This is a genomic window from Kitasatospora sp. SUK 42 (assembly GCF_015776785.2).
Lineage (GTDB): Bacteria > Actinomycetota > Actinomycetes > Streptomycetales > Streptomycetaceae > Kitasatospora.
The window spans coordinates 1,968,091-2,011,810 of the sequence record NZ_LFMD02000003.1 but is presented as its reverse complement, the minus strand read 5'-3'; the positions used below and the strand labels follow the sequence as shown (position 1 = coordinate 2,011,810).

Annotated in this window: 43 protein-coding genes; 25 read left to right on the top strand and 18 right to left on the bottom strand. The window is 73.4% G+C overall.

The features are described 5' to 3' along the window. Positions 1 to 461 (top strand): RICIN domain-containing protein (locus RZ50_RS18740; protein ID WP_217680609.1); only part of this gene is annotated, 461 nt, incomplete at its 5' end. Positions 462 to 627: 166 nt separating this feature from the next. On the opposite strand, the gene RZ50_RS18735 is transcribed toward RZ50_RS18740, so the two are convergent. The 4 genes from RZ50_RS18735 to RZ50_RS18720 form a co-directional block, all read right to left on the bottom strand. Beyond that, positions 628 to 2,871 carry a cation-translocating P-type ATPase gene (locus tag RZ50_RS18735; RefSeq protein ID WP_196950438.1) on the bottom strand — a complete coding sequence of 748 codons (2,244 nt, stop codon included), beginning with the start codon at positions 2,869 to 2,871 and terminating at the stop codon, positions 628 to 630. Positions 2,872 to 3,188: 317 nt separating this feature from the next. Beyond that, complete coding sequence (locus RZ50_RS18730) at positions 3,189 to 3,446, bottom strand: hypothetical protein (protein WP_254802535.1); 258 nt, start codon at positions 3,444 to 3,446, stop codon at positions 3,189 to 3,191. Then, the gene (locus RZ50_RS18725; protein WP_254802534.1) at positions 3,443 to 3,916 is read right to left on the bottom strand and encodes a hypothetical protein; all 474 of its coding nucleotides are present in this window, start codon (positions 3,914 to 3,916) and stop codon (positions 3,443 to 3,445) included. Before RZ50_RS18725 ends, RZ50_RS18730 begins: the two co-directional genes overlap by 4 nt. 73 nt (positions 3,917 to 3,989) lie before the next feature. After that, a complete protein-coding gene (locus tag RZ50_RS18720) occupies positions 3,990 to 5,159 on the bottom strand; it encodes a permease (RefSeq protein ID WP_196950440.1) in 1,170 nt (389 codons plus the stop codon). Positions 5,160 to 5,560: 401 nt separating this feature from the next. Here RZ50_RS18720 and RZ50_RS18715 point away from each other — a divergent pair, with 401 nt between their 5' ends. From RZ50_RS18715 to RZ50_RS18705, 3 genes are all read left to right on the top strand, one after another. Then, positions 5,561 to 5,884 carry a heavy-metal-associated domain-containing protein gene (locus tag RZ50_RS18715; RefSeq protein WP_196950441.1) on the top strand — a complete coding sequence of 108 codons (324 nt, stop codon included), beginning with the start codon at positions 5,561 to 5,563 and terminating at the stop codon, positions 5,882 to 5,884. A gap of 117 nt (positions 5,885 to 6,001) precedes the next feature. Then, a complete protein-coding gene (locus RZ50_RS18710; protein WP_196950442.1) occupies positions 6,002 to 6,283 on the top strand; it encodes a metal-sensitive transcriptional regulator in 282 nt (93 codons plus the stop codon). 322 nt (positions 6,284 to 6,605) lie between these two features. Beyond that, positions 6,606 to 7,805 carry a cytochrome P450 gene (locus tag RZ50_RS18705; RefSeq protein ID WP_196950443.1) on the top strand — a complete coding sequence of 400 codons (1,200 nt, stop codon included), beginning with the start codon at positions 6,606 to 6,608 and terminating at the stop codon, positions 7,803 to 7,805. Positions 7,806 to 7,826: 21 nt separating this feature from the next. Here the strand turns inward: RZ50_RS18705 and RZ50_RS18700 are convergent, their stop codons facing one another. Next, a complete protein-coding gene (locus RZ50_RS18700; RefSeq protein ID WP_254802533.1) occupies positions 7,827 to 9,029 on the bottom strand; it encodes a Dyp-type peroxidase in 1,203 nt (400 codons plus the stop codon). A gap of 31 nt (positions 9,030 to 9,060) precedes the next feature. Here RZ50_RS18700 and RZ50_RS18695 point away from each other — a divergent pair, with 31 nt between their 5' ends. Continuing rightward, the gene (locus tag RZ50_RS18695; protein ID WP_196950444.1) at positions 9,061 to 10,428 is read left to right on the top strand and encodes a nitrous oxide reductase family maturation protein NosD; all 1,368 of its coding nucleotides are present in this window, start codon (positions 9,061 to 9,063) and stop codon (positions 10,426 to 10,428) included. 110 nt (positions 10,429 to 10,538) lie between these two features. On the opposite strand, the gene RZ50_RS30175 is transcribed toward RZ50_RS18695, so the two are convergent. Next, complete coding sequence (locus RZ50_RS30175) at positions 10,539 to 12,710, bottom strand: SdrD B-like domain-containing protein (RefSeq protein WP_308271761.1); 2,172 nt, start codon at positions 12,708 to 12,710, stop codon at positions 10,539 to 10,541. Between the two features lie 309 nt (positions 12,711 to 13,019). Here RZ50_RS30175 and RZ50_RS18685 point away from each other — a divergent pair, with 309 nt between their 5' ends. From RZ50_RS18685 to RZ50_RS18665, 5 genes are all read left to right on the top strand, one after another. Further along, a complete protein-coding gene (locus RZ50_RS18685; protein WP_196950446.1) occupies positions 13,020 to 13,916 on the top strand; it encodes a polysaccharide lyase in 897 nt (298 codons plus the stop codon). Beyond that, positions 13,916 to 14,647, top strand: a complete 732-nt coding sequence (locus RZ50_RS18680) for a sulfite exporter TauE/SafE family protein (RefSeq protein WP_196950447.1) — start codon at positions 13,916 to 13,918, stop codon at positions 14,645 to 14,647. The genes RZ50_RS18685 and RZ50_RS18680 overlap by 1 nt, the downstream gene beginning before the upstream one ends. 85 nt (positions 14,648 to 14,732) lie before the next feature. Next, complete coding sequence (locus tag RZ50_RS18675; protein ID WP_196950448.1) at positions 14,733 to 16,028, top strand: MFS transporter; 1,296 nt, start codon at positions 14,733 to 14,735, stop codon at positions 16,026 to 16,028. 66 nt (positions 16,029 to 16,094) lie between these two features. Next, positions 16,095 to 16,448 (top strand): metalloregulator ArsR/SmtB family transcription factor, encoded by a 354-nt coding sequence (locus RZ50_RS18670; RefSeq protein WP_196950449.1) that lies wholly within the window; start codon positions 16,095 to 16,097, stop codon positions 16,446 to 16,448. Between the two features lie 142 nt (positions 16,449 to 16,590). Continuing rightward, entirely contained in the window at positions 16,591 to 17,955 is a 1,365-nt protein-coding gene (locus RZ50_RS18665; protein ID WP_196950450.1) for an MFS transporter, read from the top strand. Between the two features lie 7 nt (positions 17,956 to 17,962). On the opposite strand, the gene RZ50_RS18660 is transcribed toward RZ50_RS18665, so the two are convergent. Beyond that, positions 17,963 to 18,301 (bottom strand): hypothetical protein, encoded by a 339-nt coding sequence (locus RZ50_RS18660; RefSeq protein WP_196950451.1) that lies wholly within the window; start codon positions 18,299 to 18,301, stop codon positions 17,963 to 17,965. 165 nt (positions 18,302 to 18,466) lie between these two features. Between RZ50_RS18660 and RZ50_RS18655 the strand changes: the two genes are divergently transcribed. The 3 genes from RZ50_RS18655 to RZ50_RS18645 are packed head-to-tail and all read left to right on the top strand — an operon-like array spanning position 18,467 to position 20,573. Continuing rightward, the gene (locus RZ50_RS18655; RefSeq protein WP_196950452.1) at positions 18,467 to 18,691 is read left to right on the top strand and encodes a hypothetical protein; all 225 of its coding nucleotides are present in this window, start codon (positions 18,467 to 18,469) and stop codon (positions 18,689 to 18,691) included. Between the two features lie 54 nt (positions 18,692 to 18,745). Next, positions 18,746 to 19,384: an endonuclease gene (locus RZ50_RS18650; protein WP_196950453.1), complete on the top strand. Its 639-nt coding sequence runs from the start codon at positions 18,746 to 18,748 to the stop codon at positions 19,382 to 19,384. Between the two features lie 31 nt (positions 19,385 to 19,415). Further along, complete coding sequence (locus RZ50_RS18645; RefSeq protein ID WP_374199941.1) at positions 19,416 to 20,573, top strand: AI-2E family transporter; 1,158 nt, start codon at positions 19,416 to 19,418, stop codon at positions 20,571 to 20,573. 6 nt (positions 20,574 to 20,579) lie between these two features. On the opposite strand, the gene RZ50_RS18640 is transcribed toward RZ50_RS18645, so the two are convergent. The 3 genes from RZ50_RS18640 to RZ50_RS18630 all read right to left on the bottom strand — a co-directional run bounded on the left by RZ50_RS18640 (position 20,580) and on the right by RZ50_RS18630 (position 23,760). After that, positions 20,580 to 20,963 carry a DUF488 domain-containing protein gene (locus RZ50_RS18640; RefSeq protein WP_196950454.1) on the bottom strand — a complete coding sequence of 128 codons (384 nt, stop codon included), beginning with the start codon at positions 20,961 to 20,963 and terminating at the stop codon, positions 20,580 to 20,582. A 131-nt stretch (positions 20,964 to 21,094) separates the two neighbouring features. Further along, entirely contained in the window at positions 21,095 to 22,387 is a 1,293-nt protein-coding gene (locus RZ50_RS18635; RefSeq protein ID WP_196950455.1) for a cytochrome P450, read from the bottom strand. A 17-nt stretch (positions 22,388 to 22,404) separates the two neighbouring features. After that, positions 22,405 to 23,760, bottom strand: coding sequence for a glutamine synthetase family protein (locus RZ50_RS18630; RefSeq protein ID WP_196950456.1), 1,356 nt, complete (start codon positions 23,758 to 23,760; stop codon positions 22,405 to 22,407). A gap of 370 nt (positions 23,761 to 24,130) precedes the next feature. Here RZ50_RS18630 and RZ50_RS18625 point away from each other — a divergent pair, with 370 nt between their 5' ends. The 10 genes from RZ50_RS18625 to RZ50_RS18580 all read left to right on the top strand — a co-directional run bounded on the left by RZ50_RS18625 (position 24,131) and on the right by RZ50_RS18580 (position 34,196). Next, positions 24,131 to 24,319: a ferredoxin gene (locus tag RZ50_RS18625; RefSeq protein ID WP_196950457.1), complete on the top strand. Its 189-nt coding sequence runs from the start codon at positions 24,131 to 24,133 to the stop codon at positions 24,317 to 24,319. A gap of 3 nt (positions 24,320 to 24,322) precedes the next feature. Beyond that, positions 24,323 to 25,531 (top strand): NAD(P)/FAD-dependent oxidoreductase, encoded by a 1,209-nt coding sequence (locus RZ50_RS18620; RefSeq protein ID WP_196950458.1) that lies wholly within the window; start codon positions 24,323 to 24,325, stop codon positions 25,529 to 25,531. 9 nt (positions 25,532 to 25,540) lie between these two features. Further along, the gene (locus RZ50_RS18615; RefSeq protein WP_196950459.1) at positions 25,541 to 26,347 is read left to right on the top strand and encodes an acetoacetate decarboxylase family protein; all 807 of its coding nucleotides are present in this window, start codon (positions 25,541 to 25,543) and stop codon (positions 26,345 to 26,347) included. Positions 26,348 to 26,448: 101 nt separating this feature from the next. Then, entirely contained in the window at positions 26,449 to 27,912 is a 1,464-nt protein-coding gene (locus tag RZ50_RS18610) for an aldehyde dehydrogenase (RefSeq protein WP_196950477.1), read from the top strand. Beyond that, positions 27,905 to 28,840: a 3,4-dihydroxyphenylacetate 2,3-dioxygenase gene (locus RZ50_RS18605; RefSeq protein WP_196950460.1), complete on the top strand. Its 936-nt coding sequence runs from the start codon at positions 27,905 to 27,907 to the stop codon at positions 28,838 to 28,840. The genes RZ50_RS18610 and RZ50_RS18605 overlap by 8 nt, the downstream gene beginning before the upstream one ends. Positions 28,841 to 28,852: 12 nt before the next feature. Continuing rightward, positions 28,853 to 29,698, top strand: coding sequence for a fumarylacetoacetate hydrolase family protein (locus RZ50_RS18600; RefSeq protein ID WP_196950461.1), 846 nt, complete (start codon positions 28,853 to 28,855; stop codon positions 29,696 to 29,698). A 27-nt stretch (positions 29,699 to 29,725) separates the two neighbouring features. Beyond that, entirely contained in the window at positions 29,726 to 30,340 is a 615-nt protein-coding gene (locus RZ50_RS18595; protein WP_196950462.1) for a TetR/AcrR family transcriptional regulator, read from the top strand. Positions 30,341 to 30,462: 122 nt separating this feature from the next. Beyond that, complete coding sequence (locus RZ50_RS18590; protein ID WP_196950463.1) at positions 30,463 to 31,911, top strand: APC family permease; 1,449 nt, start codon at positions 30,463 to 30,465, stop codon at positions 31,909 to 31,911. 78 nt (positions 31,912 to 31,989) lie between these two features. Continuing rightward, entirely contained in the window at positions 31,990 to 33,480 is a 1,491-nt protein-coding gene (locus RZ50_RS18585; protein WP_196950464.1) for an aldehyde dehydrogenase, read from the top strand. Next, positions 33,477 to 34,196, top strand: coding sequence for a gamma-glutamyl-gamma-aminobutyrate hydrolase family protein (locus tag RZ50_RS18580; RefSeq protein ID WP_196950465.1), 720 nt, complete (start codon positions 33,477 to 33,479; stop codon positions 34,194 to 34,196). Before RZ50_RS18585 ends, RZ50_RS18580 begins: the two co-directional genes overlap by 4 nt. A gap of 45 nt (positions 34,197 to 34,241) precedes the next feature. Here the strand turns inward: RZ50_RS18580 and RZ50_RS18575 are convergent, their stop codons facing one another. From RZ50_RS18575 to rpe, 3 genes are all read right to left on the bottom strand, one after another. After that, positions 34,242 to 34,814, bottom strand: coding sequence for a MarR family winged helix-turn-helix transcriptional regulator (locus tag RZ50_RS18575; RefSeq protein ID WP_196950466.1), 573 nt, complete (start codon positions 34,812 to 34,814; stop codon positions 34,242 to 34,244). A 126-nt stretch (positions 34,815 to 34,940) separates the two neighbouring features. Beyond that, entirely contained in the window at positions 34,941 to 35,900 is a 960-nt protein-coding gene (locus RZ50_RS18570; protein ID WP_196950467.1) for a pirin family protein, read from the bottom strand. 166 nt (positions 35,901 to 36,066) lie between these two features. Then, entirely contained in the window at positions 36,067 to 36,750 is a 684-nt protein-coding gene (gene rpe / locus RZ50_RS18565; RefSeq protein WP_196950468.1) for a ribulose-phosphate 3-epimerase, read from the bottom strand. 290 nt (positions 36,751 to 37,040) lie between these two features. On the opposite strand from rpe, the gene RZ50_RS18560 reads away from it, so the two are divergent. Continuing rightward, positions 37,041 to 37,892 carry a hypothetical protein gene (locus RZ50_RS18560; RefSeq protein ID WP_196950469.1) on the top strand — a complete coding sequence of 284 codons (852 nt, stop codon included), beginning with the start codon at positions 37,041 to 37,043 and terminating at the stop codon, positions 37,890 to 37,892. Here RZ50_RS18560 and RZ50_RS18555 read toward each other — a convergent pair. The 5 genes from RZ50_RS18555 to RZ50_RS18535 all read right to left on the bottom strand — a co-directional run bounded on the left by RZ50_RS18555 (position 37,862) and on the right by RZ50_RS18535 (position 42,781). After that, positions 37,862 to 38,590 (bottom strand): C39 family peptidase, encoded by a 729-nt coding sequence (locus tag RZ50_RS18555; RefSeq protein WP_196950470.1) that lies wholly within the window; start codon positions 38,588 to 38,590, stop codon positions 37,862 to 37,864. The two genes, RZ50_RS18560 and RZ50_RS18555, sit on opposite strands and share 31 nt — an antisense overlap. A 100-nt stretch (positions 38,591 to 38,690) precedes the next feature. Beyond that, a complete protein-coding gene (locus RZ50_RS18550) occupies positions 38,691 to 39,722 on the bottom strand; it encodes a S66 peptidase family protein (protein ID WP_196950471.1) in 1,032 nt (343 codons plus the stop codon). Between the two features lie 162 nt (positions 39,723 to 39,884). Further along, positions 39,885 to 40,871 (bottom strand): aldo/keto reductase, encoded by a 987-nt coding sequence (locus RZ50_RS18545; RefSeq protein ID WP_196950472.1) that lies wholly within the window; start codon positions 40,869 to 40,871, stop codon positions 39,885 to 39,887. A gap of 60 nt (positions 40,872 to 40,931) precedes the next feature. Beyond that, positions 40,932 to 41,768 carry an ABC transporter permease gene (locus tag RZ50_RS18540; protein WP_254802532.1) on the bottom strand — a complete coding sequence of 279 codons (837 nt, stop codon included), beginning with the start codon at positions 41,766 to 41,768 and terminating at the stop codon, positions 40,932 to 40,934. Next, on the bottom strand, positions 41,768 to 42,781 hold the full coding sequence (locus RZ50_RS18535; RefSeq protein ID WP_196950473.1) for an ATP-binding cassette domain-containing protein: 1,014 nt from the start codon (positions 42,779 to 42,781) through the stop codon (positions 41,768 to 41,770). The genes RZ50_RS18540 and RZ50_RS18535 overlap by 1 nt, the downstream gene beginning before the upstream one ends. 104 nt (positions 42,782 to 42,885) lie before the next feature. Here RZ50_RS18535 and RZ50_RS18530 point away from each other — a divergent pair, with 104 nt between their 5' ends. Then, complete coding sequence (locus RZ50_RS18530; RefSeq protein WP_308271756.1) at positions 42,886 to 43,641, top strand: TetR/AcrR family transcriptional regulator C-terminal domain-containing protein; 756 nt, start codon at positions 42,886 to 42,888, stop codon at positions 43,639 to 43,641. The last annotated feature ends 79 nt before the right edge of the window (positions 43,642 to 43,720 follow it).

Sequence of the window (43,720 nt, the reverse complement as noted above, 5' to 3'; positions counted from 1 at the left end):
CCATCGCCAACGTCGCCGTCTACCAGGGCGCGACCGTTCCCGGCAGCACCCCCGGCCCGCTGACCTCCAACGTCAGCACCGCCAAGTGCGTGGACGAGAACGGCGCCAGCAACACACCCGGCGCCAACGTCCAGATGTGGGACTGCAACGGCGGAGCCGCCCAGCGCTGGACCGCCAACACCAACGGCACCATCACCCTGGCCAACGGCTTCTGCCTGGACGCCACCAACTCCGGCACCGGCAACGGCACACCCATCCAGGCCACCACCTGCTGGGGCAACGCCCAAACCAACAAGGCCCAGCAGTTCATCCCCCGGGCCGACGGATCGATCTACAACACCGGCTCCGGCCGATGCCTCGCGGACCCCGCCTCCGTCACCACCAACGGCACCCAGCTCATCCTCTGGGACTGCACCGGCGGACCCGAACAGAAGTGGACACTGACACCTAACAACGCCTGATCCCGATCCCACACGACGGTCCGCCGGCTCACCGGCGGACCGTCTCGGTTTGTCGGCGCCGAACGAACAGCGCGGGCTGTCCACCGTCCGGTGTGCAGCGCGGTGTGGCCCCGGAACCGGGAGCGGTTCCGGGGCCACGGTCGGGCCGGCTCTGGTCGGGGGGGCCTCAGCGGAAGCGGCGCAGCCGGAGGCTGTTGCCGACCACGAAGACCGAGGAGAAGGCCATCGCGGCCCCCGCGATCATCGGGTTGAGCATCCCGGCCGCCGCCAGCGGCAGGGCGGCGACGTTGTAGCCGAAGGCCCAGAACAGGTTGCTCTTGATGGTGCCGAGGGTCTTGCGGGAGAGCCGGATGGCGTCCGCCGCCGAGCGCAGGTCGCCGCGGACCAGGGTGAGGTCGCTTGCCTCGATCGCGGCGTCGGTGCCGGTGCCCATCGCCAGGCCCAGGTCGGCCTGGGCGAGCGCGGCCGCGTCGTTGACGCCGTCCCCGACCATCGCCACGACCTTGCCCTCGGCCTGGAGCCGCTTGACGGTGTCGACCTTGTCCTGCGGCATAACCTCGGCGATCACGTGCTCCGGCCGGATGCCGACCTCGGCCGCGACGGCCTCGGCGACCAGCCGGTTGTCGCCGGTCAGCAGCATCGGGGTCAGGCCCAGGGCGCGCAGTTCGGCGATGGCCTCGGCGCTGGTCGGCTTGACCGCGTCGGCGACCTCCAGCACGGCCCGCGCCTCGCCGTCCCAGCCGACCGCGATCGCCGTACGGCCGGTGGCCTCGGCGGTGCGCTTGGCCTCGGCCAGGCTCTCCGGCAGGTACTGCGACCACTCGTTGAGCAGCGCCTCCCGGCCGGCCACCACCGCGTGGCCGTCCACCACGCCCTGGACGCCCAGGCCCGGCACGTTCTCGAAGCCCTCGACGGCGGGCAGTTCACCGGCCTTGGCGGCGGCGGTGGCGATCGCCCGGGCGATCGGGTGCTCGGAGGCGTGCTCCAGGGCGCCCGCCAGGCGCAGTGCCTCGGCCTCGGTGACGCCCTCGGCGGTGTGCACGGCGAGCAGGGTCATCTGGCCGGTGGTGACGGTGCCGGTCTTGTCCAGGACGATGGTGTCGACCTTGCGGGTGGACTCCAGGACCTCCGGGCCCTTGATCAGCACGCCCAGCTGGGCGCCGCGGCCGGTGCCGACCAGCAGTGCGGTCGGGGTGGCCAGGCCCAGGGCGCACGGGCAGGCGATGATCAGGACGGCGACGGCGGCGGTGAAGGCGGCCGTCCAGCCCTCACCGGTGCCCAGCCAGTAGCCGAGGGTGGCCACCGCGAGGGTGATCACGATCGGCACGAAGACCGCGGAGATCCGGTCCGCGAGGCGCTGCGCGGCGGCCTTGCCGTTCTGCGCGTCCTCGACGAGCCTGGCCATCCGGGCGAGCTGGGTGTCCGCGCCGACCCGGGCCGCCTCGACGACCAGCCGGCCGCCGGCGTTGACGGTGGCGCCGGTGACGTTGTCGCCGATCCCGACCTCGACCGGCACCGACTCGCCGGTCAGCATCGAGGCGTCCACCGCCGAGGCGCCCTCGACCACCACGCCGTCGGTGGCGATCTTCTCCCCCGGCCGGACCACGAAGCGGTCGCCCACCGCGAGCTCGGCGATCGGAATGCGGACCTCGGCCCCTCCGCGCAGCACCGTCACGTCCTTGGCGCCCAGTTCCAGCAAGGCCTTGAGGGCGGCGCCGGCGGTGCGCTTGGAGCGGGCCTCGAAGTAGCGCCCGGCGAGGATGAAGGCGGTGACGCCGGCCGCCGCCTCCAGGTAGATGTTGGAGGCGCCGTCGCTGCGGGCGATGGTGAGTTCGAAGCCGTGCCGCATGCCCGGCATGCCGGCGTCGCCGAAGAACAGCGCCCACAGGGACCAGAGGAACGCGGCGCCGGTGCCGAGCGAGACCAGGGTGTCCATGGTGGCCGCGCCGTGCCGGGCGTTGGTGAACGCGGCCTTGTGGAACGGCCAGGCGGCGTAGGTGACCACGGGGGCGGCGAGGGTCAGCGACAGCCACTGCCAGTTGTCGAACTGGAGCGCCGGGACCATCGCCATCGCGATCACGGGGACGGCCAGCGCCAGCGCGGTGATCAGCCGCTGGCGCAGCGGGGCCAGTTCGTCGGCCGGCTCGGCCTGGCCGGCGGCCGGGCCTTCGGCGGCCGGGGGCTCGGGCAGCGCGGCGGTGTAGCCGGTGGCCTCGACGGTGGCGATCAGGTCGGCCACCTCGACCTCGCCCTCGAAGGTGACCTTCGCCTTCTCCGTGGCGTAGTTGACGCTGGCCGAGACGCCGTCCATCCGGTTGAGCTTCTTCTCGATGCGGGCCGCGCACGAGGCGCACGTCATTCCGCCGATCGAGAGTTCCACCTCCGTGGAGGCGGGTGCCTGCGTAGTCATCGTTGCTCCTCGTGACGTCGTCCCGCTTCGTCCTGACGGCCACGCCTTGATACCCAGAGGGGGTATCGGGCGGTGCCGGGTTCATTTATACCCCCGAGGGGTATCGAGGGCAAGCCCTGAGCGATACCCCCGACCGGTATGAGCCCACACGCGAAAGGTGCCGGGCGATCCCCGTGGGGATCGCCCGGCACCTCTCTGTCGTCCTCTTCGCCCTTGATCCGGTCAGTCCGCGGCCTTCGGGTGACCGGTGCCCGCGTAGGTGATCCAGGCGGTGCGGTTGGCGTCGTCGATCAAGTACCAGATGCGTCCGGCACCCGTCACCTCGTACTGCCAGCGCTCCAGGAACTCCCCTTGAAGGCGGCGGCACCGAGACCGCCCTTGAGCCGGTGTTGACGGTCAGGGTTGTCGGCCGCACGGGGATTGACACGGATCTTCTCGAAGGCCCTACGCAGGTTGCCCGCCGCCTGGCGGGCCAGGTGGCCCCAGCCTTCGGCCGCTTCGGAGTTGGCGAACCGCAGGTCGTACTCTTCGCCGATCGGAGGCGGCGCGGCCCGGTCGCCCCGCTTCGGGCTCACTCGGGCTCCTCGGGCCGGGGGACGGACCCGGGATCACCCTCGGGCTCGCGAGTGAGGACGGCGTACAGCGCGGGGTCGGCGTAGATCTCGGCGCTGTGCTTCCACTGGCCGAGCAGCAGCGCGATCGGGGCGAGATTGTCCAGTGCCACCGCGCCCCGTGCCGTGTCGACCAGCTCGGCGATCAGTGCGTCGATGTCCGCCTCGGGCAGGAAGGTGACCCACGGCAGGGCTTCGGGCAGCGCCTGGCGCAGGGCGGTGACGTTCTCGGTCCGCACCAGGCCCGCGAGCAGGCGGGATGTGAAGTCCACGACGGTGGCGTCGCGCTCCATCTGGTCGATGCGCATCAGGGCGAGGTCCCCTGCGTCGCGTCTGCGGAGCCGGAGCGCGCGGACGGCGTCCAGTCGGCGCGTGGTCGCGGCCGGGTGGTGAAGCAGTTCGCTGAACGGCACGTCCTCGTAGGCCACAGTCATGACATCCACAGTAGCTCGGATGTCAGCCCGGCAGGTGGGCGAATCGCAGTGGGGGAACCGCCCGTGAACGTCCTCACTGTCCGTGGTGGTCGTGCCCCGCGTGTGTCGGGGCGTCCGGGGTTCCGCCCATCATGCGGAGCATCGCGCGGCCGCCGGTGCGGAGGAAGCGGAACAGGAGGGCGGCGGCCAGGAGGAGGAAGGCGATGTTGAGCCAGGTGGTGTAGTTCCACTCCACGCCCGACATCGGGATCTCGGCCTGCCGCTGGTTCGGGACGAGGCCGAGGCCGCCGAAGACGAGCTCCACGAAGTAGCCGGCCAGGACCATCGCCGTGTAGAAGGTGCCGAGCAGGAAGAGGGCCATCCGGGCGCCGTAGTACTTCCGGTAGATGTTCAGGATCGGCAGGATCAGCAGGTCGGCGAAGATGAACGCGACCACCCCGCCGAAGCTGATGCCGCCCTTCCACAGCACCACCGCGAGGGGCACGTTGCCGATCGAGCAGACGAAGGACGCGATCGCCACCAGCGGCCCGATCAGCGGGCCCCACAGCTTGCCGGCCAGCGGGTGGTCGACGAAGAAGAAGGCCTGCCAGAAGGAGTCGGGCACCCAGGCGGCGATCGCGCCGGCGATCAGCAGGCCGAGGACCAGGTCCCTGAGGATGGCCGCCCACTCCATCACGAACACGTGCGAGACCGAGGTGACACCCTGCCGGGAGAGCAGCCGGCGGGCGAAGGAGCCCTCCCCCGCCACCGACATGTCCATCGCCGCGTGCCCCTCCATCGAGCCCGCGCGCCCGAACTCGGCCTGCTCGCGGGCCTCCCGGAGCAGCCGCTCGCGCAGGAGCAGCCGGAACAGCAGGGCGAGCAGCAGGATCATCACCGGCCCGCCGACGAACTCGGCCGCGGTGAACTGCCAGCCCAGGAGCAGGGCCAGGATGACGCCGAGTTCGACGACCAGGTTGGTCGAGGCGATCTCGAAGGCCATCGCCGCGGTGAAGTCCGCGCCCTTGCGGAACAGCGAGCGGGCCAGGGCGACAGCCGCGTAGGAGCAGGAGGACGAGGCCGCGCCGAGGAGGGAGGCGACGGCGAGGGTGCGCGGACGGTCGTCGCCGAGCAGCCGGACCACGGTGGACTTGTGGACCACGGCCTGGACGACGGCGGAGAGCAGGAAGCCGAGGATCAGGGCCCAGGTGATCTCCCAGGTCATCGATCCGGCGATGGACAGCGCGTGCAGGATCGCGTGCATGGTGGTCCGCCTTCCGCAGAGCGCGACTCCGGTGAGCGCCGGTCACGATATACCCGTACGGGGTATTCAGGAAGGTATTCGGGAACCCCGGCGCGCCGGGGCCTGGCCTCCGGCGCGCGCACCCGGTTCTTCTTCACATGCGAGCGGGGGCCGCGACCCAGTGCCGGCGGCCCCGCGAGGGGGGCGGGGGCGGCTTCACGCCGCCGTCGACGACGGCGGCTCGGCAGCGCGGGCAAGGGGTCTGACGTACAGTCAATTGACGGGCGGGCCGCATGGCGGGGTCGGCCGCGGCCGCGACTCGAAGCCTTCCCATTACCCTAGGGGGGTATGGTATGTTCGCAACTGAAGCGGCCGCCCGGACCACTCCGGGAGGCGCCCCGCACCGACGACAGGAGCACACCATGAGCGAGACCACCGTCACCATCGAGTCGTCCTCCACCGAGGGCTCCTCCTGCTGCGGCTCGTGCGGCACCGGCTCCGCCGAGGCCCCCGCCACCGCCTCCGCCCAGCGCGCGGTCTTCCACGTGACCGGCATGACCTGCGGCCACTGCATCTCCTCGGTGACCGCCGAGCTGAAGAAGGTCGGCGGCGTCACCGAGGTCGCGGTCGACCTGCGCAGCGGCAGGGTCACCGTCGACAGCACCGAGGCGCTCACCGACGCCGCCGTCGCCGCCGCGGTCGAGGAGGCCGGCGGCTACGTGCTGGCCGGGCGCATCGAGGCCTGAACAGCACCCGAACAGCCTTCGGCCCGGCCGCACTTCCGTGCGTCCGGGCCGACCGCTTCCACCGCGCCCCCCGGTAGAGTGAGAGCACTCCTCACCGCCCAGGAACCGGAGACGGCCATGGCCAGCTACAGCTCCCACAAGGACGACTTCCTCAAGCGGCTCCGTCGCATCGAGGGTCAGATCCGCGGCCTGCAGCGCATGGTCGAGCAGGACACCTACTGCATCGACGTCCTCACCCAGGTCTCCGCGGCCAGCCGCGCCCTCCAGTCCTTCGCGCTCCAACTCCTCGACGAGCACATCGAATGCTGCGTCCGCGACGCCATCGCCGAGGGCGGCCAGGAGGCCAACGCCAAGATCCGCGAGGCCAACCAGGCCATCGCCCGCCTCGTCCGCTCCTGACCCCCGCGGGGAGCACGGAGAGCACGCGGAGACGCGGAGGAGCGCGTACGGGGAGGGGGTACCCGGGGTACCCGGGGCATTCGGGGTATCCGGGGCATTCGGGGTATCCAGGGCATCCGCCATCCGCCCCCGCAACCCCGGGGCCGAGCAGGGGCGGGACTGACGGCCCGCGCCCGAGTGGGGGCGCGAAACGGGCGGACGAGGCGTTCGGGGGCGTACTATCGGGCCAGATCGGGAAAACCGCCCGAAGGGCCCAATTCCTTACGAAAATACGATAGTTGGATGCCAGTGCCCCGCCGGCCCGATACCCCCGAAGGGATCCATGTCCACCGCCGTGCCCGACACCGACGCCCCGCTCCCGCCGCTCCACCGGCTCCCCGTCACCCCCGCCCAGCCGCCGCACCCGACCACCCTCCCGGACGGCACCCCCGCCTGGCTGATCACCCGGTACCACGACGTCCGGCAGGTCCTCGGCGACCCCCGCCTCACCCGGGCCGACCTGCACGACGTCGGCACCGCGGGCGGCACCGCCGACGTCGCTGCCAACCCGGCCTCCCTGTTCAACCAGGACGGCGCGGCCCACCGCCGCCTGCGCGGCACCGTGCAGCGCGCCTTCACCCCGCGCGCGATCGCCGGCTGGCAGCCCTGGGTCGCGGCCGCCGTCCAGCAGTCCGTGGACGCGCTGCTCGCCGCCGGGCCGCCCGCCGACCTCGTCACCGCCTTCGCCCGGCCGGTGCCCTTCGCCGTCACCACCCGGCTGATGGGGCTCGACGGCGACGGGCCCGACCGCCTCGACGAGGACCGGCTGCGGCGCTGGACCCTCGCCCTGCTCGCCCAGGGCGGCGGCCCGGACCAGGACCACGGCCCGGCGCTCACCGAATTCCACGCCTTCACCGAGGAGTTGATCGAACACCGGCGCCGCGACCCGGGCGAGGACCTGGTCAGCCGGCTCGTCCGGGCCGCCGACCAGGACGGCGGCGTCCCCGAGGACGCGCTCGCCTTCCTGGTCCTCGGGCTCACCGCCAGCGGCAACGAGAGCGTCACCGGCGCCCTCGGCAACGCCCTGGTCTACCTCCTCGGCGAACGCGCCGACCACTGGCCCCGCCTCGCCGACCCCGGCGTCACCGAGCTCACCGCCGAACGGCTGCTCCACTTCATCCCGCTCGGCGACGACGAGGCCACCATCCGCCGCACCACCGCCCCGGTCGAACTCGGCGGCGTCACCATCCCGGCCGGCGCCGTCGTCGCCGTCAGCCTGGGCAGCGCCAACCGCGACCCGGAGGTCTACCCCGGAGGCATCGCCGCGGAACTCGACCGCCCGCTCGACTCCCCCACCCTCGCCTTCAGCGCGGGCCCCCACTACTGCATCGGCGCCTGGCGCGTCCGCCTCGAAATGCGCGAGTCCCTCCACCGGCTCGCCACCGCCCTGCCGGGCCTGCGCCTCACCACCCCTGTCGAGGAGCTGAGTTGGCAGCTGGGGACCACCACCCGCAGTCCGGCGGCCATCCCGGTCACCTGGTGAGCCCCGCCCCCTCCCGGCGGCTCAGCCCCACAGTCCCTCGCCCAGCACCCCGCCCTCCCCCACCCCCGGCAGCACGTACACCACCGCCGAAGCCGTGTGCCGCAGAAAGGGGTTGAGCGCGTCCTTCGCCACCAGGCGGTTCTGCACCCGGGTGAACCGGGCCGGGTCGCGCATGAAGGCGCAGAACAGCAGCCCCCGGTCGTCAGGCCCGTCGTCGTAGCTGTAGCCGCGGCGCAGCATCCGGGCGCCGCCGTCGAGGCGGGGGCTGCTGAGGCGGACGTGGGCGCCGGCGGGGATGACGTAGGAGCCGTCGGGGTTCTTGGCGTAGATGTCGGGGTCGTCGTGTTCGGCGGTGCCGGTCAGCGGGGTGCCGTCGGTGATGCGCCGGCCCATGGCCAGGTCGCGCTGGTCCTCCGGGAGGGCGGCGAAGGCGCCGGTGTCCATCCGGATGCGGCGGTACACCAGGACGGTGCCGTGTTCGTGCGGCCCCGGCGGGCCCCAGACCCACTGCCGGGCGGCCTCCTCGTCGGGGTTGGCGGTGCCGTCCTTGTAGCCGAACAGGTTGCGCGGCGTGCTGCCCGAGGGTGTCCGCGGCAGGAAGCCGGACTGCGTCCACCGCACGCTCGCGCCCGCCGATCGGGCGGCGGCGCCGGCGAGTTCGGCGACGACCGTCAGCGGCCACCGGTCGGCGGCGCACAGCTGGACCAGCAGGTCCCCGCCGCCGCGCGCCGGGTCGAGGCGGTCGCCCGGGAATTCGGGCAGTTCGGCCAGTTCTGGCGGGACGTTCAGCCCCAGTCGCGCGGCGAGCCCCGGCCCGACCCCCACCAGGCTGCTGAGCCTCGCCGGCTCCCCGCCCTGCAACCGGTGGTCCGCCGAGGTCCCGCCCGCCGCCTCGGCGAGCACCCGGGTCAACTCCCCCAGCAGGGACCGCAGGGCGCTCCGCCCGTCCGAGGTGGCGGCGGGCGCCAGGTCGTAGGCGAGCAGCAGGGTGGCGGGCTGCTGAGGGGCCGTCACCCCGGCCTGCCGGTCCCCGTGGAACGGCACCGCGGGCGCGGAGTCGACCGGTGGGGGCGCGGAGGCGGGCCGCCCGCGCCCCAGTGCCACCGCCCCCGCCCCGAACCCGGCGGCCAGCACCGCGCCGCCGCCCGCGATCAGGGCCCGCCGATCCACTCCGCGCACGGCGGATCGCGGCCGCTCCTGCGCCTTTCCGGTTTCGGGATGCATGAGCGTCATTGGAGACGATAGAACACCCGTTATGCAACTTTTGACTGTCCGTCACCTCGGCTCCCCCACACCTCCGGTACGGGGGAGGCACCGGAGGGCCACCCTCCCCGCACTGCTCATCGCCGCCGCGCTCGCCCTCTCCGGCTGTTCCTCCGGCACCGGTTCCTCCTCCTCCTCCGACGCCCACCACCCGGACGGCACCGTCGTCAAGGTCCCGCAGGACTTCCCGACCATCCAGAAGGCCGTGGACGTCGCCCGGGAGGGCGACACCGTCCTGGTCTCCCCCGGCACGTACCGGGAGAGCGTCCGCATCACCAAGCCCCGCATCGTGCTGCGCGGCAGCGACCGCAACACCGTGGTCCTGGACGGCGGCGTCCGGCTGGTGAACGGGATCACCGTCACCGGCCCGGGCTCGGTGGTCGAGAACCTCACCGTCCACGGCTACCTCGCCAACGGTGTGCTGTTCACCGGCGTCACCGACGAGCAGCTCCAGCAGCACGGCGCCGGCGGCTCCGCCTACGACCCGCTGGACACCACCCGCTTCCCCGCCGTCGAGGGCTTCCGCGCCACCCGCGTCACCTCGTACGACAACGGCCTGTACGGCATCTACGCCTTCGACGCGCGCTCCGGTGTCATCGAGGAGTCCTACGCCTCCGGCCAGGCCGACTCGGGCATCTACGTCGGCCAGTGCAAGCCCTGCGACACCCTCGTCCGGGGCAACACCGTCGAGCGCAACGCCGTCGGCATCGAGCTCACCAACGCCTCCGACGGGCTCAACATCCTCGGCAACCGGGTCGTCGGCAACCGGGTCGGCGTCACCGTCAACTCCAACGACCTCGAATCCCTCGCCCCGCAGCACGGCGCGGTGATCGCCGGCAACGCGGTCACCGACAACAACGCCGCCGACACCCCCCAGCAGGCCGACGGCGGCTTCGGCATCGGCATCGGCATCGGCGGCGGCACCGCGAACCTCGTCCAGCGCAACCTCGTCCAGGGCAACCGCGCGGTCGGCGTCATCATCACCGACCCGCCCGGCCACCCGGCGAGCGGCAACCGGATCGAGGGCAACCGGGCCCAGGGCAACGGCGTCGACCTCGCCCTCGCCTCCGTCGACCCCGGCAACTGCTTCGCCGGCAACCAGCCCGCCACCCAGAGCCCGGACGGCCTGGAGTCCCTGGCCGCCTGCGGCACCCAGGGCCGCACCGCCCCACCCGCCGGCCGCCCGGCCCCGGTCCAGGCACCGCCCGGCATCCCCTTCAGCCAGGTGGCGGCCCCGCCCGCGCAGCCGTCCCTGCCGGACCCGAACGCGCCCGGTCGCCCGGCGACCGGCCTGCCGGGAGCCGTCGACCCCAACGCCTACCCGCTGCCCGAGAGCGCGGACGCGCTGCTCAGGCAATAGAGCGGCTCAGGCAGTGAAGCGGCTCAGGCAGTGACACGGCGGCCGGGCCCGTGGCCGTCGAACTCGCCACGGGCCCGGCCGGGTTCCGCCCTGGCCGTGCTCGCCCCGCGTCAGTGCTTACACGCGCAGCCGCACGCGCAGTGACACCCACAGTGCCGGAAACCGAAGTCGAGGGTGTGGTCGTTCTCGCCCGGTCCGCCGGTGGTCAGCGCCCGCTCGGGGTACTTCCCGCCCTGCGGGCGGATGCCCTTGGAGTTGACGAACGGGTTGTCACCGACGTCGTGCCGGGTGGGCACCCACTTGAAGAGCGGGCCGCCCTCGGCGTAGTCGGCGGCGTTGTCCAGCCGGATCGTGTACGCGGTGTGCGGCTTGAGGCCGCCGTCCACGTTGGAGTCGTCGAAGTAGTACTCGCCGCGCGCCGTCGTCGTCGCCGTTCCGACGAGAGTCCCCGACGCGTCGTACAGGTGGACGGTGACGCCCACCACGGGGCTCTGGCCCGGCCGCTGGACGCCCGAGCGCTCGGGGTCGTACCAGACCCGGTTGCCGATCTGCAGCGGCGCCCGGTCGCAGAGCACCTCCAGGTCGCCCATCGAGGCGCCCTTGCCGAACGGCGCGGGCGTCCCCGGCGGGTTGAGCCGCAGGCCGAACTGCGGGTCCGGCTGGCCGTTCGCCCGCTGGAGGAACGACGTGCCGTAGCCGAAGGCGGTGTGGTTGGGGTCGAAGGCCGAGGTCGCGATGGTGCTCTCGACCTTGGAGAGCGCGATGCCCGCGAACGCCGTGTTGTGGTGGCCTCCCCAGGCGGGGTCGAAGAACCGGGTGCCCCGGGGCGAGAGCCCGCAGCCGTTGTTGGTGTCCATCACGTACGTGCCGTTGGAGGGGCAGGCCTTGTTGAGGTCGCCGCCCGACATCACGTTGGAGACGGAGGTCGGCGAGGGAACGGTCGACGCGCGGTCGTCGAAGCGGTCGCGGAAGGACAGCAGCATCGAGCCGTCCGTCTCGAACCCGACCTCGCCCAGCTCCGGTTCGGGGTTGGCGATGGTCTCGGTGCCGCACGGGCGGCCGTCCTGCGACGCCGGGTAGGTGCTGGTCCACGGCCACCAGCCGGCGCCGTCGCACGGACCGCCGCCGACGGTGGACTGGCGCGGGTAGTCCAGCGGCTGGTTCAGCACCGCCGCCCCGAACGCGCCGGTGGCGAGGTCGAAGGGCAGCACGACCGCCCGCAGGTCCGACTTCAGGCCGGTGGACTCGCCGGAGCAGACGCCGCCGAGGTAGCCGGTGCCGTCCTGGAGGCCCAGTCCGAAGGGACGCCAGTCCCCGGCCGCCGGGCAGCCCGGATCCGGGATCGGGTAGACCGCCGTCGGCGCCGAGGCCGTCGGCGCGGTCGCGTCGTAGCGGTACAGCTGACGGTCGTTGAGGTTGACGACGAACAGGTCCCGGCCGTCCTCGGTGATCTTGATGCCGCCCAGGCTCTCCTTGCCGGGCACGTCGAGGAAGCCGTCGTCGACGCCGCCGGCGTGGACCGTGGCACCGGCGTTCGGCACGGTGGTGAACAGCGTGGTCGTCTTCTGCGCGGGGTCCGTGACGTAGACGGCGCCGGCGCCACCCGGACCGTAGACCGTGGCCCGCTTGGCCATCGCCGAGGAGAACACCCGCTTGTCGGCCTTGTTCCACGCGATGCCGAACTGCGTGCCCGTCTGCGCGTTGGTGGCGAGGTTCGTGACGTTCACGTCCACGCCGTCCTGGCCGCGCGCGCTGTACGGGAACGACACCAGCGTGCGCTGCGCCCCGCCCTCCAGTGCGGTGGGCTGGCAGGTCGCCACCAGCGGAGCGTTCTTCTGGCAGTAGTCGCCCGGGTACCACAGGCCGGTGGTGTACGAGACGTTCCTGCCGCCGGACAGGTCGACGAACTCCTCGTTGGAGCTCAACTGGTTGGGCGCGCCGTCCAGCCCCTGCCGCGAGGCGAACGCCGGGAACAGCACTCCGGGCTGCGGATTCACCACCTGCACCCGGTACTTACCGCCGGTGAGGTCGCTCGACGCCGGGGCCAGCGCCACCGTCCCGTCAGCCCCCGTGACGCCCTCGATGCCGACGCCGGCGTCATCGGTGAGCGTCACCGTCACGCCCGCGATCCCCGGCTCCAGGGCGGGCGTCCACACGCCCGAGGAGTCCACCGCCCGGATCACCCGGACCGTCACCGTCCCGTCCCCCGCCTGCGGGAACGCCGGCGGCGCCGTCAACAGCCCACCGCCGACCAGCGCGACGGCGAGCGCCACGACCCGCACGATGCCCCTCCTCGTTCTTCTCTTCCCCACCTGACCTCACTCTCATGACCTGTGGGCATATGCCCGATTCCAGCAGGACCTCCAGAAGAGCGGCTTTGGGGCGCTTACGTCCCCGCTCCCCGGGCGCGTTCACCGGTGCGAGTGACGGACACGGGGCGGGAAATCGCGTCAAGTTCGAACATCGCCACACGAGTTCGCATACCACCGCGGGAAGTGCGACGCCCGGGGCGGGCGGCGGGGCGGGCGCGGTGAACAACGTGCCTTTGGGGCATGATCCGTGTGGATCGATCGCCGACCGAGGAGCCCTCGATGAACCGCCTCGCTCGTACCGCCGCCCTGGCGACCCTGGCCCTGCTCGCCACCACGGGCTGCGCCGCCACACCCGCCGACGCCCAGACCCACCCGGCGAGGACGCCCGCCACCGCCGCGCCCGCCCCGAGCGGAGCCGCCGCCTGGACCGGACAGTTCCGCGACTACGGCACCCCGCAGTGGAAGAAGGCCTGGGGCGTGGCCGACCAGGGTGCCTGGGGCGGCTCCGACTTCGCCGTCGTCAACGACCCCACCGCACCCGGCGGCGGCACGGCGCTCCAGGTGACGTACGGCGCCGGCTCCTCCGCCAACACCTGCACCGACTGCCCCAACCCCGGTGGCGGCCAGTTCTACACCGACCTGAACGGCCTCGGCCTCTCCGCCCTCGCCAAGGGCTCCGCCCTGGACCTCAAGTACGCCCTCAAGTTCCCCACCGGCCGCGACTGGGGCAAGGCCGGCAAGCTGCCCGGCCTGTACGGCGGGAAGATCGGCGAGGAGTCCGGCGGCAACCACGGCGCCGGCTGGTCCACCCGCTACATGTGGCGTGCCGCCAACGGCAGCCCGGACAACGGCGAGGTGTACCTGTACACCCCGACCAACTCCGGCCCCACCGGCTACGGCGTGGACGAGGGCCTGGGCGACTGGCGCTTCCAGGCCGACGGCCGCTGGCACACCATCGAGCAGTTGGTGAACCGCACGACCGGCGACATCACCGTCTGGTACGACGGCCGCCAGGTGCACTCCGCCCACGGCACCGCCTCCGGCATCGGCTCGATCCCCTTCAGCGGCGTGCTGTTCTCCACCTTCTACGGCGGCCACGACACCAGTTGGGGCCCGGCCACCACCCAGCACGCCTACTTCGCCGACTTCTCGCTCTCCACCGGCGTCCAGCACTGATGAACGGTCTGACCGGCGAACTCGTCCTGGGCTGCGTCGTCCTGCTGGGCGCCGCCGTCCAGCGGCTCGCCGGCATCGGCTTCGCCCTCGTCGCGGCGCCCGTCCTGGTGCTGATGCTCGGCCCGCACAGCGGGGTGTCGCTGTCCAACCTCGCCGCCGGGGCGATCAGCGCCGTGGGGCTGGCCGGGAGTTGGCGGCAGGTCCGTCCGGCGACGATGCTGCCGCTGCTGCTCGCCGCCGTCTGCACCGTCCCGGCCGGGGCCTGGGTCGCGGCCGAGGTGCCGACGCCGGTGCTGCTGATCGGCATCGGCCTGCTGGTCAGCGCGGCCGCGCTGCTGGTGATCCGGGGGGCGCGGGCCACCGCGCTGCGCGGGGTCGGCGGGGCGCTGGTCGCGGGCGCCACCAGCGGTTTCATGAACTCGGCCGCCGGGGTGGGAGGTCCGGCGGTCTCGCTGTACGCTCTCAACTCCGGTTGGACGGCACGGGAGTTCGTGCCCAACGCCCAGTTGTACGGCGCGGTGGTGAACGTCTTCTCGCTGGCGGCCAAGGGCCTGCCCGAGCTGAGCCGGCCCGCCTGGGGCCTGGTGGCGGTGGCGCTCGCGGGCGGCACGGTGATCGGCGCGCTGCTGACCACGCGGGTGCCGGAGCGCCGGGCCCGGGTGGTGGTGCTGGGGCTGGCCCTGGCGGGCGGTCTGACCACTCTTGTCAAGGGGTTTTCCGGACTCGGATAGCCCCGGACAGCCCGGGCAGTTGGGGCAGTTGGGATTACTCGGACAGTCCTCCGACCGCCCTCCGCGGACATGTCATACTGCCTCGGTGACATCAGCTGACCTGGCCACGCCACCTCGCCGCAGCCGCCCTCAACTCGGCCGGAAGTTCGCCATGTTGTGGTCGGCCTCGGCGATCTCCTCGGTCGGCGACGGCATGCGGGACTCGGCCCTGCCGCTGCTCGCCGTGGCCGTCTCGGACTCGCCCGGCGCGGTCTCGGTGGTCTCGGTCGCGGCCTCGCTGCCCTTCCTGCTGATGTCCCTGTACGGCGGTGTGCTCGCCGACCGCGCCGACCGGCGGCGGCTGATGTGGACGATCGACTCGCTGCGCGCCGTCGTCGTCCTGGGCTTCGCCGCCTGGGTCTACCTGGCCGATCCTCCACTGGCCGTACTGGCCGCACTCGCCTTCGTCCTCGGCTGCGGCGAGACGGTCTTCTCCAACGCCGCCACCTCGGTGATCCCCGAGGTGGTCCGCCCCGACCAGCTCGACGCCGCCAATGGCCGGATGCAGGGCAACATGCTGGTGGGCGGCAACCTCGTCGGCCCGCTGCTCGGCTCGGCGCTGTTCGCGGTGGCGGCCGGCCTGCCCTTCACGGTGGACGGCGTGTCCTTCGCGCTCGCCGCCCTGCTGGTCGCCGCGACCGGCCGCTCCACCACCCGCCCGAGCCGCACCTCGCGCCCGGTCCTCACCGAGATCCGCGAGGGCGTGACCTGGCTCTACCACCACCGCGACGTCCGGATGCTCGCGGTGCTGTCCACCCTGGGCGCGCTGGCCGCCTTCATGGGCACCACCATGATGGTGCTGATGGTCACCAGGGTCGTGCACGCCCCCGCCGCCTCGTACGGCATCGTGCTGGCGGCGGGCGCCATCGGCGGCACCGCCGCGAGCACCCTGGCCGGCCGGCTCAGCCGGCTGATGAGCCGGGGCGCCCGGATCGCCATGGCCTTCCTGCTGATGGGCGTCTCGCTGATCCTGATGGGGATGAGCACCTCGGTGGCCGAGATCGCCGCGCTCTACGGCGTGATCGGCTTCGGCATCGTCACCTGGAACGTGCAGGCGATCTCGCTGCGCCAGCAGGCCGTGCCGAAGGAGCTGCTCGGCCGGGTCAACAGCTGCTACATGCTGCTGTCCCGGCTCGGCATCATGGCCGGCGCGGCCCTCAGCGGCTGGATCGCCTCGGCCGCCGGCATCCGCACCCCGCTGTTCCTCGGCGGCTGCCTCCTGCTCGTCCTGCTGGTCGCCGTCCTGCTCCTGCTCCCGCGGATGTCCGCCCTGGAGCCGAGCCCGTCGCCCGGGTCCGCCGGGCAGCCGACTGACGAACCGGCCGGGCACCAGGCCGACTGAGCCGCACGGCGGCGGCCGTGCTCGGGTGCGCACCTGAGCACGGCTCCCCGGGCCTACGATGGCCGGATGAGCACCGGCACGGATCTGGCAGATGCACACCGCTCGCAGCAGCGGGCCGAGGCGCGGCTGGACGCCGCCGCCTCCGTCCTGGCGCTGCTGGCCGACCGGACCCGGCTCGCACTGATGGAGCGGCTCGGCCGGGGCGAGGCGGACGTGACCACGCTGACCGAGGCCACCGGCGCCGCCCGCCCCTCCGTCAGCCAGCACCTGGCGAAGCTGCGGCTCGCGGGGCTGGTCACCACCCGCAAGGACGGGCGCCGCGTGGTCTACTCGCTGCGGCACGGCCACCTGCGCCGGCTCGTGGACGAGGCGCTGAACGTCGCCGACCACCAGATCGCGCACCTGCCGCCGCACGACTGACCCGGGCCCAGGCCCCGTTCCACCCTCCGGAGACGGTTCCGCGACGGTTCGGAGACGGTTCGGAGCCAACAGGTGCATACGTACGCACGCATTAACTATGATGGACCCATCACCCCCGCCGACGCCCCGGGACGGGACCCACATGCTGACCGTGCTGCGCGACCGCACCTATCGCCACCTCTTCACCGCCCAGGTCGTCGCCCTGGTCGGCACCGGCCTGGCCACGGTGGCGCTGTCCCTGCTGGCGTACTCGATCGCCGGGAGCAACGCCTCGGCGGTGCTCGGCACCGCACTGGCGATCAAGATGGTCGCCTACGTGACCATCGCGCCGCTCGCCGGAGCCCTCGCCGGGCGGATCCCCCGGCGGGCGCTGATGGTCTCGATGGACCTCACCCGCGCCGGGGTCGCCCTCACCCTGCCGTTCGTGGACCGGGTGTGGCAGGTCTACGTCCTGATCTTCCTGCTCCAGGCCGCCTCCGCCGCCTTCACCCCGACCTTCCAGGCCACCATCCCCGACGTGCTGCCCGCCGAACGCGACTACACCAACGCGCTGTCGCTGTCCCGGCTCGCCTACGACCTGGAGTCGCTGTTCAGCCCGGCGCTCGCCGCGCTGCTGCTGTCGGTGGTCACGTACAACTGGCTGTTCGCCGGGACGACCCTGGGCTTCCTCGCCTCCGCCACCCTGGTCGTCTCCGCCGCGCTGCCCAAGCCCGCCCCCGTCGAGGCCGGGCACGACGGCGCGATCCGCCGGCGGGCCGCCTTCGGCTCCCGGCTGTTCCGGGCGACCCCGCGGCTACGGGCTCTGCTGGCGCTGGACCTCGTGGTCGCGGCCTCGGGCGCGATCGTCTTCGTCAACACCGTCAACGTCGTCCGCGACCACTTCCACCGCCCGGCCGGGGCCGTCTCCCTCGCCCTCGGCGCGTACGGCGCCGGCTCGATGCTCGCCGCGCTGCTGCTGCCCCGGCTGCTCGCCCGGGTCGGCGACCGGACGGTGATGCTGGCCGCGGCCTTCGCCCTGCCCGGTGTCCTCACCGCCGTCACCGTGATCACCGCCGCCCCCGCCGGAACCGGCACCTGGCTCGCCCTGCTCGCCGCCTGGGCCCTGGTGGGCGCCGGCGGCTCGGCCGTGCTCACCCCCGGAGGCCGGGTCGTCCGCCGCTCCGCCTCCGACGCCGACCTCCCCGCCGCCTTCGCCGCGCAGTTCTCCCTCTCGCACGGCTGCTGGTTGCTCACCTACCCCCTGGCCGGCTGGCTCGCCGCCGGTGCCGGACTGCCCGCCACGGCCGTGGTGCTCGGCGCGGTCGCCCTCGCCGCCGCCGCGGGCGCCGCCGCGCTCTGGCCCGCCCGGGATCCGGACAGCCTCAGCCACCTGCACACCGACCTGCCGGCCGGCCACCCCCACCTCGCCGGAGCCCGCCCCGCCCCCGGCGGCGCCTGGCGGCACGGCCACCACTACGTCATCGACCGCGACCACCCCACCTGGCCCCGGCCACGCGCCATCGGCTGAGCCGCACTCAACCCCGGCCGGTCGCCCCGGTGACCGCGATCCCGTGCGTGGACAGCGCGGCGGCCAGGTGCTCCGGCTCGTCCGGGGTGATCACCGGCTTGACCCGCCCGCCGAGGTCGACCACGAAGGCGACGTCCTTGTGCGGGCGCCCCGGGTCGAGGTTGAAGTAGTGCGTGAAGTCCCCGGAGCCCCAGATCCGCCACCGCCCGCTGAACAGCGTCAGCGGCACCCGCCGGAGCCCGCGGATCCGCCCGTACGGGATGCGCTTGGCGAAACCGAACGGGAAGTAGTAGCGCCGGATGACCAGCTCCCGCTCGGTGCACACCACCAGACCGTCGTCGTACATGCGGCCATGCTAAGGCGCCCGCCGCGCGCCCCCGGCATCCCCCGAACGGCCCTGCGGGGGCCCGGTCGGCGCACAACCATCCCACCGGGCCCGGCCCGGTGGCCGTTCGGGGGGCCCCAGGCTTGCATGGGAGTGACCGAACCCCGGCGATCCGGAGGAAGTCCCGTGTACGAGATGTGGGCCGAGCACGACCCTGCGATATCCCCGCCCTCCGTGGTGTGGCACGTCATGGCGAAGGACGGTTCGACGTCCTCACTCTGCGGGCGGTTCCTCGAACCATCCCAACGCATCACACCGGCGGTGGACGGCACCGGCCCGACGCTGCCGGACCGTTACTGCGACCCCTGCCTGGTCACCGTCCGCGAGACGCTGGCGGCAGCCGACCGGTAGCGCGGCTCACCGGAGCCGCGGGAGAGGGCGTACGCCGATGGGAGGCGCCGGGAGATGACCGTCGACGCGATCACCTCCAGGCTGCTGTCCGAACACGGCCGGACGTACGCCGAGGAGGCCGGGATCAGGCTGCGCGACCAGCCTTCGCCCCTGTACCGGCTGCTGGTCCTCACCGTCCTCTGCTCGATCCGGATCAGCGCCGGCACGGCCACCAGGGCCGCCCGGGAGCTGTCCGCCGCCGGGTTCCGGACACCGCGGGCGATGGCCGACTCCACCTGGCAGGACCGGGTGGACGCCCTCGGCCGGGCCCACTACGTCCGGTACGACGAGAGCACCGCGACCGCCCTCGGCGAGGGCGCGCGGCTGGTCCTCGACCGCTGGCACGGCGACCTCCGCCGGATGCGGGACGAGGCCGACGGCGACCCGGGCGTCCTGCGGGACCTCCTGCGGGAGGTCCCGCGGATCGGCCCGGTCGGCGCGGGCATCTTCTGCCGGGAGGTCCAGGCGGTCTGGCCCTGGCTGCGCCCGTACTTCGACGACCGGGCCTGCCGGGCCGCCCAGGACCTCGGGCTGCCGCACACGCCCCGGGGCCTCGGCGCCCTCGTCCCACCGGAGGAGCACGCCCGGCTGGCCGCCGCACTCGTCCGGGTCAGCCTGTCGAAGGACGCGCTGACCGGCCTGCGGGCCGCATGACGACCGTCGGCCACAGCCAGGGAGGCGGCCCGTGGGAGTGAACCGCGCCGGACCGGAGCGCCGCCCCCGGGCGGCCGCCCGCCCGGCCTCCCGCCCAGGCGGCCGCCGAACCCCCCACCGCTCCACCCGCCCGGCCCGCCCCGCCCCACCGGCGGAGCGGGTGCCGTCCGGGCTGCGGACCGCCGCCGGGTACGCCTGGCGGCTGCTCCTCCTCGGGGTGACGGGGTACCTGTCCGTCATGGTGCTGGGCCAGCTCCAACTGCCGGTCATCGCGCTGTTCCTGGCGCTGGTCATCACCTCGGTGCTGCGACCGTTCGTCGACCTGACGGCCCGGTCGCTGCCCCGCCCGCTCGCCGTCCTGCTGGCCTTCCTCTGCTCCGTGGCACTGGTCGCCGGGGTCCTCGCGCTGGTCGGGACGACCGTCGCCGGCGAGTGGAGCCGGCTGGGCGACGAGCTGCGCGGCGGCCTCGGGCGGATCGACCGCTGGCTGACCGGGGCGCCGTTCCGCCTGAGACCGGGCACCGTCACCGACCTGCGGTCCAAGATCGGCGAGTTCCTCTCCGCCCACCGCTCCGCGCTGCTCAGCACCGCGCTCAGCGGCGCCGGCGCCGTCGTCGAGTTCCTCACCGGCCTCGCCCTCGCGGTGTTCTGCTCGGTGTTCTTCCTGCACTCCGGCGACAGGATGTGGTGCTGGGTGCAGCGCCAACTCCCGGCCCGGGTGCGCCCGGTGTGGGACCGCGCGGGCCGCGCCGCCTGGCGCACCTTCGCCGGGTACACCCGCGGCGTGCTGATCGTGGCGGCGACCAACGCCGCCCTGGTCGCCATCGCGCTGGCCGTCCTGCGAGTGCCGCTGGTGCTGCCGCTGACGGTGCTGGAGTTCGTCGCGGCGCTCGTCCCGCTGATCGGCTCGCCGATCGCGCTGGCCGTCGCCGCGCTGGTCGCCCTGGCCGCCCGGGGCCCGGTGATCGCCCTGCTGGTGCTCGCCCTGATCGTGGTGATCGGCCAGATCGAGGGCCATCTGCTGCACCCGCTGGTGCTCGGCTGGTCGGTGCGGATCCACCCGGTCGTGGTGGCCCTGTCGGTGATCGGCGGCGCCGTCCTGGCCGGGGTGCTGGGCGCGGTGGTGGCGGTGCCGGTGGTGTCGGTGGCCTGGGCGGTGCTCGGCGAACTGCGCGGCCCGGAGCCGTGACGGCGGTCAGTGCCTCTTCGCGCCCCTGCGCTCCTCCCCGGCCAGCCACTCGGCGAGGACGGCGGCCTGGCTGTGGTCGACGTCCTTGGTGGCGGTCAACAGCGTCACCCCGCCGTGGGCGACGAGCTCGCGCAGGTGCCCGGCCGCCTCGCGGTGCCCGGCGTCCCGCAGTTCGGCGCGGTAGCGGCGGCGGAACTCGGTGAAGCGGCTCGGCTCGTGGCCGTACCACTGCCGCAGCTCGGTGGACGGCGCCACGTCCCGCAGCCACTCGTCCAGGTGGGCATCCTCCTTGCGCACCCCGCGCGGCCAGACCCGGTCGACGAGCACCCGCTGCCCGTCCTGCGGGGAGGACTCCTCGTAGATCCGCCGGTAGCCGATCCGTGCGGTCATGACGGTGCCCTCCGTGGTCGGTCGGCCGGCCCTGCTCCGGACCGGCGGGACGGATCCCACGGCTCCACCGTACGCCGGAGCCCCCCGCGCCGCCGCGCGGGCGGTGCGGGGGGGCCGGGGCCGTGACGGCGTCAGGCGAGGGTGACCTCGACGGGCAGCTTCTTGATGCCGTTCACGAAGTTGGAGCGCACCCGGGGGACGTCGCCGACGAGCCTGATGCCCGCCAGGCGCGGGATGAGCTCCTCGAACATGATGCGGATCTCGGTGCGCGCCAGCAGGTTGCCCAGGCACAGGTGGGGGCTGCCCTTGCCGAAGGTGACGTGGTCGTTGTCCCGGCGGGCCACGTCGAAGTCGTAGGGGTTGCCGAAGACCTCCTCGTCGCGGTTGCCGGAGGCGAACCACATGACGACCTTGTCGCCCTCCTTGATCCGCTTGCCTCCGAGTTCGACGTCACGGGTGGCCGTGCGGCGGAAGTGGTAGACGGGAGACGCCCAGCGCAGGAACTCCTCCACCGCCCCGGGGATGAGGGAGGGGTCGTCCCGGAGGCGGGCGAGCTGCTCGGGGTGCTGGAGGAGGGCCAGCATGGAGTGGCTGATGGTGTGGCGGGTGGTCTCGTTGCCGGCGACGACCAGGAGCAGGAAGTAGTTGTCGAAGTCCTGCGCGGAGAGCGGCACGCCGTCGCGCGGGGTCTCGTTGACGAGCCTGGAGATCAGGTCGGTGCCGGTGCCGCCGCGCCGCTGCCGGGCGAGCTCGCGGCCGTACTCGAAGACCTCCAGCGAGGCGGGCGAGCGGAAGGGCAGGTCGCGGTACTTCTCGCTCTCCTCGCTGTGGAGGAGGACGTCGGCGTAGTCGGGGTCGGTGTTGCCGATGATGCGGTTGCCCCAGTCGATGAGCTGCTGGTTGTCCTCCGGGGGCACGTCCAGGAGCCGGGCGAGGACGTTGATGGGGAAGTCGGCGGAGACCTCCTTGACGAAGTCGAAGGTGCCCTTGGACAGGGCGGCGTCCAGCGTGGTGGCGGTCAGGCCGCGCAGGAAGTCGGCGTAGCTGTTGATGACGTTCGCGCCGAACTGCCGCTGCAGGACGCTGCGCAGGGCGCGGTGGCGGACTCCGTCCAGCTCCAGGATGGAGGCGCGCTTCTTGATCTGGTCGTCGTCGAGCTCCTCCAGGTTCACGAACCTCGCCGAGGTGAAGGTCTCGGCGTCCCGGTCGACGCGGGCGATGTCGGCGTGCCGGGTGACCGACCAGAAGCCGGAGTTGGGCGCGTCCTCCGGCTGCCAGTGGACCGGGTCCTCGTGGCGCAGGGTGTGGAACATCCGCCACGGCGTGACGCCGTCGGTGAAGTTGTCGAGGTCGGCCAGGTTCACCTGGTCCAGGGGCATCGGCTCGCGGACGGCACCGGAGGGCACGGTCGGCACGGTGGTCATGGTTGGTCTCCTCGGTCTTACAGGTGGTAGGCGTACTCGGTGAACTCCCAGTCGGTGACGTGCCGTTGGAAGCGTGCGACCTCGTCGCGCTTGTACGAGAGGTAGGCGGCGGTGAAGTCCGCGCCGAGCACCTCGGTCAGGGCCGTGTCCGCCTCCAGCGCGTCGAGGGCGGCGGGCAGGGACATCGGCAGGACGGCGGACCTGGTGGGGTCGTAGCCGTAGCCCTCCAGCGGAGCGGCGGGCTCCTTGCCCGCGATGACGCCCAGGAGCGCCGCCGCGATGGTCCCCGCGATCAGCAGGTAGGGGTTGGCGCTGGCGTCCCCCAGCCGCAGTTCGAGGCGGGAGCCGGAGCCGCGCTCCGGCGGGACGCGGACCATGGCGCTGCGGTTGTCCAGCCCCCAGTCGATCAGCCAGGGCGCGAGGGTGTCGGGGCCGAAGCGCTTGTAGGAGTTGACCGTCGGGTTGGCCAGCGCCGCGAGGGCCGGCGCGTGGTCGAGGACCCCGGCCACCGCGTGGCGGGCGGTGGCGCTCAGACCGTACGGCGCGGACGGGTCGGCGAAGACGTTGCCGCCCTCGTCGTCCACGCAGGACAGGTGGAGGTGGAAGCCGGATCCGCCGGCGCCCTGGAAGGGCTTGGCCATGAAGGTCGCCAACCGGCCTTCCTTGCGGGCGAGTTCCTTGACCGCGGCCTTGAAGCGGAAGGCCCGGTCGGCGGCCTCCATGGCGCCGGAGTGGTTCAGGTTGATCTCGAACTGGGAGCCGTCGAACTCGTGGTTGCCGTTGGTGATGCCGAGGCCGAGGTCGCGCAGGAGACGCAGGGTGCGCAGCAGGTGGTTGTCGCCGTCCGCGCGCAGCCCCGCCGTGTAGACGACGCCCGCGGCCTCGCTGTACCGGCGCCAGCCCTGTGGGGTCCCGGGGGCCGCGTCGCACAGGAAGTACTCCAACTCCGGCCCCACGACCGGGCGGAGGCCGTACTCGCCGCACCGCTCGACGACCGCGCGCAGCAGGTCGCGGGGCGACTCGGGTGCAGGCCGTCCGGTGGCCGGGTCGGTGACGTCGCCGAGGCAGGTGGCGACGCCGGGCTCCCACGGAAGGGCGGTCAGGGTGTCGAGGTCGGGGCGCACGCAGATGTCGGGCAGGCCGGCGTCCAGGCCACCGGCGACGGGGACGACGTCGCCCTGGGGGCTGGTGTGGTAGACGGCGCGACAGAAGGCGAGGCCGTGCTCGCAGGCCGAGGGCAGGTGGTCCAGCAGGACGTCCCGGGCCCGTTCGGTGCCGATGAGGTCGGGATAGGTCACCCGGACCACGTCGATTCCCTGGGCGGCAAGCCGCTCCACGTGGTGGCGGACGGGCGGGATGTCGGATGCGCTCACCGGTGTCTCCTGGGGGAAGTGGGGGCGCCTCCCAGAGCTCGCGGCACTGGGGGAAGGGGGTGCGGCGGCGGCTTCGGACTGCGGGGTGGCGCAGGACACCGCTCGCTCGCTGGTGGCAAACGGTAGGGACGCCGACCGCTCTCCCGCAAGGGGTCTGTCACATAAATTTATCCATCCGGATAGCTCTTGACCGGAAGGCCGGCCCTTCCTATGTTATTTGACATCAAACGATTTGGCGGTCGGTGTCCACCGCCCTCTCGGCGCCCACCGCCCCCGGCCGGAACCCGGCCCCCGCGAGCCCGCGCCCCCTTCCCTCCCCCCTTCCCTCCCCCTTTCCCGACGCTCCCCCACAGTCCCAGGAGGATCGGCCATGAAGGTCGTCGTCGACATGAACAAGTGCCAGGACCACGGCCAGTGCGTCTTCGCCGCCCCCGACGTCTTCCGCTTCGACGACGACGGTCATCTCGCGTACGTCGCCAACCCCGACGAGGGCCTGCGCGCCGACGTCGAGGAGGCCGCCGACGTCTGCCCGCTCCAGGCCATCCGGATCGAGGACTGAACCGTGACCGCACCCATCGTCGTGGCCGGCGCCTCCATGGCCGGGCTGCGCGCCGCCGAACAGCTGCGCGCGGCGGGCTGGGACGGGCCGATCACCCTCGTCGGGGACGAGCCCCACATGCCGTACAACCGGCCTCCGCTGTCCAAGGAGGTCCTGGCGGGCAAGGCGTCCTTCGACTCGCTCGCCTTCCGGCCCCGGGCCAGCGTCTCCGACGCGCGGTGGCGCCTGGGCACCACGGTCGTCCGGGCCGACCTCGACCGGCGGGTCGTCGCGCTCGGCGACGGCGAGACCCTCGCCTACCGGGGGCTCGTCGTGGCCACCGGGATGCGCCCCCGGCGGCTGCGCTGCCCCGGCCCCGCGGGCGGGCGGCACACCGTCCGCACGCTGGACGACGCCCAGGGGCTGCGCGAGGCGCTGACCCGGCCGGGCGTGCGCGTCGTCGTGGTGGGCGGCGGATTCATCGGCTGCGAGGTGGCCGCCACCGCCACCGCCCTCGGCGCCGCCGAGGTCACCGTGGTCGACCCGCTGCCGCTGCCCATGGTCGGACCGCTCGGCGACCTGCTCGCCGGGGCGCTGCTCAGGCGCCACCAGCAGCGGGGCGTGCGCTTCGCCCTCGGCACGGGGGTGACCGCCTTCCACGGCGACGACCGGGTCACCGGGGTCGCCCTGTCCGACGGCAGGGTCCTCGCCGCGGACGTGGTGGTGGAGTCGGTCGGCTCCGTGGCCAACACCGAGTGGCTCGACGGCAACGGCCTGGACCTCTCCGACGGCGTGCTCACCGACGGTCACCTGCGGGTCGGCGGACGTCCGGAGGTGATCGCCGTCGGCGACGTCGCGCGCTTCCCCAACGCCCGGTACGACGGCGTCCCGCGCCGCGTCGAGCACTGGTCGATCCCCACGGACACGGCCAAGCACGCCGCCAGGGTGCTCACCGCGCACCTCACCGGCGCCGACGCCGGTCTCGCGCCGTTCGCCCCGCTGCCGACCTTCTGGAGCGACCAGCACGACTTCCGCCTCCAGTCCTTCGGCGCGCCCGCGCTCGGCAAGGGCGACGTGCGCGTCCTGGACGGCGACCTCGACGGGGACGTCCTGGTCGGCTACCACCGGGCCGACCGCCTGGTCGGCGTCGTCGCCCTGGGCGGCCAGAGCGCCTCCGCGGCCGCCGCCCGCTACCGCGCCGAACTGCTCAAGCAGCCCGCTCCCACCGCGTAAGGAATCCAAGTGTCCAGTGTCCGCGGGTACTTCCACCCCAAGACGGCGACGGGCTCCTCGTCGCTGATCCCCTCGCCGCCGTGGCGCTACTCCGGCGACCTCCTCACCATCGAGTACCGCACCGACCCGGCCCGGGTGCGCGAACTGCTGCCCGAACCCCTGGAGCTCGCCGACGAGGACCCGGGCGCCGTCGCGCTGATCTGGGCCGACTGGCAGTCCTGCTCCGCCTCCGGGCGGGAACTGCTCGACCCGGTGCTCGCCCAGTACAAGGAGGCGTTCGCCGTCGTGCGCTGCAAGTACAGGGGGCACACGTACAGCCGCTGCGTGTACATCTGGGTCGACAAGGACTTCGCCATCGCCCGGGGCCTCCACCAGGGCTACCCGAAGAAGCTCGGGTCCATCCACCAGACCCGCCCGCACCCGTACGGGCCCGCGCCCCGCATCGAGGCCGGGGCCCGGTTCGGCGCCACCCTCGCCGCCGCGGACCGCCGCCTGGCCCAGACCGTCGTCACGCTGCGCGAGCCGTCCGGGACCAACGGATTCGTCAACGGCCACCCGATGGCCCACCACCGCTGGCTGCCCTCCATCGAGAAGGGCAAGGGCCTCGCCCTGGACGAGCTGGTCGAGTCCGGTGCCGCCTCCTTCGAGGGCGGACAGCCCTGGGTGGGCGACGCCGAGCTGGAACTGTTCGAGGCGCCCACCGAGGAGCTGGCCCGGCTGGAGGTCCGCGAGCCCATCGCCGCCTACTACCGGCAGGTCGGCGTGGTGTGGGACGGCGGCCGGCTGCTGGAGTCGAACACCTCCGGCGCCGAGTGAACCCGCGCCGCACCACCGGCCACCAGGACGGACCGGAGCACGCGGACCACTTGGAGCACCCGGATCGCGAGGACTACGAGGACGACGAGGACCACGAGGACATGAGCGAACACACCACCACCGTCGCCGGAGTCGCCGTCGACACCCGGCACTGGATCGGCGGCGAACGCGTCGCCTCCGCCGAGACCTTCACCGACGTCTCGCCCATCGACGGCGGCGTCCTCGGCGAGATCGCCCGGGGCACCGCGGCGGAGGCCGCCGCGGCCGTCGCCGCCGCCAGGGCCGCCTTCCCCGCCTGGGCCGCGACCCCGCGCGAGGAGCGCGCCCGCGTCCTGCACGCCATCGCCGACGGGGTCGAACGGCGGCTGGAGGAGCTGGCCGTCGTGGAGACGGCCGACAACGGCGCCCTGCTGCGCTCGCACCGCCGCGGCGTCATGCCCCGGGTCGCGCACAACTTCCGCTTCTTCGCCGACTGGCTGACGCGGCTCGGCCACGAGGACTTCGACACCCGCGGCCACACCAACCACGTCAGCTGGGACCCGGCCGGCCCCTGCGTGCTGATCACCCCGTGGAACGCGCCCCTGATGCTGGCCACCTGGAAGGTCGCCCCGGCGCTGGCGGCCGGCAACACCGTCGTCCTCAAGCCCGCCGAGTGGTCGCCGCTGACGGCCTCGCTGCTCGCCGACATCGCCGCCGAGGCCGGGCTCCCGGCCGGTGTCCTCAACGTCGTGCAGGGCTACGGTTCCGAGATCGGCGACGCGCTCACCTCGCACCCGGACGTGCGCCGCATCAGCTTCACCGGGTCCGTGCCGACCGCCCAGCGGATCTCCTCCTCGGCCGCCGCCAACCTCACCCCGCTCAGCCTCGAACTGGGCGGCAAGTCCCCGCTGCTGGTCTTCGCCGACGCCGACCTGGACCTCGCCGTCGACCTCGCCGTGGAGCAGTACGACAACGCCGGCCAGGTCTGCCTGGCCGCCACCCGCATCCTCGTCGAGGAGACGGTCGCCGAGGAGTTCACCCGCCGCTTCGTCGAGCGGGCCGCGCGTCTGAAGCAGGGCGACCCGCGCGACGAGGCGACCGACATCGGCCCCAACATCCACCCCCGCCAGCTGGAGAAGATCGACGGCTTCGTGCAGCGCGCCATCGCGGCCGGTGCCCGCGCCGTGATCGGCGGCAAGCGGCTGGAGGGCCAGTACTACGCGCCGACCCTCCTCACCGACGTCGCCCAGGACTCGGAGGTCGTCCAGGAGGAGGTCTTCGGCCCCGTCCTGACCCTCCAGACCTTCGGCGACGAGGCCGAGGCCGTGCGCCTGGCCAACGACACCCGCTTCGGCCTGGCCGCCACCGTGGCCACCGGCGACGCGGCGCGCGCCGGACGCGTCAGCGGGCAGCTGGTGGCGGGCACCGTCTGGGTCAACTGCTTCTTCGTCCGGGACCTCCAGGCCCCGTTCGGCGGCTCCCGCCACTCGGGCGTCGGCCGCGAGGGCGGCACCTGGAGCTTCGACTTCTACTGCGACCTCAAGAACACCGTCACCTCGCCGAAGGGCTGGAAGGACCATGGGTGAGATCGTCGGGGCGGGCCTGCTCGCCCACGTCCCCACCATCGTGCTGCCCGAGAGGACCAGGCTGGAGCTGAACGAGGGCAAGGAGATCACCCTCGTCACCGGCCTGCGGCAGCTGCGCCGGGAGGTGTTCGAGCGCGACGACTACGACACCGTCGTCGTCCTGGACTCCCACTGGGCGACCACCGTCGAGTTCGTCGTCACCGCCCAGCGGCGCCGCGCCGGCCTGTTCACCTCCGAGGAGCTGCCGCGCGGCATGTGCCGCATGCCCTACGACTACCCCGGCGACCCCGAACTCGCCCGCAACATCGCCTCGTTCGCCGACCGCCACGGCACCTGGATCACCCCGATCGACGACGCGTACCTGCCGGTCTACTACGCCACGATCAACCTCTGGAAGTTCCTCGGCGAGGGCCTGCCGGACAAGCGGTGGGTGACCATCGGCGTCTGCCAGACCGGCGACATGGAGGACCACCTGCGCCTGGGCCGCGCGCTGGCCGACGGCATCGCCGCCACCCCCGGCCGGCGCGTGCTGCTGATCGCCTCCGGGGCCCTCTCCCACACCTTCTGGCCGCTGCGCGAGCTGCGCGACCACGAGTCCGGCGACCCCTCGCACATCTTCACCCCCGAGGCGCGGGCCGCCGACGAGGAGCGGATCGCCTGGTTCAAGGAGGGCAGCCACGACAAGGTGCTCGACACCATGGACGAGTTCTGGAGGTACAAGCCCGAGGCCAGGTTCTTCCACTACCTGATGATGGCCGGCGCCCTCGGCGAGGGGGCGTGCACCGCGAAGGCGCGCCAGTACGGCGAGTACGAGAACTCGATCGGCACGGGCCAGGTCCACCTCTGGTTCGACCGTCCGCAGGACGGCTGGACGGGCGCCGGCCTGCCCTCCTCCCCCGGTCCCCGCAACCCCCACAGCCTCGCCTAGGAAGGCCCCGCCATGCCCGAGTACCGCCGCATCCTCCTCGACGGCGCCGCCGTGGAGACCGTTCGCGACGGCGACGACCTGGTCGCCGGCGACGGCCGCCGCGTCGCGATCGCCGACGCCCACCACCTGCCGCCGGTCGTCCCGTCGAAGGTCGTCGCCGTCCACCTCAACCACCGCAGCCGGGTGGAGGAGTTCCGGATCGGCCTGCCCGACACCCCCACCTACTTCCACAAGCCGACCTCGGCGCTCAACTCCCACCGGGGCGCGATCGTCCGCCCCGAGGGCTGCAAGTGGCTCAACTACGAGGGCGAGGTCGCCATCGTCATCGGCAGGACCGCGCGCAACATCTCCCCCGCCGAGGCCGGGGAGTACATCGCCGGCTACACCGTGGCCAACGACTACGGCCTCCACGACTTCCGGGACACCGACGCCGGCTCCATGCTCCGCGTCAAGGGCTCCGACACCCTGTGCCCGCTCGGCCCCGGGCTGGTCACCGACTGGGACTTCCGCGGCAAGCGGCTGCGGACGTACGTCAACGGCGAGGTCGTCCAGGACGGCTCCACCGACGAGATGACCTGGGACATGCACTACCTCGTCGCCGACATCGCCCGCACCATCACCCTGTACCCCGGCGACGTGCTGCTGTCCGGCACCCCGGCCAACTCCCGGCCCGTACAGCCCGGGGACGTCGTCGAGGTGGAGGTGGAGGGGCTCGGCCGGCTCACCAACCACGTCGTCACCGGGCCGACCCCGATCCGCGCCGACGTGGGCGCCCAGCCCACCGAGTCGGAGGAGGTGCTGTCCACCGCGCTCGGCGGCGACTGGGAGTTCCGCGGCATCAGGCCCCCGAAGCGCTGACCGATGGGCCCCGGTAGGGTCGATCACATGACCGAACCCGTCAAGCCCACCGTCGAGCGCGGCCCCCGCAAGCGCGTGACGAACTACGGGACGGGACGGACGGCCCTGCTGGACGCCGCCGTGCGCGTGGTGGCCCGGGGCGGTCTGCGCAAGCTCACCTACCGGGCCGTCGCCCAGGAGGCCGGAGTCACCCACGGGCTCGTCGTGCACCACTTCGGCTCGCGCGACGCGCTGATCGAGGAGGCCGTCGCCCACGCCGTCCACTCCTCGCTGAGCGCCAGCACGCTCGGCGTCGGCACGGGTGGCGTGGCCGGCTTCGCCACCGGTCTCGTGGACATGGTCGAGAGCGGTCCCGAACTCCAGGCGTTCCAGTACGAGTTGCTGCTGGAGGCCCGGCGCCGGCCCGAGCTGCTGCCGCACCTGCGCAGCCTCTACGAGGAGTACTTCGAGGCCAGCCGGAGCGAGCTCGACCGCATCCTGCCGGGCCCGGTGAGCCGCGGCATGTCCCGGCTCGCCTTCGCCGCGCTGGAAGGCCTGGTGCTGCACCAGCTGGTGTTCGGCGAGAGCGAGGCCACCGAAGAGGCGCTGGCGGAGCTCAGGGGCCTCCTGGCAGGGCTGGCCGAGGAGCAGGACGGGCGCTGACCGGGGCACCGACCGGGATTCCTGCCTCCCGACCCCTTGTCAAACGGATAGTCGCACCCCACGATGAGGCAACTCGTTTGACCTGAAACGACTTCCCCCACATCTTCTGGCAGGTGATCCGAGTGGACAGTCAGACGGCCCCCTCCGAACGCACCGGACGGGACGCCCCCACGGCAGCCACACTCAAGCCCAACGCCCTGGGCGTCCTGGGCATCCTCTTCTTCGTACTCTCCGGCCAGGCCCCGCTGACCGGCATCGCGGGCGCCGCCCCGATATCGGTCGCCATCGGCAACGGCTCGGGCACCCCCGCCGCCTACGTCGTGGCCGGGGCCGTGATCCTCCTCTTCTCCGTCGGATTCATCGCGATGGGCCGACACGTCGTGGACGCCGGCGCCTTCTACACCTACATCGGCACCGGCCTCGGCCGGACCCTCGGCGCGGGCAGCGCGGGCGTCGCCCTGTTCGCCTACTGCGTCATCCAGGCCGGCATGTACGGCCTGTACGGCTCGATCGTCAGCGGGCTCGTCTCCGACCACACCCCGCTCCACCTCCCCTGGTGGGTCTACACGCTGGTCACCATGGCCGTGGTGCAGGCCCTCGGCTCCCTGGGCATCGAGATGGGCGCGCGGGTCCTCGCCGCCTTCGTGCTCGCCGAGTTCAGCATCCTGTTCCTCTTCGGCCTGGTCACCCTGGTCAAGGGCGGCGGGCCCGAAGGACTCGGCGTCGCCGACAGCTTCTCCCCCTCCGCGGCCCTGCAGGGCGCACCGGGCGTCGCCGTGATGTTCGCCCTGGCCTCGATGTTCGGCTTCGAGGCCACCGCCATCTACGGCGAGGAGGCCAAGGACCCCAAGAAGACCGTGCCGAGGGCCACGTACCTCTCGGTGACGGTGGTCACCGGCTTCTTCGCCCTCACCTCGTGGATGCTGATCTCGGCCTACGGGGCCTCGAAGGCACCGGCGGCGGCGGGCAGGGCCCTGGAGAGCGGCGACTCCGCCGGGTTCGTCTTCGCCCCCGTCACCGACCTGTTCGGCGGCTGGCTGGGCGGCGTCCTGCCCGTCCTCCTGGCCACCTCGCTGTTCGCCGGCGTCCTGACCTTCCACAACTCCGCCAGCCGCTACCTGTTCTGCCTCTCCCGCGACCGGCAGCTGCCCGCGCGGCTGTGCCGGCTGAACGCCCGGCACGCCCCGGCGAACGCGGGCCGCGTGCAGACCCTCATCGCCGCGCTCCTGGTCGTCCCCTTCGCCCTGGCCGGCAAGGACCCGGTCCTCACCCTCTTCTCCTGGTTCAGCGGTCTCGCCGTCCTGGCGATGATGCTGCTCTACCTGCTGACCTCGGTGTCGGTCGTGGTGTTCTTCCGCCGCCGGCGGGTGGACACCCGGGTGTGGAACACGGTGATCGCCCCCGTGCTGGGGGCGCTCGGCATCGCGGGCGCCATCTGGCTCATCCTGGCCAACTTCACCACCCTGATCGGCGGCGAGGCGAGCACGGCCCTGTGGCTCGTCCTGTCGGTGCCCGTCGTCATGGCGCTGGGCGTGGCCAACCACCGCATCCGGCGCCGACGAACCGGCTGACCCCCTCACCTCCGGCGCGCGCCCACGGGCCGGGCGCGCGCCACCCCTTCCGTCCTGCTCCGCTGTCTGGAGGACCGCATGACCCCCGCCACCCACGACGACTGGCTCCGCCGGGCCGAGACGCTGAAGCCGGTCGGCACCCACCTGATCGACGGCGCCGAGGAGACCGGTGGCGGCGGCACGTTCCCCGTGGTGTCGCCCCGCGACGGCCGGGTGCTGGCCCAGGTCGCCGACGCCGGCGCGGCCGAGGTCGACGCGGCCGTCGCCGCCGCGCGCCGCGCCTTCGACCACGGCCCCTGGCCGCGCCTGTCCCCCGCCGAACGGGGCCGCGTCCTGCTGCGGTTCGCCGACCTCGTGGAGGAGCGGCGGACGGAGCTGGCGCTCACCATCAGCCTGGAGATGGGCAAACCGGTCACCGAGGCCCACGACATCGAACTGCGGGCCGTCGTCGGCACCTTCCGCTGGTACGGCGGGCTCGCCGACAAGCTCACCGACGAGTCCCCGCACACCGCACCCGACGCCCTCGCCCTCGTCACCCGGGAGCCCGCCGGCGTCGTCGGCGCGGTCGTCCCCTGGAACTTCCCCCTCACCCTGGCCGGCTGGAAGATCGCCCCGGCGCTGGCCGCCGGATGCACGGTCGTCCTCAAGCCCTCGGAGAACTCGCCCCTGTCGGCGCTGCTGCTCGGACGGATCGGCCTGGAGGCCGGGCTGCCCCCGGGTGTGCTCAACGTCGTGGCCGGCGACGGACCGGTGGCCGGACGGGCCCTCGGCCTGCACCCCGGCGTCGACGTCCTCGCCTTCACCGGCTCCACCGCCGTAGGCCGCCACTTCCTGCGCTACTCCGCCGACTCCAACCTCAAGCGGGTCTGGCTGGAGCTGGGCGGCAAGTCGCCCAACATCATCCTGCCCGACGCCCCCGACCTGGAGAAGGCCGCGGCCACGGCCGCCTGGGGCATCTTCTTCAACCAGGGCGAGATGTGCACCGCGCCCTCCCGGCTGCTCGTCCACACCTCCGTCGCCGAACAGGTCACCGAGGCCGTCGTGGAACGCGCCCGCGCCCTGTGCGTGGGCGACCCCCTCGACCCGGCCACCGAGATGGGCGCCCTGGTCGGCGAGAACCACCTCGACCGCGTGCTCGGCCACGTCCGCGCGGCCCTCGACGACGGCGCCCGGCTGCGCGCGGGCGGCACCCGCACCCTGGCCGACACCGGCGGCGCCTACCTCGAACCGACCGTCTTCGACCGGGTCGCCCCGGACAGCCGCCTGGCACGCGAGGAGGTCTTCGGCCCCGTGCTGTCCGTCCTCACCTTCGACGACCTCGACGAGGCCGTCACCCTCGCCAACGCCACCGACTACGGCCTGGCGGCCGGGCTGTGGACCTCCGACCTGTCCACCGCCCACACGGTCTCCCGCGCCCTCAGGGCCGGTACGGTCTGGGTCAACTGCTACGAGGAGGGCGACCTCACCGTGCCCTTCGGCGGCATGAAGCAGTCCGGCAACGGGCGCGACAAGTCCGCCCACGCCCTGGAGAAGTACACCGAACTGAAGACCACCTGGATCCAGCTGTGACCCACCGCCCGCTCATCGCCGTTCCCGCCCGCTTCGCCGCCACCACCTCCGCCCTGCGCTACGCCGCCGAGGTCAACGCCCGCGCCCTGATCGAGGCCGTCTGGCGGGCGGGCGGCGAACCCGCCACCCTCCACCCGCACGCGCCCGGCGGCACGGCCGACCCCGCCGAAGTCGCCGCCCGGCTCTCCCGCTTCGACGCGCTGCTGCTCCCCGGCGGCGGCGACATCGCCCCCCACCGCTACGGAGCGCCCGCCGCCCACGAGGCCGTCTACGACGTCGACGACGAGCAGGACGCGTTCGACCTGGAACTCGCGCGGCAGGCCCTCGCGGGCGGGCTGCCGCTGCTGGCCGTCTGCCGCGGACTCCAGGTGGTCAACACGGCCCTCGGGGGCACCCTCCACCAGGACATGGGCGGCCCCGAGCGCGAGCACCGGCACGTCCGGCACCGCGTCTCCTTCGCCCCCGGCTCCGCCCTGAGCGCCGCCACCGACGCCGACGGCGCCGAGGTGTCCTGCTACCACCACCAGCACGTGGACCGGCTGGGAGAGGGGCTGGCCGTCACCGCCCGGGCCGCCGACGGGACCATCGAGGCGGTCGAACTCCCCGGGCGCGAAGGCTGGTTCGTGGCCGTCCAGTGGCACCCGGAGGACACCGCCCACGAGGACCCGGCGCAGCAGCGGGTCTTCGACGCGCTGGTGCGGGCCGCTCTATCCTGATCAGTCCTGCCCGGATCAGCTCTGCCCTGATCAGCCGCGTCCTGATCAGCCGCGGGCGCGCCGGCCGCTGCGGCGCGGGGCGGGCTCCTCACCGTTCAGGAGCGAGCGGCGCCGGTCCTCGCCCTCCTCCTCGACCTGGAGCACCACGCGCCGCAGCCCGTCGGCGAGGCTGACGCACTCCGCTTCGCTCAGCCGCGAGGTGACGAAGGACTCCTCGTCGTTGAACGCCGGGAACACCTCGCGCATGAACTCCTCACCGTCCTCGGTGAGCGCGAGCAGCACCAGCCGCCCGTCGGTGGGGTGGCTGGTGCGGCGCAACAGGCCACGCGACTCCAGCGTCCGGGACACCCCGGTCAGCGTCCCCTTGGAGATCCCCGCCTCCTCGGCGACGTGCCGCGTCTCGGACTCGCCCCAGACCCACACCACCCACAGCACCACGAAGGCCGTCCAGGTCAGGTCCGATCCGCGCAGGACGGAGTTCTCCAGGTGCTGCCGCACGGCGGACGCGGCCCGGTAGATGTTGGCCACCGCGGCCATCCGCTCCCGGCGGATGGAGATGCCGCCGAGCTTCGCCTGAACGAGCCGCTCCGCCTCGTTGATGGACCGCTGGCTGGGCACGGGTGCTCCCTCGTCTCGCCGTCATCGCACAGGACATGGCCTGAGCCACCGACACGGAGGTTTGGGCCCGTACCAGCGACTCAGGCATCTTAGATGGCGATATCCACCAAGCGGCCTTCCGCCGCCTCAGCGCTCTCGACCGCGCACCTTCAGGGGGATCGACGGAAGTTCCGGAGCCCGCAGTCGGGCACCGTCGTAGCCGTGGACCTCACCGAACCGGGAGCCCTTCTCCCAGTCGTTCCGCGCCCGTACGATCTCATCACCGGATCGGCCGATGAAGTTCCACCACATGACGATCCTCTCCTCGAAGGGCTCGCCGCCGAGCAGCAGGACGGCGCCGTCGGTGCGGGCGAGGAGGGGGAGTTCGCGGCGGCCGCAGCCGAGGTAGAGCATCGAGCCGGGTTCGACCGGGACGCCGTCGACGTCGATCCGGCCGGTCATGGCGAGGACGGCGTACTCGAACTCGGGGAGCAGCGGGAGCCCGACGTCCGTCCCCTCGGTGAGGGCGAGGTCGGCGCCGACCAGCGGGCTGTGGGTGGTGCCGGGCGAGGTGGCGGTGTCGAGGGTGCCGAGGATGACGGTGGCGTGCAGGCCCCGGGCGGTGACCACGGGCAGCTCGGGGTGGTGCTCGAAGGAGGGGGCGGTGTTCCGGTGAGCGTCCGGGAGGGCGACCCAGAGCTGGGCGCCGTGCAGGTAGCGGGCGTGCGGGCGCGGGGACTCCTCGGAGTGGGAGATCGCCCGGCCGGAGGTCATCAGGCCGAGTTCGCGCGGCCGGACGGTCTGGAGGCTGCCGAGGCTGTCGCGGTGCAGCACCTCGCCCTGGTGCAGCCAGCTGACCGTCTGGAGGCCCATGTGCGGGTGCGGCGGGACCTGCATGCCGGGCGCCTCGGCGATGTCGTCGGGGCCGTAGTGGTCGACGAAGCACCAGGCGCCGACCATCCGGCGGCCCAGGTTGGGGAGCAGCCGGCGGACCACCGTGCTCTCGCCGAGCGGGACCTGCCGTCCGGTCAGCAGGTCCTTCACGGGGCCGCTGCTGGCCTCGCCGCCGCAGCTGGTCGGGGCGGGTTTGAGGTCGAGGTTGCTCATCGCGGTTCCACCACCGTACGGGGAGGGGGGTCGTCGGACGGCGCCGTCACCGATCATCCATCACGGTCCGACGATCCTCCACCCGGGCCCAGCCGTCCAGCGGACCGGGCCCGCCTTCGGTGCCTCAGCGGCAGCGTCTCAGCGGCGGCGCCCCGGCGGCGGCGCCTCAGTGCTCGCAGGCCCACCAGGCGTCCGCCGACGCCTTGGCGGCGAGCTCCCGCAGGTTGCGGACGGCCTCGGCCGGGTCCTCCGCCCCGTACACCGCGGAGCCGGCCACGAACACGTCCGCGCCCGCCTCGGCGCAGCGCTCGATCGTGTTCGCCGCGACGCCGCCGTCGACCTGGAGCCACAGTTCCAGGTCGTGCTTGGCGATCAGCTCCCGGGTGCGGCGGATCTTGGGCAGCATGATGTCCAGGAAGGCCTGGCCGCCGAAGCCGGGCTCGACCGTCATGATCAGCACCATGTCGAGCTCGGGCAGCAGGTCCTCGTACGGCTCGATCGGGGTGCCCGGCTTGAGCGCCATGGAGGCGCGGGCGCCCTTGGCACGGATCTCGCGGGCGAGACGGACGGGCGCGGCGGCGGCCTCGACGTGGAAGGTGACCGAGCCCGCCCCGGCCTCGACGTACTGGGGGGCCCAGCGGTCGGGGTCCTCGATCATCAGGTGGCAGTCGAGCGGGGTGTCGGTGGCCCGGGCGAGCGACTCGACCACCGGGACGCCCAGGGTCAGGTTGGGCACGAAGTGGTTGTCCATGACGTCCACGTGCAGCCAGTCGGAACCCCGGACGGCCTCGGCCTCGTCGGCGAGCCGGGCGAAGTCCGCGGACAGGATGCTGGGGTTGATCTGGGCCATGACCGACTACCTTCGTACGAGGGCTTGCGAGGGCTGGCGCGCGCCGGGAGCGGGCACCTCGCCCCATCATCTCGCGCCGCGCCACCGCCGGGTGCACCCCCCGGTCTCCGGGTGACCCTCATCACACCCCTCCCCGGGTTACCCGGGCACCCCCATGGTCATCAGCTCTTGAGCGGTTCACGCGCCCGCCCGGACGGCCCGGCACCCCGCCGCCCCGGCGGCCGGCGGGCCGCCCCGACCAGCCGAGCTCCCCGCGCCCGCCCGGAGCTCCGTCCGAGGAGGGTCTCCCGATGAGCGATCTCGTCCACCCCGCCCGCGCGCTGTGGTGGCTCTTCGAGCCGGTGCACGCCGTCACCTACTTCCTGCCCGAGGGCCGGGCCGCCTTCGAGGAGGCCGGGCTGCGCGGCAGCTGGCGCGGCTACTTCGCCAGCCGCTCGGCGCCGCTGGGCGCGGTGGACGCGCCGCCGGTGATCGCCGCGTTCTTCAACTTCGCCCCGGCGATGGTGGAGCGCGCGCTGCCGTCGGTGTGGACGTTCGCGAGCCCGGAGGAGACCCTGACCGCCCGGCTGAAGGGCTCGGCGGCGGCGCTGGCCCGGCTGCTGGAGTGCGTGGACCCGGCGCAGGTCGAGCTGGTCGCCGACACCCTGGAGCAGGCCGCCGCCCGGCTGGACTGCGCCGGCCGGGTGCTGGCCTCGGCCAACGCCGCGCTCCCCCGGCCGACCGGGGTGTACGAGCGGCTCTGGCAGGCCGCCACCGTGATGCGCGAGCACCGCGGGGACGGCCATGTCGCCGCGCTGGTGGCGGCCGGGCTGGACGGCTGCGAGGCGCTGGTGATCCGCTGCGCGATGGACATGCGGCGCGACCAGATCCAGCCGGTGCGCGGCTGGACGGACGCCGAGTGGGAGGGCGCCGCCGAGCGCCTGGTCGAGCGCGGCTGGCTGACGGCCGGCGGCGCGGTGACCGAGCTCGGCCGGATCCGCCACCAGGCCCTGGAGGCGGCCACCGACCTGGCCGCTGCCCGGGTGTGGGAGGACTACCCGCGCGCCGAACTCGACCGGCTGGCCGCCGCGTTGAAGCCGATCTCGGCGCTCTGTCGCAGCCAGCTGCCCTTCTACCCGGTCGGGCTGCCGGACAACACCTGACGGTCGGCGCCGGGCGGGCCGAGGACGATCCCCCGCCCGGCGTAGAACCGCTCGAAGGCCCGCCACGGCACGCGCGCGAAGGCCTGCGACTCCCCCGGGAAGCCGGAGGGGTTGTGGATCACCAGCGCCGTGTCCGTGGTGCCCACCGCCAGCACCAGGTGCCCGCCGCGCCGGACCGGCTCCGGCCCGGCCGGTTCCCGGATCGACGGGTGCACCGACACCATCACCAGCCGCCCGCCGACCACCTCGGCCGCCACCTGCGCGGGCGTCAACTCCCGTGCCCACGCGGCCAGTCCCCACCGCCGCTGGACGTAGTCGGCGAACGGCGCGTGGACCAGCCCGCGCAGGCTCTCGCCGTCCCGGACGTACGCGCCCGCCGCGACGCACTCGGCCGCCAGCGCCATCGCCGTCGGGGTCACGCCCCACCAGTGCTCCAGCGCCATCCGCAGGCAGGCCACCCCGCACAGCCGCCAGGACCACCAGGCGTACTCCTCCGGGGTGGCCGCCCCAGACTGCCCCCAGCGCGGGTCCCGCGCCGCGTCCAGCTGCCCGTCCACGATCGCCCGCACCAGGTCCGCCGACTCCCACTGCGCCCGGTACGGCACCTCGTGCACCAGCCGCGCCTCCCCCGCCTCCCCTGCCTCCCGCGTCTCCCGTGTGTCCCACGTCTCCCGCGCGGCGTCGCCCTGTTCGACCATCCCCCGACGCTCTCACGCCGGGACGGCCGGACGTACCCACGACACTCCCGACGCCCCGGGCCCCGGGCCCCCGGGGGCCGCCGAAGCGGAGGTGGCCGGCTCAGGCCAGTGTCTGGGTGAGTTCGCTCCGGACCGCCGTGTGGACGATCCGGCCGTGGGCCCCGTTGACGATCGGCAGGTGGGGCGGGATGTGGCCGCACTCGACGTCGGCGATGATCGGCACGTTCAGCGGGCCGAGCGCGTCGAGGACGGCCTCGCGCTGGCTGAGCGACGCGTTGTCCGGCGCGCCGGTGCGGCCGACCAGGACGGCGTTGGCGCGGTCGAAGAACCCGGCGAGCCGCATGCCGTGCAGGTTGCGGCAGATGGTGAAGGCGTCGTCGCCGCACGCCTCCACGTACACCAGGAGTCCCTCGGGGGACTCGCGGTCCGCGAAGGCGGAGGTGTCGAGGTAGCGCGTCCCCGCGAGGTTGCACAGCGTCTCGATGCAGCCGCCGATCAGCCGGCCCTCGGCCGTCACGTCGCCGGTGCCGTCGAGGCGGCTCCAGCCGCCCCGCCCGTCGAGGGTGTACTCGCGCAGTTCGGGGTGGGTGGCGATGTCGTCGAAGGTGGTGGGGCGGCGGTGGCGGCCGGGCGGGGTCTGGGTGAACCGGTGCCCGGCGGGCGCGGTGACGAGGTCGAGCCAGGAGAGCAGCCCCTCGGGCACCCGGAAGGGCGTGTCCATGAGGTTGTTGCCGTGGAGGGTGGCCGTCCCGGTGAGCAGCGTCAGCGGGGTGATCAGGGTCGCCAGGTCGGAGTACCCGACCAGCCAGGTCGGCTCGGCCGCGCGCAGCCGGTCCCAGTCGAGCAGCGGCACCAGGTCGATCGCGGTCTCCCCGCCCCAGGGCGGCACGACGGCCCGGATGCCGGGGTCGGTCAGCATCGCCGTCAGCTCCTCCGCCCGGGCGGCGGCCGGGGCGCTGACGTGCCCGGAGCCGTCCATGCACGCGCCCATGACGACCTCGTAGCCGCGCTCCTCGACGGTGCGGACGGCGAGGTCGAGGCGTTCGCGCATGGCCTCGGAGACTCCGGAGGACGGGGCGGTGACGCCGATGCGGTCACCGGGGCGCAGGGGGCGGGGGAATCGAACGGACATGCGCCGGATTCTGGCACGGCGCCCGAGCCGGAGGGCACCGGCCCCGGTCCCGGCCACGCAGCCGGGGCCGGGGCCGGGAGCCGGAGCCGGGGGCCGGAGCCGGGAGCCGGAGCCGGGAGCCGGAGCCGGGAGCCGGGGCTGGGCCCGTTATCCGGGAAGGTCCTACCAGGCGTAGTCCTCCGGGGCCGGCTGGTGGCCGGGGAAGATCTCGTCGAGGCGGTCGAGGGTCTTCTGGTCGAGCTTGAGGTCGAGGGCCGCGATGGCGGCGTCGAGGTGGGCGGGGGTGCGCGGGCCGATGATCGGGGCGGTGACGGCCGGGCGGGAGAGCAGCCAGGCGAGGGCGAGGTCGGCGGGGTCGGCGCCGAGTTCCGCGGCGAGGTCCTCGTAGGCCTGGATGCGGTCGCGGTGCTTGGCGAGGAGTTCGCTCGCGAGGCCCATGGCGCTCCGCGCGCGGGTGCCCTCGCGCTCCTTGCGCAGGACGCCACCGAGCAGTCCGCTGCGCAGCGGGGACCACGGCAGCAGGCCGAGGCCGTAGTGCTGGAGGGCGGGGATGACCTCCAGCTCGATGGCGCGGTCGAGCAGGTTGTAGAGCGACTGCTCGCTGACCAGGCCGAGGAAGTGGCGGGAGCGGGCGGCCTCCTGGGCCTGGGCGATGTGCCAGCCGGCGAAGTTGCTGGAGCCGACGTAGATGATCTTGCCCTGGGCGACCAGCAGCTCCATCGCCTGCCAGATCTCCTCCCACGGCGTGGCCCGGTCGATGTGGTGCATCTGGTACAGGTCGATGTGGTCGGTCCGGAGCCTCCGCAGGCTGGCCTCGACGGCCTTGCGGATGGCGAGCGCGGACAGCCTGCCCTCGTTGGGCCAGTCGCCCGTGTCCCCGTAGACCTTGGTGGCGAGCACGGTGCGCTCGCGGCGGCCGCCGCCCTGGGCGAACCAGCGGCCGATGATCTCCTCGGTACGGCCCTTGAGGTTGCCCTCGCTGTCGCGGCCGTAGACGTTGGCGGTGTCGAAGAAGTTGATGCCGTGCTCGTGGGCGGTGTCCATGAGGCGGTGGGCCTCGGCCTCTTCGGTGTGGGGGCCGAAGTTCATGGTGCCGAGGCAGAGGCGGGAGACGGTCAGGCCGGTGCGGCCGAGGTGGGTGTACTCCATGGCGCCCACCTTCTGCCGCACCGACCCCCGGTGTCCAGCACATCCGGCGGCCCTCGCGGATCACCGCCCGTGCGTGGCGAACTTCCGTACGGCCAGCGGCCCGCAGACCGCGAGCAGGACGGCGCTCCAGAGCAGCGTGGCCGTCACGGCGTGCTGCATCGGCCAGGCCGAACCGGGCGCGGCCGGGTTGCCGAAGAGTTCACGGGCCGCCTCGACGACGGAGCTGATCGGGTTCCAGTCGGCGACGACCCGCAGCCAGCCGGGCATGCCGCCGGTGGGCACGTAGGCGTTGGTGACCATCGCCAACGGGAAGACGACGACGGACAGTTGTCCTGCCGCCTCCTCCCTGCCGACGGCCAGACCGAGCAGTGTGCCGGCCCAGGTCATCACGAACCGGAAGAGCAGCAGCAGCGCGAACGCCCCCAGCGCGTCGGCGAGTCCGTGCCGGGCGCGCCACCCGGCGGCCAGCCCGACCAGGGCCAGCAGCGCCAGGACGACCACGCTGACCAGCAGGTCGGCGAGGGTCTGGCCGAGCAGCAGGCCGGTGCGGGAGACCGGCATCGAGCGCAGCCGGTCGGTGACCCCGCGCCCGACGTCCCGGGCGGCGCCGACCATGGTGGGCATGATGCCGTTGGTGGCGACCATGGCGAACAGTCCGGGCATCAGGAACTCTCGGTAGTCCCCGCCGCCCGGCACCCGCATGGCGCTGCCGAAGACGTACCCGAAGACCACCACCATGACCACGGGCACGCCCAGCGAGGCGGCCAACAGCCCGGGCGAGTGGCGGTAGTTGAGCAGGACGCGGAGCATCGAGGTCCAGGTGTCGGAGGCCAGCCGGCCCCCGGCGGACGGGCGGGCGGCGGGGTGAGCGGCGACGGGGTGCACGGCGGTGGCCATCAGGCGGCCCTCCCCGTGGCGGCGCTCTCCTGGGTGGCGCCCTCCCGAGTGGCGCCCTCCCGAGTGGCGCCCTCCCCTGTGAGCGCGAGGAACACGTCGTCCAGCGAGGGCCGCCGCACCGCGACGTCCTCGGCGACGATCCCGCCGCCGTCCAACTCCCGCACCAGCGACGGCAGGAGGACGGACACCCCGGGCGTCGTCAGCACCGTGACGGTCCGCTCGGCGAGGTCGATCCGCGCGTCGCCGCCCGAGAGGGACGACAGGACCACGGCGGTGGCGGCGAGCTGCGCCGGATCGGCGAGGGTGACGGACACCTGGCTGCCGATCGCCGCCTTGAGGCGGGCCGGCGGGCCGGTGGCGATGGCGGCGCCGTGGTCGACGACCACGACGTCGTCGGCGAGCCGGTCGGCCTCCTCCAGGTACTGGGTGGTGAGCAGCACGGTGGTGCCGCCGTCGGCCAGCTCCTTGACGGTGTTCCAGATCTCCTGGCGGCTGCGCGGGTCGAGCCCGGTGGTGGGCTCGTCCAGGAACAGCACCGGCGGGCTGGTGACCAGGCTGGCGATCAGGTCGAGGCGCCGCCGCATGCCGCCGGAGTAGGTGCGGACCAGCCGGTCGCCGGCCTCGGCGAGCCCGAAGCGGGTGAGCAGTTCGTCGGCGCGCTCCCGGGCCCGGCGGGCGCCGAGGCGGTGCAGCCGGCCGAAGAGGTGGAGGTTGTCGCGGCCGGTGATGCCCTCGTCCAGGGCGGCGTGCTGCCCGGCGAGGCCGATCGCCCGCCGGACCTCCTCGGCGTCGCGGACGGCGTCGTGCCCGGCGACCCGGACCGTCCCCCGATCGGGGGCGACGAGCGTGGCGAGCACGCGTACGGCGGTGGTCTTGCCGGCGCCGTTGGGGCCGAGGAGGCCGCAGACGGTGCCGGCCGGGACGGTGAGGTCGAGGCCGCGCAGGGCCTCGGTGGAGCCGAAGCGTTTCTGCACGCCCGCCATCTCGATGGCGGGCCGGGCGGTGTCGGACATGGCTCTGCCCTTCTCTAGGTACAGCGTACGTAGAAGCGCGCTTGGGTGCCATCGTACTACGTACGCCGTACGTATCTAAGATGGGTGAGCGAGGTGATCTTCCAGTGCCGTCCAGCAAGCCCCCCACCGGCTCCGACAACCCGGGCTCCGACGACCCCGGGCGGCCGGGCAAACCGGTGCCCCCCGACGCCCCCGAACTGATCTGGCTGCGCCCCGAGCGCACCGGCCGCGGCCCCCGCCCGGCCCACAGCCGCGACTCGATCGCGGCGGCCGCCATCGGGATCGCCGACACCGAGGGCCTGGACGCCGTCTCCATGCGCCGGGTCGCGGCCGCGCTCGGCGCGGGCACCATGTCGCTCTACAACTACGTGCCGAAGAAGGAGCACCTGCTCGACCTGATGCTCGACGCGACCGCCGCCGAGTACCGGCTACCGCCCGAGCCGAGCGGCGACGTCCGGGCCGACCTCACCGACCTCGCGCACGCGCAGCTCGCCATCTTCCGCCGCCACCCCTGGCTGCCCGCCCTGGTCCTGGCCCGCCCGAGCATCGGCCCCAACGCCCTGCGCTACACCGACCACTTCCTCGCCGTCACCGCCCCCACCGGCCTCGGCGGCGGAGCACGGATGGAGGCGATGGCTCTGTTCAACGGCTTCGTCTGCCAGTTCGCCCAGTACGAGCAGACGGCCGCGGCGGGCGCCAAGTGGCAGGCGGAGCTGGTCGGTTACCTCACCCAGGCGGCCATGAGCGGCGACTACCCGAACCTCGCCCAGGCCTTCGCCACCTCCGGCTCTCCCGCCGACCCGGACCAGACCTTCGACCGCACCCTGCACCGGGTGATCCTCGCCATCCTGACGCCGTAGGACGGCAGTCGGCCGCGGGTGCGGCGGCCCGGCGCCGACGCCGGACCGCCGCGCGGTGGGTCGCCGCACGGTGGACCGC

Excerpts from the sequence above, each read along its gene's own strand:
- RZ50_RS18735 (WP_196950438.1), bottom strand. The coding sequence starts at position 2,871 with ATGACTACGCAGGCACCCGCCTCCACGGAGGTGGAACTCTCGATCGGC.
- RZ50_RS18725 (WP_254802534.1), bottom strand. The coding sequence starts at position 3,916 with ATGACTGTGGCCTACGAGGACGTGCCGTTCAGCGAACTGCTTCACCAC.
- RZ50_RS18720 (WP_196950440.1), bottom strand. The coding sequence starts at position 5,159 with ATGCACGCGATCCTGCACGCGCTGTCCATCGCCGGATCGATGACCTGG.
- RZ50_RS18715 (WP_196950441.1), top strand. The coding sequence starts at position 5,561 with ATGAGCGAGACCACCGTCACCATCGAGTCGTCCTCCACCGAGGGCTCC.
- RZ50_RS18710 (WP_196950442.1), top strand. The coding sequence starts at position 6,002 with ATGGCCAGCTACAGCTCCCACAAGGACGACTTCCTCAAGCGGCTCCGT.
- RZ50_RS18705 (WP_196950443.1), top strand. The coding sequence starts at position 6,606 with ATGTCCACCGCCGTGCCCGACACCGACGCCCCGCTCCCGCCGCTCCAC.
- RZ50_RS18700 (WP_254802533.1), bottom strand. The coding sequence starts at position 9,029 with ATGCATCCCGAAACCGGAAAGGCGCAGGAGCGGCCGCGATCCGCCGTG.
- RZ50_RS18695 (WP_196950444.1), top strand. The coding sequence starts at position 9,061 with ATGCAACTTTTGACTGTCCGTCACCTCGGCTCCCCCACACCTCCGGTA.
- RZ50_RS18685 (WP_196950446.1), top strand. The coding sequence starts at position 13,020 with ATGAACCGCCTCGCTCGTACCGCCGCCCTGGCGACCCTGGCCCTGCTC.
- RZ50_RS18680 (WP_196950447.1), top strand. The coding sequence starts at position 13,916 with ATGAACGGTCTGACCGGCGAACTCGTCCTGGGCTGCGTCGTCCTGCTG.
- RZ50_RS18670 (WP_196950449.1), top strand. The coding sequence starts at position 16,095 with ATGAGCACCGGCACGGATCTGGCAGATGCACACCGCTCGCAGCAGCGG.
- RZ50_RS18665 (WP_196950450.1), top strand. The coding sequence starts at position 16,591 with ATGCTGACCGTGCTGCGCGACCGCACCTATCGCCACCTCTTCACCGCC.
- RZ50_RS18660 (WP_196950451.1), bottom strand. The coding sequence starts at position 18,301 with ATGTACGACGACGGTCTGGTGGTGTGCACCGAGCGGGAGCTGGTCATC.
- RZ50_RS18650 (WP_196950453.1), top strand. The coding sequence starts at position 18,746 with ATGACCGTCGACGCGATCACCTCCAGGCTGCTGTCCGAACACGGCCGG.
- RZ50_RS18640 (WP_196950454.1), bottom strand. The coding sequence starts at position 20,963 with ATGACCGCACGGATCGGCTACCGGCGGATCTACGAGGAGTCCTCCCCG.
- RZ50_RS18635 (WP_196950455.1), bottom strand. The coding sequence starts at position 22,387 with ATGACCACCGTGCCGACCGTGCCCTCCGGTGCCGTCCGCGAGCCGATG.
- RZ50_RS18625 (WP_196950457.1), top strand. The coding sequence starts at position 24,131 with ATGAAGGTCGTCGTCGACATGAACAAGTGCCAGGACCACGGCCAGTGC.
- RZ50_RS18610 (WP_196950477.1), top strand. The coding sequence starts at position 26,449 with ATGAGCGAACACACCACCACCGTCGCCGGAGTCGCCGTCGACACCCGG.
- RZ50_RS18605 (WP_196950460.1), top strand. The coding sequence starts at position 27,905 with ATGGGTGAGATCGTCGGGGCGGGCCTGCTCGCCCACGTCCCCACCATC.
- RZ50_RS18600 (WP_196950461.1), top strand. The coding sequence starts at position 28,853 with ATGCCCGAGTACCGCCGCATCCTCCTCGACGGCGCCGCCGTGGAGACC.
- RZ50_RS18595 (WP_196950462.1), top strand. The coding sequence starts at position 29,726 with ATGACCGAACCCGTCAAGCCCACCGTCGAGCGCGGCCCCCGCAAGCGC.
- RZ50_RS18585 (WP_196950464.1), top strand. The coding sequence starts at position 31,990 with ATGACCCCCGCCACCCACGACGACTGGCTCCGCCGGGCCGAGACGCTG.
- RZ50_RS18570 (WP_196950467.1), bottom strand. The coding sequence starts at position 35,900 with ATGAGCAACCTCGACCTCAAACCCGCCCCGACCAGCTGCGGCGGCGAG.
- rpe (WP_196950468.1), bottom strand. The coding sequence starts at position 36,750 with ATGGCCCAGATCAACCCCAGCATCCTGTCCGCGGACTTCGCCCGGCTC.
- RZ50_RS18560 (WP_196950469.1), top strand. The coding sequence starts at position 37,041 with ATGAGCGATCTCGTCCACCCCGCCCGCGCGCTGTGGTGGCTCTTCGAG.
- RZ50_RS18555 (WP_196950470.1), bottom strand. The coding sequence starts at position 38,590 with ATGGTCGAACAGGGCGACGCCGCGCGGGAGACGTGGGACACACGGGAG.
- RZ50_RS18550 (WP_196950471.1), bottom strand. The coding sequence starts at position 39,722 with ATGTCCGTTCGATTCCCCCGCCCCCTGCGCCCCGGTGACCGCATCGGC.
- RZ50_RS18545 (WP_196950472.1), bottom strand. The coding sequence starts at position 40,871 with ATGGAGTACACCCACCTCGGCCGCACCGGCCTGACCGTCTCCCGCCTC.
- RZ50_RS18540 (WP_254802532.1), bottom strand. The coding sequence starts at position 41,768 with ATGGCCACCGCCGTGCACCCCGTCGCCGCTCACCCCGCCGCCCGCCCG.
- RZ50_RS18535 (WP_196950473.1), bottom strand. The coding sequence starts at position 42,781 with ATGTCCGACACCGCCCGGCCCGCCATCGAGATGGCGGGCGTGCAGAAA.